This is a genomic window from Arthrobacter sp. D3-16 (assembly GCF_054408515.1).
This window is the reverse complement of sequence record NZ_CP096437.1, coordinates 903,579-959,661: the sequence shown is the minus strand read 5'-3', so window position 1 is coordinate 959,661 and position 56,083 is coordinate 903,579. Positions and strand designations below refer to the sequence as shown.

Genomic DNA, 56,083 nt, shown 5'->3' with positions numbered 1-56,083 from the left:
CCGTGGGCGTGATCATGGCGCAGAAGCGCTGCACCCATGATGAAGCCATTCACGAACTCACCAGGTCCTCCAACTCCCGGAACACCAGGCTCCGGGAAACTGCTGCCGTGGTGGTGGGGGCGATCAGCGGCAGGGGTGCGGCCGGGGCCGGGGACAGCCTCCGGATGGTTTTGGAGGCGTAGGAAAAGCCGGCATGGCGCCCATGCATAGAATGAAGCCAATGCGGCACCACCGCGGCAGTCCGGGCATTACCTGCCCGCTACCACCACGAAGGAGCACACCATGATCGGATTCATCGTTGCCGGATTGATCATCGGCGCACTGGCCCGCCTCATCAAGCCGGGCAAGCAAAACCTGGGCCTGCTGGCAACCCTGCTGCTGGGCCTCGTGGGCTCGGTGATCGGCGGCGTGGTCGCGTCCCTGCTGGGCACCGGCGACATCTTCGAGCTGAACTTCCTGGGCTTCATCGTGGCGGTCATCGCCTCCGTGCTCCTGGTGGGCACGGCCGAGGCCGTTGTGGGCCGGCGCAGGTCCGTGCGCCGCTAGACCCCCGCCCCGGCCGCCGGCGCTAGGGCCTTTCCTGGTATACATCCGGGATGCCGTCCTGGTCCGCGTCCACTTTTTCAGCCTCCTCGGCCGCGCGGTACTGGCGGTTCCTCGTCTTGAGGACGGCCGTTGCAAGCAAGGCAGCCAGCAGGGAAGCTGCAAGAATGCCCACCTTGGCGTGGTCATCATGCAGGCTCCCCTGCCCGAAGCTCAGCTCCGCCACCAGCAGGGACACGGTGAACCCGATCCCGGCCAGGAGGGCAACGCCGAAGACGTCAATCCACTTGAACGATTTGTCCAGCTCTGCCCTGCTGGTTTTCGTCAGGAGCCAGGTGGTGCCCATGATGCCGATCGGCTTTCCCAAAACCAGCGCCACAATGATGCCCAGCGCCACGGGATCCGCCAGTGCGGAGCCCAATCCTTCCCAGCCGCCAACAGCCACTCCTGCGGAGAAGAAGGCGAAGATGGGAACAGCCACGCCTGCGGAGATGGGCCGGAAGCGGTGCTCGAAGATCTCCGCCAAGCCGGGTCCCGCTTCCGGGCCCCCTGCTGCCTGCGAGCGGATCACCGGGATGGCGAAGCCCAGCAGCACGCCAGCCACCGTGGCGTGGATGCCGGAGGCATGGACAAGCGCCCATGTGACCACGCCGAGCGGCAGCAGGATGACCCAGGCCGCCGGAGCTTTCATGCCAAAGAAGTAACGGAATTTGTGCGCCAGGAAGCCGTAGACCGCCAGCGGGATCAGGGCGAGGAGCAGTGGCATGACGTGCAGGTCGCTGGTGTAGAAGAACGCGATGATGCTGATGGCAATGAGGTCATCCACCACGGCCAGGGTCAGCAGGAAGATGCGCAGCGCGCTGGGCAGGTGTGAGCCGATGATGGCCAGCACCGCAACCGCGAAGGCGATGTCTGTGGCTGTAGGGATGGCCCAGCCGCGCAGCGTCTCCGGGCTGGCCAGGTTGATGGCCACATAGATCAGCGCCGGAACCACCACTCCGCCCGCTGCAGCAGTCACCGGGACGATCGATTTGCTGATCTGCCGCAGGTCCCCCGCCACGAACTCCCGCTTAAGCTCCAGGCCCACCAGGAAGAAAAAGATCGCCAGCAGCCCGTCGGCGGCCCAGGCACCGAGGCTCAGTTCAAGGTGCCAGGGCTCGTAGCCCACTTTGTAGTCCCGGAGTGCGAAGTAACTATCCGAAGCTGGAGAGTTGGCCCAGACCAAGGCGATAATCGCCGCGGCGACCAACAGTGCCCCGCCTACAGTCTCCTTGCGCAGGATCTCCCCGATGCGCAGGGACTCGGCATAGCTGCCGCGCCCGAAGATCGTGGAGCGGACGGGGTTGGGTGCGGGCGTTTTGCTCATGAAGCGTCCTCAAATCCGGGTCGACAAATTTATGCCGACCAGACTTCCCGGCGCACCTTCGGTCCATCTTACAGGGGCGCCCGCCCGTCGGCATGATGGCCCAAGGCAACGCCAATGCAGATGCTTGTGCTCCAGTTCACCACTTTCCCATCCGAAACAGGAGCAGCTCCGAAGCACTCATGTCCCTCACCTGGGACGACAACGTTACTTGTATGAGGAGACTGCTTTCCGATGAACAAGACACTCCGCTTTATGGCTGTTCCCACCCTCGCCTTGGGCGCCCTTGCACTTTCGGGCGCCCCGGCCATGGCCCACGACGGCGCCGACCACTACCAGTCCACCCTGAGCCAGCTCAACGGCAGCGCCGGCTCGGGCACCATCACTGTTGATGTGACCGGCAACCAGGCCCATGTTGTTTTGAATGTATCCGGCATGCCGGCCACCTTCATGGACGCCCCGTACCCGCACGTCCAGCACATCCATGGCGGAGCGCAGGGCGTCTGCCCGGACCCTTCCGCCGATAAGGACGGCGACCAGGTCATTTCCACCACCGAAGGCGCACCGTCCTACGGCGGCATCGTCACCACCCTCTCCACCAGCGGCGATACCAGCCCAGCCGCAGGCCTTGACCTCAAGGTGGGCGGCCAGGGCGCCGCGTACACCGTTGACCGCACGTTCGAAGTGAATGCGGAGACCAAGGCGGCCCTGGAAGCCGGCACGGCAGTGGTAGTGGTTCACGGCCTTGACCCCGCCACCCTCAGCGCAGCCGGCCAGGCCGCAAAGAGCGACCTCGCACCCACCCTTCCGCTTGCCGCCACCTCACCTGCCCTGTGCGGAACCTTGACAGCCGGGCAAATGAAGATGCCTGCGGGCGGCGCCGACACCGGCATCGCACAGGAATCCGGTACTGATACCGGGGCTCTCGCCCTCGGCGGCGGCCTGGCCCTGGTGGCCCTCGCCGGCGGCGCCTACGTTGTCCGCCGCCGCAGCGCAGCAGCAGCCTAAGAACCGGCTGACTGATCACCATTGTGATTAACATGAATTCCGGCCGCCGCGGGGGGCTTTTGGCCTCCACGGCGGCCGGGCTTCTGCTCGCCTTGGCCGTGGGCGGCTGCGGTGCCGGCAGCACTGGAACGCCCGACGCCGGCTCACTGCCTTCCGCTTCCGCCGCACCCTCCGCGTCAGCTACCCGTGCCCTGCCCGGTTCAGCCGTGCCGGTGCCTTCCGCGGCCGGCCCCGCTGCCGCCGCGCCTCCTGTTGCAGAACGTGCGGTACTGTCCCGGTCCGAACCGGTGGCGCTGGAAATCCCGGCCATCGGTGTTCGGACCGAACTCCTCAGCCTTGGCCTGCGGGAGAACGGCTCGCTTGAGGTGCCCCAGGACGACGGCAATGGGGCTCCTGCCAGCTGGTACAACGGCTCCCCCACCCCCGGGGAACGCGGACCGTCCGTCATGCTGGGCCATGTGAACTCCCCCAATGGACGCGGGGGCGTCTTCGCGGACCTCCGCAAGCTGGTTCCCGGGATGGAGGTCGCCGTGTCCCGCACTGACGGCAGCACCGCCGTTTTCACTGTTGACCGCGGCGAGCTCTACAGCAAGAACGAATTCCCGACCCTTGAGGTCTATGGAAACACCGCAGGATCGGAGCTCCGCCTCATAACCTGCGACGGCTACGATCCCGCCACCGGCCTCTTTGATGACAACTACGTGATCTACGCAAAACTCAAAGCCTGACAGGCGGCCGCGAATCCCTGAAGGGGCGCGGCCAGGACGGAAGAGCCATGAAGAACCGCACTCCCCTGCTGGCCTCGCTGGCACTCTCATCCCTGCTGCTCTCCGGCTGCACAGCAGCGGCGGGGTCCGTGGGAGCGGCGCCCGCACCGCCGTCGGGCGCTGCTACCTCTGCCGCCTCGCCGTCCGTCGTGCACAGCGGCGGGCATCACGACGCCGGTACCGCACCTTCTCCCCGCTCCTCCGCGGAGGGACCGAGCGAGGCGTCGAAGATGGTGTGCGGGGACCAGCCGATGGACAGGCTCACGTCGATCCTGGATCTTAGGCAGGACCCCCACACTGTGAACAGCTGGGCTGACAGCACGTTCACCTGCATATATCACCTGGACGAGGGCCCGCTGGAAATTTCCGTGAAGGAAGCCGCGGACCAGGCCACAGCGCGGAACTACTTCGACGCCATGCAGGCACTCGCCGTGGGCGCAACGCCCATCGAGGGCCTGGCCAACCTGGGACTTCCGGCGTACGAAACCGGGGACGGGTCAGCTGTGTTCCAAAAGGACAGCTTCGTGCTGCAGGTGGACGCCTCGGACCTGCCCGAAACCTTGGGACCGGACGCCATCACGCGGAGCGCCCTGGCCTACCAGCTGTCCACCACCATCCTGGCCTGTTGGGTGGAGCACCACTAGAACCTTCCTGGCGGAAATGCGCCCTTAGCCGGCAGGTGCGCCCTGCCTGTTACTGGCTGGATTAGCTGGCGCGGCTGCGGCTGGCCAACTTCCTGCCGTCCTGCTGGATTGCCCGCACAGCATCAGGGAGATAGCCACGAGTCTCTTCCGAGTTGGCCAGCTGCACCAGTTCGGCGGCTACCACCACGAGCTTGACGTTGCGGTGGCTGCTGGTGCTGACCAGCATCTTGAAGGCGTCGTCCGAACCCATTCCCAGCTGCGCCATCAGGATCCCCCGGGCCTGGTCTATGACACTGCGGGTGGAGGTGGCGCCGGCTACCGCTTCCCGGGCTGTCCGCTCCGTTTCCCGCTGGAGCGTGGAGGTCAGGTCCACCATGACGCCCTCAATGGAGGTCACTTTGCCCTCCGCGTTCATCATCGCGTCACCGGATGTCAATACCCGCCTGGTCCGTCCCTTGGCGTCGATGATCCGGTGGTACATGCAAAAGTAACCGCCCGTCCTGCAGACCTGCGCCACGATCTCCTCGCACCGCGGCCTGTCCTCCGGATGCTTGTGCGAATACAGCAGCTCCAACGTGGGGACCACATCACCGCGCTCATAGCCGTGCAGCTCGAACATCCCGTCCGACCACTCAAGCTTCCAGCCGTCCAGCTCCGCGTGGAACGTGCCCGCCACGCATTGGTTATCACCCAACGCACTCGAATACGTATAGGGGCCGCTGAGTTCAGCCACAGCCACCTCCGGTCTTTCTTTCAGCCCGCCCGCCAGGACGCCCTGGCGTCGTTGCCAGTTCATCCAAGTATGTCCGTAAACCGGCACGGGGGACAGAGCAGCAGGTCCCTTCTGCGGATGAACCGACAGGCAATGGGCGACTGGAAGCCCTTGACTTCGATACCCCCTAGGGGTATATTTCAAGTGTTGTCAGTGAAGTGGTATGTCCCGGCCGGTGCCCCGCACCGCCTTTCACAGCCGTTCAACCCCAGCACCCATCGATCCTTTTCCAAGGAATGGAACTGACATGCTTGACCATCAGCACCGCACGCACCATCACCACGACGAGAGCCAGCCCAGCGGCACCCTCACCAAAGCGGGAGCTGCTGCCACCCCGGCCCGCCACGATCACCACGGCACCGGCACAGCCGCCCACAACGCCCAACACGATGATGAGCATGCCGTCCACACCCATGGACAGCACGCCGGCCACAGCACGGCCATGTTCAAGAACAGGTTCTGGCTGACGCTGGCACTGTCCGTTCCCGTGGTCTACTTCAGTCCGATGGTGGGCCACATCCTGGGTTACATGGCCCCGATGTTCCCGGGCTCAGCCTGGATCCCTCCTGTCCTCGGCACGGTGATCTTCCTCTACGGCGGCCAGCCCTTCCTGAAAGGCGGGCTGCAGGAGCTGAAGGACCGCCGGCCCGGCATGATGCTCCTGATCGCCATGGCCATCTCCGTCGCGTTCGTGGCATCCTGGGTCACCAGCCTTGGCCTCGGCGGTTTCGACCTCGACTTCTGGTGGGAACTGGCGCTGCTGGTGGCCATCATGCTGCTTGGGCACTGGATCGAGATGCGGGCGCTGGGATCGGCGCAGGGTGCCCTGGATGCCCTTGCCGCGCTGCTCCCCGATGAGGCGGAACGCATAACGGACAGCGGAACCGAAACAGTGCCCGTCGCCGCGCTCCGGCCCGCCGACGTCGTCCTGGTGCGCTCGGGCGCCCGGATGCCGGCCGATGGAACCGTGGTTGACAGGCAGGCCGAGTTCGACGAATCGATGATCACCGGCGAATCCAAGACCGTGCTGCGGGCCGTTGGAGATGCCGTGGTGGCGGGAACAGTCGCTACAGACAACAGCGTGCGGGTCCGGGTGGATGCGGTGGGCGACGATACAGCCCTTGCCGGGATCCAGCGGCTGGTGGCCGAAGCACAGGCATCCTCATCCCGGGCCCAGGCGCTCGCTGACCGCGCGGCAGCCTTCCTGTTCTACTTCGCGGCGGGCGCCGGCATCATCACGTTCATCGTGTGGACCCTCCTGGGCAGCGTCCCCGAGGCAGTGACCCGCACCGTCACCGTTCTGGTCATCGCCTGCCCGCACGCCTTGGGCCTGGCCATTCCCCTGGTCATCGCCATCTCCACCGAGCAGGCAGCCCGCGCCGGCGTCCTGATCAAGAACCGGATGGCGCTGGAGCGGATGCGCACCGTCGATGTGGTCCTCTTCGACAAGACCGGCACCCTCACCACCGGTGAGCCCGAGCTGAAGGACGTGGCCACTGCCGCCGGCGTAGGCACTGATGAACTGCTGGCCCTGGCCGCGGCCGTCGAATCCGACAGTGAGCACCCCGTGGCCCGGGCCATCGTCCGGGCAGCCCGGGAGCGGGGCCTTCCGCTTCCGGCCGTTGCCGGCTTCAGCTCGCTGACCGGCCGTGGCGTCCGCGCTTCCGTGGACGGGCGCACCGTGCACGTAGGCGGGCCGGCGCTCCTGCGCGAGCTTGGCGCCGTCGTACCCTCTGCCCTGGCCGGCACCACGCGCGGGTGGATGGACCGCGGTGCGGCCGTCCTGCACGTGGTCGACGACGGCCGGGTGCTGGGGGCTGTCAGCCTCGAGGACGCGGTCCGGGCAGAATCGCGCCAGGCCGTAGCCGCCCTCCAGAAGCGCGGCGTCAAGGTGGGCATGATCACCGGTGACGCCCGGCAGGTGGCCCAGTCCGTGGCTGCCGAGCTGAACATTGACGAGGTGTTCGCCGAGGTCCTTCCTGCCGACAAGGACAAGAAGGTGGCCGAGTTGCAGGCACGGGGCCTGAAGGTGGCGATGGTGGGCGACGGTGTCAACGACTCCCCAGCGCTCGCCCGGGCGGAGGTGGGGATCGCGATTGGTGCCGGTACGGACGTGGCCATGGAATCGGCAGGTGTGGTGCTGGCCGGAAACGACCCGCGCGCAGTGCTGTCGATGGTGGACCTGTCCCGGGCGAGCTACCGCAAGATGTGGCAGAACCTGGTGTGGGCCACCGGCTACAACATCCTGGCCGTGCCCTTGGCCGCGGGTGTGCTGGCTTTCGCCGGAGTGGTGCTCTCCCCGGCCGCCGGCGCTGTGCTGATGTCCGTGTCCACCATCGTGGTGGCTTTGAACGCCCAGCTGCTGCGGAGGGTGCGCCTCAACCCGGCCGAGGTACGTTGAAACCAAACGCTCTCTCACTTACCGGGGCCAAAACCCAAACCCTCTCTCAGATCCACCAGAAGGACCTTGCCATGAAGATCAGCACGTTCGCCGTCGCCGCAGCCCTCGCCGCCTCGCTTGGCCTTGCCGGCTGCGCAGCCGGCACCGGGACCCCGGGCGGCAGCAGCACCCACGGCGCGGATCACGCCAGCCCGAGCGCGATGTCAAGCATGGCGCCGGACGCCAACGCCGAACAGAACCAGGCGGACATCATGTTCGCGCAGATGATGATCCCGCACCACGCGCAGGCGGTGGAGATGAGCGACATCGTCCTGGCCAAGCCGGACCTGCCGGCGGAAGTTGCCGCGCTGGCCACCCGGATCAAGGACGCCCAGGCCCCCGAAATTGAGGCGATGAGCGGGTGGCTCAAGAGCTGGAATGCGCCCGTTGCAATGTCCGACCACTCCGCGCACGGCATGTCCGGCATGGTGGACGCTGAAGGCATCGACAAACTCAAGGCGGCTCAGGGCACCGAGGCCGCCAGGCTCTTTATGGAGCAGATGACCGGACACCACGAAGGCGCCGTGGAGATGGCCCAGCAGGAGATCGGCGCGGGCAAGTACCCCGAGGCCGTCCAACTGGCGCGCGACATTGTCAAGGCCCAGGAAGCGGAAATCGCCGAGATGAAGCAACTCCTGGCCGGGCTCTAACCGCCTGAGGTTAAGCGCCGCCACTTTTCACGTGTTCGGGAAGGATTCCAACCCCGACCAAACGTGCCGTGAGGCGGCGCAGCAGCGGTGAGGCTGCCCCTATAAACACGACGAGCCAGCGCGGCGCAACGCGGCTTCCGGCGGTTGCCCTGAAAAGTACCCTGTGTCCGTTGCGCTGCAGCAACTGCATGACCTTGACCGGCCGCTCCCGACGCCGCTGCACCGCCGCGAGTTTCTCGACCGGCGCCTGTCCGGTTAGGAGGTCAACGGTGATGGCATTCGAGAGTGCGACGGCGTCCTGGATGGCGAAGTTCACTCCGACGCCGAACATCGGTGACATCGCATGGGCAGCGTCACCAATCGCGATGAACCCGGGACGGTACCAGCGCGGGAGCCGATTGATTTGGACGGAGAGCAGCTTGATCTGGTCCCAGTCCTTAAGCGCGGTGACGACGGGGCGCAGGACGGGTGCGGCGTCAATGATTCGCTTTTGAAGGACGTCGAGCCCTGACCTTCGAAGCTCGGCGAAACCACCCTTTTGGATCACCATTCCGGACTGGTATCTCTCGCCCCGGTCAATGGTGAGGACCATCCCTTGCGCCGATATGTAACCAAGGGTTGCAGGCGGAGGGTTCGGTGGCTTGGGCAGGTTGAACCACAGTACATCGATAGGCACGCCAAAATCCTCGGGTGCCATCCCGGCAGCAGCGCGCAGTACCGATGCCCGTCCGTCGGCGGCGACGGTGAGCGTGGCCCGGATTTCAAGCGCTCCCTCGGGGGTATTGGCACGCACCCCGAGCACCTGATCGTGCTCGAGGATGAGGCCGCTGACCTCGCTGAGCATCCGTAGCTCGAAACTGGGGAACGCTCCCGCCTCGTCGGCCAGGAAGTTCAGGAAGTCCCACTGTGGGGCGAAGACGAGGAAGTTGTCCGGCGCCGGGAGGGTGCCGAAGTCCACCAAAGTGAAGCGCTGACCGTCCAAGACGGCGTCCATGGTGGACAACCGGGTCAGTGGCAGCTCCAGGAATTTCTCGCGCAGCCCGAGTTCCCCGAGCAGGGTCACGGTGGAAGGATGCACCGTGTCACCGCGAAAGTCACGCAGGAAATCCCCGTGTTTCTCCAGTACGGTCACACGCAGGCCGCTGCGCGCCAGCAGGTAACCGAGCACCATCCCGGCCGGGCCGCCGCCGGCAATCACGCAGTCCCGTTCAATCACGTTGTCCACAGCTCTATCTTCCGGCCTGGCTGGCGTTCAGTGAGAGAGCGTCCGCCGGAAAACCGCGTTAAGTGAGAGAGCGTCCGCCGGAAAACCGCGTTCAGTGAGAGAGCGTCCGCCGGAAAACCGCGTTAAGTGAGAGAGCGTCCGCCGGAAAACCGCGTTAAGTGAGAGAGCGTCCGGGGTGGGGCGGCCGCCGTCGGGCCGTTGCATGTTAAGTTGAAAAGCACGGAGGCACCGGCTGGAAAGAGAAATCTCCCTTGGACTCACCCGCACCAGTAAGAATCCTCACCGTCTGCACAGGCAATATCTGCCGCTCCCCCGTGGCCGAGCGGCTTCTGCAGGCGGGGCTCAACCAGGTGATGCCGGGCGGTTTCGTAGTGGCCAGCGCAGGGACGCGTGCCATGGTGGGCGACCCCATGCAGCCAATCTCAGCGGACATCGTGCGCACTTTCGGCGGCGATCCCGGGAACTTTGCCGCCCGCCAGCTGACGCCAAAAATCCTGCGCGGCGTGGACCTGGTGCTCACCATGACCTCCGGGCACCGCGGCGAAGTCCTGCAACTGGACGCATCGCTCCTCAAAAGGACGTTCACCATCCGCGAGTTCGCCCGGATGCTTGACGTCCTGGACCAGCGCGCTGCCGCCGCCGAGGGCGGGGAAACGGGGGCAGGAATGCCCGACGACGGCGATCCCCTGGCCGCGAACCACACCTTCTGGCGGAGCTTGCCGGCCCGGGCGTCCGCTGTGCGGCATCTGTCGCTGCCCGCAGACTCGGCCGAGAACGACATTATCGACCCCTACCGCCGGGCGCCTGAGGTGTACCGGCAGATGGAGGACGAACTCGCGCCCGCCATCGTGTCCATCCTTCGCCACGCACGCCTCAACGCGCCAGTGCGCGGGACGCGTGCAGGTTCGCTGTAGCGTTACGGCGCCCCGGCACCATTTCGGCGATTTCGACGACGGCGCCCGGCTTCCCCGCATGGCCTGCCGCCGCCGTTCGGCTGCGCCACGGGCCTGACCTGCGCCACGCTCTGACCTGCGCCGTCGTGGTTGAAGACCTTTCGCGTGCCCTCGCAGATGACAGTTTGGATACGTATGTAGCCAGCGAGGGCACGGCGGGCGGACACTGAACCCACCATCCCACAATGAGGTGAGGCACAATGAGCACGCCAGGCGGTTCTGAACCATCCGGTACCACCCCCTCCGAACCCCACCCGCGTGGTCTTGGCCTGGTGGCCCGCAGGCGGCGGCGGTGGATTGCAGCACTGCTGGCACTCGTCCTTGTGGTGGTTGCCGCCGTCGCGGTCGTCAGCCTGAACCGCGCCGGCACCGAGGCGCAGCCTGCGGCCATAGAGAGCGAAACCCCCTCACCCACGCCCTCGGAAACGCCTTCGGAAACCACTCCTCCTGCCCCGCCTCCCCCGCCGCCGCCTCCACCCATTCCGGAGCATCCCGCCGTACCCATAAATGTGCTGGTCATCGGCAGCGATATGCGCGGCATCGCCAAAGACGCCGCAGCACACACGGCGGCCACCGGGCAGCCCCAGGACCAGCGTGGCGATACCCTCATGCTGGTGCACGTGCCCGCCGACCGCCGGACGCTCTACATCATCTCCATCAACCGTGACACGTGGGTGGACATCCCCGGATTTGGTGGTGGGAAGATCAATTCCGGCCTGCAGTACGGCGGCATCGACATGCAGGCCGCCGCCGTCCAATCGCTGTTGGGCATCACTATCGACCACACCCTGATGCTGGACTTCGGCGGGCTCAAGATCCTCATCGACGCCCTTGGAGGAATTGACGTCAACGTCCCGGTCCCCTTCCAGTCCACACACGATACCGGGCACGTTTTCGGTCCCGGCATCAACCGCCTGGATGGGCAGGCCGCGCTGGAATTCTCCCGCGAGCGGTACGCCTTCGTGGACGGCGACTTCCAGCGTGTCCGCAACCAGCAGATCCTGCTCCGCGCCATCCTGGCCCGCCTCACTGCCGGTGGAGCGCTTAACGACGTGACCGCGGTTCGGGCACTCGTTGATCTGGCCTCCTGCTGCCTTACCGTGAACAAGGGCTTCGACCCGGTGCGAGCGGCCATCCTTGCGTACAGCCTTCGCACCGTTGATGTGAACGCCATCGGCACCATGACCCTGCCAACAGCGGGGGCGGGGTTCGTTGCCGGGCAGTCTGTGCTGTTCCCTGATTACGGGGCGGTCAATGCCGTGGGGGCTGCGCTGCGGGAGGGCCGGATCGGAGAGTTTGCCGTGCCGTAGCGCCGCTGTTCAACCCTGGCTCACCGGGAGTTCACCCGAGGGAAACTGTCCGTGCGCCGGCCGCCTGCAGGCTGGACGGCATGACTGACATTTCTCGCCGCACCATCGTCAAGGGATCCGTGCTCGCCGCTGCACTGGCCGCCACACCCGCAGCTGCGCAGGCCGCCGCCCCGCGCCGCTCACCCGCCGGCATTGCGCTGGTCCGGAACCGACTCACCCTCCCCAGCGGTATCGCCACCGGCGACGTCACTTCCGACTCCGCCGTGCTGTGGTCCCGCGCTTCGGGTGCCGGCCCGATGACTGCCGTCCTGCGGGCGGTTGACGACGGCGGCGGAATCCTGCGCGGGCGCGGCTCCTTCGAACGCACTCTTCGCGGTCCGCGCGCCACCCAGGCTTCCGACTTCACCGCCAAGATCCACGCCGGGAACCTGCCGTCCAACACCCGGTTTGCCCTGGAGATCAGCTTCGAGGACGACGGCGGCGCTGCCGGCGAGACCGTTCGCGGCACCTTCCGCACGGCCCCCGATGCCGGAACGTTCAACGGCAAGGGCCGCATCGGCGACACAAGCGCCGGAGGTGACGCGCCGGCGTCGTCCGCCCAAAGCTTTGTGTGGACCGGAGACACCGCAGGGCAGGGCTGGGGCATCAACGAGGAGATCGGCGGGATGCGCGGCTACCGGGCGATGCACCAGACGCGGCCGGACTTCTTCATCCACTCCGGCGACACCGTGTACGCCGACGGTCCGCTCACCGAAACCGTAGTGGAACGGGACGGCCAGGTATGGCGGAACCTGGTCACCGAGGAGGTGTCCAAGGTGGCCGAAACCCTCACCGAGTTCCGCGGCCGGCACCGGTACAACTCGATGGACGCCAACATGCGGGCCATGTTCGCGGACGTCCCGGTGATCGCCAACTGGGATGACCACGAGACCACGAACAACTGGTACCCCGGCGAGATCCTCGATGACCCCCGCTACACCGTGCGCGACGTTAACACCCTCGCAGCGCGCGGCCGGCAGGCGTGGCAGGAGAACATGCCCATCGCGGACTCGTCAGCATTGTGGCGGCCAGGAACGTTTGACGACGCCGGCCAGTACCAGCCCGCGCGCATCTACCGGAAGATCAGCCGCGGCGCGCAGCTGGACATCTTCTGCCTGGACATGCGCACCTTCAAGTCGCCCAACACCGACGGCAAGGAGCCCTACGCAACGCCCATCCTCGGCCAGGAACAGGTGGACTGGCTCATCCGCGAGGTGTCCAGGTCCAAGGCGACATGGAAGGTGATTGCTGCGGACCTCCCGCTGGGCATCATCGTTCCCGACGGCGCCGTCAACCAGGAGAGCCTGGCCAACAGCGACGCCGGCGCACCCCTGGGGCGCGAGCTTGAGATCGCCGGGGTGCTGAGCGCTGTCAAGCACAACCGGGTTAAGAACGTGGTGTGGCTGACGGCCGACGTGCATTATTGCGCTGCCCACCACTACTCCCCCGAGCGCGCGGCCTTCACCGATTTCGACCCGTTCTGGGAGTTCGTGGCCGGACCCATCGCGGCAGGATCCTTCGGCCCCAATGCGATGGACGGCACGTTCGGCCCCGAGGTGGTCTTCGCCAAGGCCGGGCGCTTCCCGGGCGAATCACCGCGTGACGGCGAGAACCAGTTCTTCGGGCACGTGCAGCTGGATGACGACTCCTTCGCGGTGAGCCTGCGCAATGCCAACGGCGCCACCGTGTTTTCGAAGGTGCTGACGCCGGAGCGGTAACACCTGCCAACGGTGCCAAGCAGGGCAGGTGGCTTGCCTCTCCTGGCAGCGGGCCGCCGTCGTCCGTTTGCTTTCCCTCGTTTACTGACACTGCGCCGTGGGTACGCCGCTGGTAATGTTCCTGCATTCGGCACGGCACACGGACGGGGTGATTCTTGTGAAAGAGGACGGACTGACTGAGGCTGTCCAGGAAGCCGGGGCGGTGGAACTGATCCTGATCCGCCACGGTGAGAGTGAAGGCAACGTGGCTGCTACCGATGCGCGGCTGGCGGGGGCAGAAGTCATTGAGGTGCCTGCGCGGGACGCTGACGTGAACCTTTCGGGTACCGGGCAGGAGCAGGCCAAGGCCCTGGGCACGGCGCTGGCACGGGTCGCCGAGGACCTGCGGCCGGATGCCGTGGTTTCCTCCCCCTACGCCCGCGCGCGCCAGACCGCCGAGATCGCCATCGAGACGGCGGGCTGGCCGGTGCAAGTACGGACCGATGAACGGCTGCGGGACCGCGAACTCGGCATCCTGGACCGGCTGACCCGCCGGGGCGTAGAAAATCGCTTCCCGGAAGAGGCAGAGCGCCGGGAGTGGCTGGGCAAGATGTACTACCGGCCACCGGGCGGTGAATCCTGGGCTGACGTGGCGCTGCGGCTCCGGTCCGTCCTGGATGAACTGAACAACCTCGGCACCGGGCACCGCGTGATGCTGGTCTGCCACGACGCCGTGATCCTCCTCTTCAGGTATGTGCTGGAGGGGATGACGGAGCGGGAGATCCTGGATCTGGCGGCGAGTACGTCGGTGCTGAATGCCTCCCTGACACGCTACGTCCGCCCGTCCGGCGAGGGGCCCTGGACTTTGGAGAGTTTCAACGTGGCGGACCATCTCAGCGAGCAGGGTGTGACAGTCACCGAACACGCAGGAGACGCCAGTGTCCACCCAAAGTGATTCCGTTGCCGCTGCTGCACCGACCCTGGTGACGCCGTCACTCCTGCGTGACTGGCCGCTGCCCGCGCCGGGTGAAGACAAGTATTCCCGTGGCTCCCTGCTGGTGATCGGCGGTGCGCGCGCCACGCCCGGTGCCGCGCTGCTGGCCGGTACTGCTGCGCTGCGCGCCGGCGCCGGGAAGCTCACCCTCGCGGTGGCGGAATCCGTCGCCATACAGCTCGGTGTGGCACTTCCCGAGTGCGGTGCGATGGGGTTGCCCGAAAGCGCAGAGGGGTCCGTGACCGGTCAGGGACTGGACCGGATTTCTACATACCTCGACCGTGCCGATGCCATCCTGGTGGGCCCCGGACTGGACGATCCGGACCTTGCCGAGGATTTGCTGCGGGCGCTGTTGGACCGGGAAGCGGACGGCTCCAGTGATGCGGACTCCGGTGACTCAAGCTCCGGCGACTCAAGCTCCGGTGCGGGAAGCACGGGAGGTGGTCCCGCCGTCGTACTTGATGCCTATGCTTTGGGCGGCCTTGTGAAGCTGGCGGACCGGCTGGACCCGTGGAAGGGGCGTTTGATCCTCACGCCTAATCCGAAGGAGGCAGCGATCCTGCTGGGCCGGGAGGTGGAGGACCTGAGGGCGGATGTGGCTGAGATCGCCGATAAGTTCGAGGCGGTGGTGAGCTGCCAGGGCTTCATCGCGCGGCCCTCCGGCGGGGACGCACCCGAGGAGCCGGAACTCTGGAAGATGACCACTGGCTACGGCGGACTGGGGACCTCGGGCAGCGGGGACATCCTGGCAGGGGCGATCGCTGGCCTGCGGGCCCGGGGAACCACCAGCGCGCAGGCAGCATGCTGGGGAACGCACCTCCACGCCGCAGCGGCCGACAGGCTCGCCAGCAGGATGGGCCCCCTGGGGTTCCTTGCCCGCGAACTGGCCGACGAACTGCCCGCGCTGATGCTGGAGCTGAACACCTAAAGCCTGTGGCCGGCGCACATGGGATGGCCCCCGGACAGAGCCCGGGGGCCACCGTATCGGTAAGTTCAGGCGTACTGCCGATACGCTATTCAGCGCGGTGGCGTGCTCAGAATGACAAACGCCCTAAGAGGCAGTCAACAATCAATGCCCGACTTCCGATTCTGTGCTGAAACTAGGCGGCGATTTCCTGCTGTGCCCCCTTCGTTTCGATCTCGATCTTGCGCGGCTTGGCCTTTTCGGCGACAGGAATCCGCAGCGTCAGGACACCGGCGTCGTACGTAGCCTTCACGTTGTCAGTATCCAGGGTGTCCCCGAGGATCAGCTGGCGGCTGAACACGCCGCGCGGCCGCTCGGAGGCAATCAACTCGGTGTCCTTGCCCGCAGGTTCCGGACACTCCGCCCGCACCGTCAGGACATTCCGTTCCACATCCAGATCCACTGAATCCGCTGAGACGCCGGGCAGATCAAAGGCGACAACAAATTCCTGGTCCTCCCGCCACGCATCCATTGGCATCGCTGCCGGACGCGCTGCCGTGCCGAGGACCTGCTGGGCCAGCCTGTCCAGCTCGCGGAACGGATCGGTTCGCATCAACATGGCTTCCCTCCTCGAAAGAGACGGTCCAACACTGTTTTTTGATCTCAGCCAATCTGTATTGGCTGATATAGATTTTTTACCACCGAGCAAGGAGATCTGCAAGCACTTTCCGGGAGGAATTTTTCCCGTTTTCCCATCCTCTCAGGACACAGCGAAGGGGCCCTCGCGGTGCGCGAAGGCCCCTTCTGCGTGTGCCGTTTTACCCTAACTGCGGGTGGGGTCGGGACGGAGCGGTGCAGGACCTGGATCAGGGACGGGCAGCGGCCCTGGAGGAGCCGGCGTCGGGAATGGATTCGGGCCGGGATGGCCGGGCTGGGCGGGATCAGGCTGGTCCGGACCCGGTTCCGGCGGGAACGGCTCGGGCTCGTGCACTGGCGGGATGGTCATAAACTTCCCCTCTCACGCTGGGCGGATGTGCCTTAGCGTGAACAGGATACGCCTGCCGCCTAAAGCCCACTAGGGCGCCGGCCTCCCTCTGGGCAGTCCCTGGTTGGTTTCCACAGCGGGTTCAAGGGGACTGAAACTGAGAGACAACGCCCCGGAAATGGTGCGGGACGTGATGGGGGTTGGCCGAAATGGTGCGGGAGGTAACCGCGTTATCGTCCGGTAGCGAACGGCCGTTTCATTGTCGGCCGGGGTCTATATATTGAACTCATGACCCAGACTCCGCTGCAGGATTCCGCCCGCTCAGCCACCACGCCTACTCCCCCGGCGGCCAAGAAGATCCCCTCCGAGCGCATTCACCACGGAGACACCTTCGTGGACCACTACGAGTGGCTGCGGAACAAGGAATCCGACGAGGTTGTGGAGCACCTGAAAGCGGAGAACGCCTACCAGGAAGCGGTCACCGCGCATCAGGAGCCGTTGCGCGAGGCGATCTTCCAGGAGATCAAGGGCCGCACGCAGGAGACGGACCTGTCCGTTCCCCACCGCAAGGACGGCTGGTGGTACTTCAGCCGCTCGGTGGAAGGCAAGGAGTACGGCATCCAGTGCCGGGTACGGGCGCAGAACAGCGGAGACCCCGTTGCGGACTGGACCCCGCCCGCCGTCGAGCCCGGCGTCGGGATTCCGGGCGAGGAAGTCCTGCTCGACGGCAACATCGAAGCCGAGGGGAAGCCGTTCTTTTCGGTTGGCGGCACGGCCGTGACCGTGGACGGCAACCTCTACGCATACGCAGTGGACAACGCCGGCGACGAACGGTTCACCCTGCGCATTAAGGACCTCCGGACCGGCGAACTGCTGCCGGACGTCATCGAGAACATCTTCTACGGCGTCGCTTTCTCCCCCGACGGCACCCGCATCTTCTACACAGTGGTGGACGACTCCTGGCGCCCCTACCAGGTCAAGGCCCACACCCTCGGAACGCCTGTCAGTGAGGACGTGGTGATCTACCAGGAAGACGACGTCGCTATGTGGCTGGGCTTCGAGCTTTCCTCCGACCGTCGCTACCTGGTGCTGGGGATCGGCTGCTCCGAGTACAGCGAGACGCGTTTGCTCCGGTTCGATGACCCCGCCCAGGAGCTCACCACCGTGATCTCCCGGGACGAGCGCGTGCTCTATGAGGCCGAGCCGTTCCTGCTGCCTGGTCCGGACGGCCTGATGACCGAACGCATCCTGCTCACGCACAACCGCAGTGCCATCAATTCCATGGTTTCCCTGGCTGACCCGGCCGAGCTTCGCAAGCCGCTCGCCGAGCAGCGCTGGGACACCGTCGTCGAGCATTCCGACGACGTCCGCGTCAATGGTGCCGGCGTCACCTCCACGCACCTCGTCGTTTCAATCCGCAAGGACACCATCGAGCGCGTCCAGGTCATCGGGCTGCAAGGCCTCGGGACTGAGGCCCAGGAGGTACCTGTGGAGCCCGCGTTCGATGAGGAGCTGTACACCGCGGGGGTTGGCGGTTCGGATTACGAGGCTCCGGTGATCCGGCTTGGCTACACGTCCTACTTCACGCCGTCGCGGGTTTACGACTTTGTGCTGCCCACCCCGGAGCAGCCCGCCGGCGAACTGCTCCTCCGCAAGGAAAGCCCGGTCCTGGGCGGCTACGACGGCAACGACTACGTGGCCACGCGTGAATGGGCCGAGGCCAGGGACGGCACACGCATCCCGCTTTCCGTGCTGCGCCACAAGAACGTGAAGCAGGATTCGACGGCGGCCGGCATGGTGTACGGGTACGGCTCCTACGAGCTGAGCATGGACCCCGGCTTCGGCATCGCACGGCTGTCCCTGCTGGACCGCGGGGTGGTGTTCGTGATCGCCCACATCCGCGGCGGCGGCGAGCTCGGCCGGCACTGGTACGAGAACGGCAAGAAACTCGCAAAGAAGAATACCTTCACCGACTTTGTGGACGCCACGGACTGGCTGGCGCAGTCCGGCTGGGTGGACCCGTCCCGGATCGCGGCCCTCGGCGGCTCGGCCGGCGGACTGCTGATGGGTGCCGTGGCCAACATAGCTCCCGAAAAGTACGCCGCGATCGTGGCCCAGGTTCCGTTCGTGGATGCCCTCACCACCATCCTGGATCCGGAGCTGCCGCTGTCAGCCCTTGAATGGGAGGAATGGGGCAACCCGATTACGGACCCCGAAGTGTACGCCTACATGAAGTCGTACTCCCCCTATGAGAACGTTAGCCCGGCTCCGTATCCCAAGATCGCCGCGGTGACGTCCTTCAACGACACCCGGGTGCTGTACGTGGAGCCGGCAAAGTGGGTGCAGGAGCTGCGGAACAGGACCACCGGGTCCGAGCCGGTGGTGATGAAGATCGAGATGGACGGCGGCCACGGCGGCGCGTCCGGCCGCTACGTCCAGTGGCGCGAAAGGGCCTGGGACTACGCCTTCATCGCCGACTCCCTGGGCGCCACGGAGCTGCTGCCGGGAGCCGGCCTGAAGTAGGCAGCCTGACCAGCGGTGACTCCTCCGCCATGAAACCGCTGGTGTACTAAAAAAAGCTAATCATGCTTACTATTGGCTGGTGCCGGGCTGCCCGCTGGGGGCAGACCAACCCGTGCCGGACCCGGAGGTTGCATCAGCATGGAACATGAAATGCGTCCCCTGTCTGACGACGAACTGATGTCGGAGCAGGCCACAGCTTTGCCTGACAAGGAAGTTGCGTCCGTACTTGACCTGAACGCGGACCTGGACCTGGGTATTCATGCCGCGGCACCCATCGACCTGGCCGTGGCTGCCAACGCGAACGTGGCTGCGCCAATCGACGCGGCGGCCTCGGCCAACATCCTTTCCTTCGGTTCCGAGGCCCAGGCCCTGGCGGACCAGGGCGTCATGATTGAACAGGGCATCGTGGCGGACGCGAACGCGGAGTCCACCCAGGACAGCACCATCAACCAGGGCGATGACACTGTGGACGACGGCGGCACCACGGCGGGTTCCGGAACCACCGGGCCGGGCACCACGGCAGGAACGGCCGACGCCGGGAGCCTCCTCCCCGACGGTACCCTCCCGGATGGCACCCTTCCGGACGGCACCCTTCCGGACGGCACCCTTCCCGACGTCGGTGCGCTGCCTGTTGACCCGGCGGCCGCACTGGACGGGGACCTGCTCAACGTCAATGTGGACCTGGCCGCCGACGCGGACATCGCCGCCCCGATCAACGGTGCCGTGGCAGCGAATGCCAACGTGGCTGCCCCCATCGATGCCGCGGTGGCCGCGAACATCGGGTCCATCGACAGCCAGGCCTACGCCGTGGCCGAGCAGGACGCCATCATTTCCCAGCACATCGAGGGCGAGGCCAACGCCACCGCCGACCAGCAGTCCAACCTCGAACAGTAAGCACCGATGACCCACGCCACCGGCGGGCCGCGCGCTCAGGCCGGCCCGCCGTCGTCCTCTGCCTCCATTTCGGAACACCCGCTGCAGGTCCCCGTGCGGGCCGACGGCGTACAGCTGTTGGGGCTGTCCGAGGGGTCCGGTTACCGGGAAGCGCCCTCGCTGGTCCGCCGCGCCGACGGCCAGGCGCTGCAGCTCACCCGGCTGCTCTACCTGGTGCTGGAAGCAGTGGATGGACAGCGGAGCGTGGACGAGATCGCGCAGCATGCCACGGCAGGTTCCGGACGGCTGATCAGCGCGGACAACGTGCGCACGCTGATGGACTCCCAGCTGCTGCCGATGGGACTGCTCCGCCTGGCGGACGGGTCCGAGCCCGAGGTGAAGAAAGCAGATCCGCTGCTCGGCATGCGGTTCCGCTACACCGTGACGGATCCAGATCGCACGCAAAAAATCACGGCTCCCTTCGCGGTGCTGTTCAACCCGCTGATCGTCGTGGCCGTAACAGCTGCGTTCCTGGCCGCCTGTTGGTGGGTGCTTATGGTGAAGGGCTTGGGTTCCGCCACGCATGAAGCGTTCGAAAAGCCTGTCCTGCTGCTGCTGATTTTTGCCATCACCATCCTCTCGGCCGGCTTCCATGAGTTCGGGCATGCTGCCGCTGCGCGCAAAGGTGGCGCAACGCCCGGTGCCATGGGTGCGGGACTGTACCTCGTGTGGCCCGCCTTCTTCACCGACGTGACCGACTCGTACCGGCTGGGAAGGGGCGGCCGCCTCCGCACTGACCTGGGCGGCCTGTACTTCAACGCGATTGTGGCCGTTGCCATTATGGGGTTGTGGTGGGCCACCGGCTTCGACGCCCTGTTGCTGGTGGTGGTCACGCAAATCCTGCAGATGGTCCGGCAGTTGCTCCCCCTTGTGCGGTTCGACGGGTACCACATCCTGGCAGACACCACTGGAGTGCCCGACCTGTTCCAGCGCATCAAGCCGACCCTCATGGGGCTGCTGCCCTGGCATTGGGGGAAGCCGGAAAACAAGGTGCTCAAGCCGTGGGCCCGCGCCGTGGTGACGGTATGGGTGCTGGTCACCGTGCCACTGCTGCTGTTCAGCCTGGCCATGATGGTGCTCGCCCTGCCGCGGCTGCTGGCCACCGCCTGGGACAGCGCAGGCAAGCAGCAGGGCATGCTCGCCGCCAACCTCTCCGAGGGGGACCTGGCCGGTGCTGCCGTGCGCGTGCTGGCGATCGCCGCCGTCGCGCTGCCCATGCTCGGGATGCTGTACATCCTGGTCCGGCTGCTGCGGCAGCTGGTCACCGGCATGTGGAAGAAGACCCGTGGCAAGTCCCTGCAGCGGACGGCTGCCATGGCCGCCGTGGCGGCACTGCTCGCCGGGCTCGGCTGGGCATGGTGGCCCGACGGCGGGACGTACCGCCCGGTGCAGCCGTACGAACGGGGCACGCTGGCAGATGCAACGGCGTCGGTCTTCCCTGCTGCGGACACAGTCCTCCGCGAAGGCCGCACGGGAAGGACCGTGGCGCTGTGGCCGGAAGGTGCCGCGAAACCAACCCGGGAGAACCCGCAGCTGAGCATGGTGCTGGTGCCGATGGAGGCTTCGCCCGGTTCAAGCCCGGCTTCATCCCCTTCCGGTGCTCCCGCCGCGGCCGCCCCGCCGTCGTGGGTGTTCCCGTTCGACCGGCCGACGGCGCCTGAGCAGGACGGCAACCAGGCCCTGGCCGTGAACACCACCGACGGTTCCGTCACCTACAGTGTGGCCTTCGCGCTGGTGTGGGCCGAAGACGGGGAAGCTGTTGACAGCAGGAACGAGGCCTACGCCTTTGCCAGCTGCACAGGCTGCGCAGCGGTGGCGGTGGCGTTCCAGGTGGTCCTCATCGTGGGGCAGGCGGACGTGATTGTCCCTGAGAACCTCTCGGCCGCGGCCAACTACAACTGCCTTGAGTGCCTGACTTACGCGTTGGCCAGCCAGCTTGTCCTCACGCTGGACGGTCCGCTCAGCGAAGCCGGCATGGCGCAACTGACGGGCTTGTGGGCAGAAATAGCCGAGTACGGGCGCAGCATCCAGAATGTGCCGCTCTCGGAAATCCAGGGCCGGCTCGCCGCTTTCAAGGAAAAGATCACGGCCATCGTCCAAGCCGATCCAAGTGCCAGCCGGAACTCCGGCTCCGCGGCCACCGGAACGCCTGCCCCCACCGGGCAGAACGCCCCCACCAGCGCTCCCACAGCTCCCGCCATGCAGGCGCCGGGCGGAGGGGCATCGGCTCCGGCTCCGGCCCAGGCCCCGACTCAAGCTCCGGCCGCACCGGTGACGCAGCCCGCCACCGGTGACGCGCCGCCGTCGTACGCTCCCGTTGAGACACCGGGCCCAACGGCGGATACTGGGGGCACGGCCCCCGCCGTGGAGCCCTTACCCACCGCAAATCCCAGCTAGGAGAACAGATGTCATTGAGCAAGGGAACGTCCGTGGAATGGAACACCCCGCAGGGCAAAACGCACGGCAAGATTGTGGAGAAGAAAACCAGTGACTTCGAGTTGGACGGCAATAAGCACCGGGCCAGCGAGGACGAGCCACAGTACGTGGTGGAATCAGCGAAGACCGGCGCCCGGGCCGCCCACAAGGCCTCTGCCCTGACTGAAAAGAAGTAGCGCCATGGCCGCGCAGCACGAAGTTGTGATCATTGGCGGCGGTAATGCCGGCATCTCCCTGGCCGCACGGCTGGAGCGCTACGGCGTCAAGGATGTGGCCGTCATAGAACCCCGCGACCACCACTACTTCCAGCCGTTGTTCTCCCACATCGCCGGCGGCAGGGCCGCTGCCAAGGAAGCCGTCCGGCCGCAGGAACCCCTCATGCCGAAGGGTGTCACCTGGATCCGCGATTCCGCCACAGGCGTGGACACCGACGCGAATACGGTCACCCTTGAGTCCGGAACCACGGTGGCGTACGGCCAGCTGGTGGTGTGCCCGGGCCTGCAGTATGACTGGGACGCGGTGCCCGGCCTGGCCGCGGCTGTGCATTCCCCGAACGGGGCTTCCCACTACGAGTTCGAGCTGGCGCCCAAGGCCTGGACACTGCTGAGCGGCTTGAAGTCCGGCACCGCCGTATTCACCATGCCCGCCGGCCCCGTCAAATGCGGCGGCGCTGCCCAAAAGCCGATGTACCTCGCTTGCGACTACTGGCGGGAGCAGGGCGTGCTGGATCGGATCCGGGTGGTGATGGTCCAGCCGTACCCCACGGTCTTCGGGGTGCCGGAGGTGGACCGGGAACTGGACCGCAAGATCGCCGAGTACGGCATCGAGCTGCGGACCAACAGCGAACTGGTGTCCGTGGATGCCGCGGCCCAGAAAGCCACCGTCCGCAACATCGAGTCCGGCGTCGAGGAAAACCTGCACTACGACGTCCTCAACGCCGTCCCGCCCCAATCGGCGCCCGACTGGCTCAAGGCAACAAACCTGCCAGCGCCCGCTGACCCAGGCGGTTTCGTCGAGGTGGACCGCCAGACGCTCCGGCATATCCGGTTCCACAACGTCTGGTCCCTCGGCGACGCGGCCGGGACCACCAACTCCAAGTCCGGTGGCGCACTGCGCAAGCAGACCAGGGTACTGGCCAAGAACCTGGTGGCCGCCCGCAAGGGGAAACCGCTGCCGGCCAAGTACAACGGCTACTCCGTGTGCCCGTTCACGGTGTCGCGCAACACCGTGGTGTTTGCCGAGTTCGACGACCGGTACCGGCCCATGCCCACCATCCCCCGTGTCCCCACGTGGAATGAGAGCAAGCTGTCCTGGGTGGTGGACCGGGACATCTTCCCGCAGGTGTACTGGAAGCTGATCCTCAAGGGCCGCGCCTGAGGGGTGAGAGAGCGTTGCGGAAAAACCCGCGGGAAGTGAGAGAGGGTCTGGGAAAAACCCGCAGGAAGTGAGAGAGGGTCGCTAGGGGTTCCGGCGCTTTAGGGCCTGGTCGATGCGCCACTCGTCGGCCAAGACTGCGTAAATCAACTCGGTGGCCCACTGGCCTTTGTAGTGCCACTTGTCCACGTGCCGTGCTTCCTGCCGCATGCCCAGCCGGCAGCAGATTTCGGCCGACGCAGTGTTGAGTTCATCCAGGCGCGCCTCGATCCGGTGGAGGCCCAGCTCCTCGAAGCCAAGCCGGAGCACCGCCGCCGCGGCCTCGGTGGCATAGCCCTTGCCCCTGGCACCCGGCGCCAGGGCCCAGCCCACCTCGCCCTGCCCGCGGCCCGGCAGCCATTTCAGCACCACCTCGCCCTGCAGGCCGGCGTGGTCCGCCGGCTCAATGGCAAGCGCCACCCAGTCGCCCTCCTTCTCGAAAACGAAGTTGGCGTACCGGCCTACCCGCTCCATCGACTGCGTGTAGCTCTTGGCCGGTCCGGGCAGGAACCGGGCCGTCTCCGCCAGCGAATGGTACGCGTGGAAGGCATCCAGGTCGCGGCCCTCGAAGCGGCGCAGGACCAGCCGCTCGGTGCGGATCGGCAGGGGGATCTCAGGCATGGGAAGGAGGCTACCGGGCAGATCCGGCTCCTACGACGGCGGCCGTCGCCTCCGCGATGGCGCGTTCCTCATCGGTGGGAACCACCAGGACAGGGATGGCGGACTGCGGGGTGGAAATGACGCGGGGTTCCTTGGACCGCTCGGCGTTCGGGCCGGCGTCGAGCTCGATGCCCAGAGCGCCCAGCTTCTCCGCCACCAAAGAACGGAACTGGTGTGAGTTCTCGCCGATGCCAGCCGTGAACACCAGTGCCTTGGCTCCGCCCACGGCCACGTGGTAGCCCCCGATGTACTTGGCCAGCCGGTACGAGGTGACGCCGAGCGCGGTGGCCGCCTTGGCGTCGCCAGCCTCGGATGCCTCGACCACCGAGCGCATGTCGTTGTTGCCCGCCAGGCCCTTCAGCCCGGATTCGCGGTTGAGCATCGTGTCGATGTCTTCAGGGGTCCAGCCGGCCCGGCCGAGGAACACCAGGATGGAGGGGTCCAGGTCGCCCGAACGGGTCCCCATCACCAGGCCCTCCAGCGGGGTGAAGCCCATGGACGTGTCCACGGAATGGCCTCCCCGGATGGCCGTGACGGAGGCGCCGTTGCCCAAGTGGGCGATGACGCCGTCGAACTCTTCAACCCGAAGGTTTAGCAGCGCGGCGGCGCGGCGGGTGACGTACTCATGGGATGTGCCGTGGAACCCGTAGCGGCGGATGCCGTGGTTGGTGTAGAGCTCGTCCGGGACGGCGTAGCGCCATGCGTGCTCGGGAAGAGTGCGGTGGAAGGCGGTGTCAAAAACGGCCACCTGCGGCATGTCCGGCCACTTTTTGGTGATCGCACGGATGCCCAGGACGTTGGCCGGGTTATGCAGGGGTGCCAGCGGGTTGAGCCGCTCGATCGCGCGGGTGATCTCATTGTCGATCAGCACCGGCTCGGCGAACCGCTCGCCGCCGTGCACCACGCGGTGCCCCACGGCGCCCAGCTCCAGGTCACCCAGTTCCTGGTGGATGGCCGTGTCCACCTGCTCCAGCGCCTCTGCGTGGTCCCGCGGGCCCTCGATCTCGCCGTCACCGTCGCCGCCGTTGCCCATGCCGATCTTTTCGATTAGCCCCTCGGTCAATACGCTTCCTGCGGCGACGTCGCGCACCTGGTACTTGAGCGAGGACGAGCCGGAATTGATGACAAGCACGAGCATGCGGGGCCTCCTGAGCCTGGCTTCTGCAGTTCAAACCACACTATAGGTTGCCCTGCTGCCACGCAGTTTCCTTGCGGATGGGAGCGGGCTGTGCCTAGAGTCGGCGGACAGGCTGGACCACGCCCCGAGAGGACAATTCCATGACCAACGAGCCCGCATCGATCGACGAGAACGACCCCACCAACACGGGTTCCAGCAGCACGGCGCCCCTCAACCCGCGGGCGGACTCCGACGCCGGCCCAGGCTCCGGTACCAAGGATCCCACTGGCGTTGAGGGTGCCAACCCGGCCCTGGACGACACCGGCAACGTCAAGGCCGCCGAAACGGGCGAAGCCCCGCAGGCCCCCGAAAACACCGAGGACCTGGACCTGACGCCGCAGGGACTGTCCGACGAGCCGGCCAAGCAGGAGGACGATCAAAGCCTGGCCAAGCCGGACAACAGCTAATCGCTGCAGCCTGTGCCGTGGTGGCTACGAGGCGGGTGCCTGCGCCTGGATGGCCGTAATGGCGACGGTATTCACGATGTCTTCAACCGTGCAGCCGCGGGACAGGTCATTGACCGGCTTCCGCAGCCCCTGCAGGACAGGCCCGACGGCGACAGCACCGGAACTCTGCTGCACCGCCTTGTAGGTGTTGTTGCCCGTGTTGAGGTCCGGGAAGATGAACACGGTGGCCTGCCCGGCCACTGAAGATCCCGGCATTTTGGACTCGGCAATCGAAGCATCCACGGCCGCGTCGTATTGGATGGGGCCTTCGACGGCGAGGTCCGGCCGGCGCCGGCGGACCAGTTCGGTGGCCTGCCGCACCTGGTCCACCGATGAGCCGGAGCCCGAACCGCCAGTGGAGTAGGACAGCATGGCTACCCGGGGCTCCACGCCAAACTGGGCTGCGGTCCCCGCCGAGGCCACGGCAATATCGGCCAGTTGTTCCACGTTGGGGTCGGGGTTGACGGCGCAGTCCCCGTAGACCAGCACCCGGTCCGGCATCAGCATCAGGAACACAGACGAAACGATTTTCACGCCTTCGCGGGTCTTCACGAATTCCAGCGCCGGCCGGATGGTGTGTGCGGTGGTGTGGGCAGCCCCGGACACCATTCCGTCCACTACGCCCAGTTGGACCATCATGGTGCCGAAGTAGCTGCCGTCCTGCATGATTTCCAGGGCCTTGGGCAGGTCCACACCCTTGTGTGCGCGCAGCTCCGAGTACTGCTCGGCGAACTTCTGCCGCAGGTCGGAAGTGGCGGGATCCACGATGTTGATCCCGGACAGGTCGATACCGCGGGCGGCTGCCAGTTCGCGGACGTCCGATTCCGGTCCGAGCACGGTCAGGTCGCAGACGTCGCGCCGGTGCAGGATTTCCGCCGCGCGCAGGATCCGTACGTCTGTCCCTTCGGGGAGGACCACGTGGCGGCGCTGGGCCCGGGCCCGTTCGATGAGGTCGTGCAGGAAGCGCAGCGGGGTCATCCGTTCGGGCCGCGGCAGGTGCAGCCGCTCCACCAGCTCCGCCTCATCCACGCTGCGGGACCAGAGTCCCAGGGCCGAGGCTACCTTGCGGCGGTGCCCGGACCAGATTTCGCTCCGGACTTCCGAGACGCGGCGGGCTGTGGTGTAGGTGTCCTCCTGCGCGGCGAACACCGGGAACGGCGCCTGGGCCAGGAGTGGGTAGATGTTCGCATCCGGTGCCAGCCCGCCCGTGAGGATGAGCGCTGAAGCCACCGGAAACTCGGGCGAGAAGGACGACGCGAGGCATGCCACCATCACGTCCGCGCGGTCCCCGGGCACGATCACCAGGGCGCCCTCGTCCAGCACGTTCAGGAAGTTGCCCACGTTCATGGCCGCCACCTTGATGTCCCGGACGTCCCTCTCCATGTCCGCCCGGCCGGCAATCTGCCGTACTCCCAGGGCGGCAGCCACCTCACCCGTCGTGGGCCGGGCGATTTCCTCCAGCTCCGGCAGGACGTACACCGGCCGCTTGGAGGCGCCAGGCTTCACGGCGGCGGCGATGGCTTCGACGTCGTCAGGATCGGCGCGGTTCACCATGATCGCCAGCAGCGCGCATTTCTCCGCGGCGAGTTCCTTGCGGGCAACCTCGACGGCGGCCGCCGCCTCCGCGACGGTCCGTCCCTTGGCACCGACAACGGCAACCACGGGCGCGGCCAGGTTGTTGGCGAGGCGGGCGTTGAGGTCGAATTCGACGGCGGCGTCCTGGCCGGTAAGGTCCGTGCCCTCTACGATCACCACGTCGCAGTGGCGGGATATGTCGGCGAAGATTTCCACGCAGCGGGAGTCGATCTCCTCGCGCTTGCCTTCGGCGAGCAGGAACCGGACCTCCTCGTGGGTGAGGCCGCCGCGGCACCGCTCATCCTCCAGCGCGAACCTCGACTTCATAAGTGCCACCATCGGATCGTCCGCCGCGTCCGGGCCGTGCACCACGGGTTTGAAGAAGCCGATCCTGTCGGCATGCCGGTGCAGGGTGTCCGCCAGGCCCAGGGCCACGAGGGATTTGCCCGAACCGGGGGTGGTTGCGCTGACGTAGATGCTTTTGGCCATGGTCCGCCCTTTTGCTGGTGTTGGTGCCGGTCCTCCCATCCTCGCACTTCCCCCTCCACGGATGGCACTTCAAGGTAATCCTGGGAGCCCGGCACTGCCGTCACACCACACCCCGCAGGAAGGCATTCCCCTTGACACCGGACCCCCTCATGGGATTACCTAATGAACATTCGGTAAATAAAGCTGGAGGCAATGACGCATGGCTGAAACAACAGTTTCCGGGGCGATCCACCCCATCCTGGAAAACGACTACGCCTCCATTTGGATGGGAATCGAGGTCCTCGCCGTCAGCGAAGGGCACGCCACCATCCGGATGACCCTTCGCCAGGAGATGCTCAACGGCTTCGGCATGGCGCATGGCGGAATGATCTTCGCCTTCGCGGACTCCGCCTTCGCCATGGCCTGCAACCCGGTCCACCCGGCACCCGGCGAGGAAAACAACATCACTGTGGCCGCCGGCGTCGACATCAACTTCCTCAAGCCGGCCTACCGTGGCCAGGTGATCACCGCCGTCGCCGACCGCCGCTCCAGCGCCGGGCGCAGCGGCCTGTACGACATCCAGATTTTCGCTGCCGACGCCGGCGCGCCGGCCCCGGGCGAACTCATCGCCGAGTTCCGCGGACGCAGCCGGACCATCCCCAAGAAGTAGGACAACCATGACCCTCCACGCCCCCGAAACCCCCGCCCCCGCAGCAGCAACGTCCGCCGCAGCGCCTGACGCCGTGCTGGACCGCGAGGAGACTATCTCCCGCGACGAGCTCGAGGCCCTGCAGCTCACCCGGCTCCAGCACACGGTGGCCTACGCCTACGAGCGCGTGCCCCTGTACAAGCGCAAGTTCGACGACGCCGGCATCCACCCCCGCGACCTGCGCGAACTCAGCGACCTCGGCAATTTCCCGTTCACCACCAAGGAAGACCTGCGCGCGGAATACCCGTTCGGGATGTTCGCGGTCCCGCAGAGCGAAGTAGCCCGCGTGCACGCCAGCTCGGGCACCACAGGCCGGCCCACCGTCGTCGGCTACACGAAGCAGGACCTGGCAGACTGGGCCAAACTCGTGGCCCGCTGCTTCCGCGCCTCCGGCATCCGCCCCGGCATGAAGGTCCACAACGCCTACGGCTACGGCCTGTTCACCGGCGGCCTGGGCGCCCATGCGGGAGCAGAAGCCCTCGGCTGCACCGTCATCCCCATGTCCGGCGGGCAGACCGAACGCCAGATCCAGCTGATCCAGGACTTCAAACCCGACGCCATCCTGGCCACCCCCACCTACCTGCTGACCATCGCCGACGCCATGGCGCACATGGGCATCGACCCGGCTTCCACCTCCTTGAAGTTCGCGGTACTGGGCGCCGAGCCGTGGACCCAGGAGATGCGGCATGAACTCGAAGTCACCATGAACATCAAGGCCTGCGACATCTACGGACTCTCCGAAGTGATGGGCCCGGGGGTCGCCGGCGAGGCAGTGGAGACGCAGGACGGAAGCCACATCTGGGAGGACCACTTCCGCCCCGAAATCATCGACGCCTTCAACCCCGTCGTGGGCAAGGAGAACGTCATGTGCGACGGCGAACACGGCGAACTCGTCTTCACGTCGCTCACCAAGGAAGCGCTGCCCATCATCCGCTACCGCACCAAGGACCTCACCCGGCTCCTCCCCGGCACGGCCCGGCCTGCGCACCGCCGGATGGGGCGCATCACCGGCCGCAGCGACGACATGATCATCCTCCGCGGCGTGAACCTCTTCCCGTCCCAGATCGAGGAAATCGCACTGCGCATCCCCGAGCTCAGCCCGCACTTCCAGCTCGAGCTCACCCGCCCCGAGGGCCAGCGGATGGACCAGCTCACCGTCCGGATCGAGCGCCGCGACGCCGTCACCCCTGAGCAGAGCACGACGGCGGCGCGCAACCTGCAGGAGCAGATCAAGATCCACGTGGGTTCTTCCTGCGCGGTGGACGTGGTGGAGCCGGGCTCGCTCGAGCGATCCAACGGCAAGCTGCGGCGCATCTACGACCTGCGGCCGAAGGGCTAGGAGCATGGGCACGCGCAGACTGACCGACCGTTCATGAGAAACTAGGCACCATGCCCAGCACCACTGAAACAGCCAGTACCGCCGCCGGCGCCAAGCGCGGCCGGCCCGGTTACGACCAGCAGTCGGTGTTGCGCATCGCCGTGGACGTTTTCAACCGGCACGGTTACGACGCCACCTCCATGGGCATCCTGGCGGACAACCTGGGCATCTCGAAGTCGGCGATCTACCACCACGTGCCATCCAAGGGCGACCTCCTCAAGCTCGCTTTGGACCACGCACTCGGGGGCCTTGAGGCCATTCTCGAGGAACCGGAGGCAACGTCCGGCGCAGCCGATGCCCGCCTTGAGTTTGTGCTCCGGCAGACGGTGGCGGTCCTGGTGGAGCGCCTGCCGTTCGTCACGTTGCTCCTGCGCCTGCGCGGCAACACCGAGATCGAACGCGACGCCCTGGAACGGCGCCGCACCTTCGACCACAAGGTGGCCGCACTGATCTCCAACGCCCGGGACGAGGGCTCCCTTCGCCAGGACATTGATCCCCGGACCGTCACCCGGCTCCTCTTCGGCATGATCAACTCGATCGTGGAATGGTACAAGCCCGGCGGGTCCCTTTCACCTGAAAAGCTTGCCGACGACGTCATCACCATGGCGTTCGACGGACTCCACTCCCAGCCCTAGGCCCACCTCTCCCAACACCTCGCCGAACAAGATACTAAGTGTGCTTGGTATTTCTGCGGCTGCCCGGTTACGGTGGTAGGACCAGCCAGCATCCGCAGGAGGTCGTCCATGAGCACCGCTATCAGCCGGGGATTCCGCCGGCCTTCCCGCCTGCGTGGGGCAGCCGGAGGTGCTGTCCTGGCTGTGTCCCTGGCCCTCACGGCTTGCACCGGTTCGCCCGCTCCCCCGGCCCCCAGCGAACCGTCCGCCGCCACCACTGCCGGCACCAACAGCTCGCCTAACGCCACCGCTTCACCTGGCGCCACCGCTTCACTGAATGTTAATGCGCCCGCTCCGGATGCAGCCGGCGGCCTTCCCCAGCTCGTGGAGAACCTGGCCCCCTCCGTGGTGACCATCTTCACTGACGGCGGGCTGGGCAGCGGCGTGGTCTATTCCGAGGACGGCCTCATCCTCACCAACGAGCATGTGGTTCGAGGCAACACCCAAGTTGAGGTCGGTTTCGCGGACGGGCAGCGGGTGGAGGGGACCGTGCGGGCCACGGATCCTGTCACAGACCTGGCACTGGTCCAGGCGAACCGCACCGGCCTGCCGAAGCCCGCCTACCAGAACAGCCTTCCCCGTGTGGGAGAAGATGCCCTGGTCCTGGGTTCCCCACTGGGCTTTGAAAATACCGCTACCGCAGGCATCATCTCCGGCCTCCACCGTTCAATTCCGGGTTCCGCCTCCAACAGCCTCTCCTTGGTAGACCTGATCCAGACCGACGCGCCCATCAGCCCCGGCAACTCCGGCGGCGCTGTCATCAACATGCGAGGTGAAATCATCGGCATCAGCGAGGCGTACATCCCGCCATCTGCCGGCGCCGTCTCCCTCGGCTTTGCGATCCCCGCCGCCACCGCCGTTCAGGTGGCGGAGGAACTGCTCGCCGACGGCACAGCCGAACACGCCTATCTCGGCCTTACCCCGGGCGAACTGACACCGCAGATCGCGGACCAGCTGGGCATCGACGCAACCACCGGCGTCGTCGTTTTGTCCGTGGACGAGGACGGCCCGGCGGGGCGGGCCGGAATCCGCCCGGGCGATGTCCTGGAATCCATGGAAGGAGTGGAGCTGAACGCGCCCGAGAAGCTCCTTGCTGAGCTCCGGAACCGCAACCCCGGCGATACCGTAGGCTTCAAAGTCCGGCGGGATAACCAGTCGCTGGACATCAAAGCGGACCTTATCGACCGGCCAACACAGTAGTACAACCCGAGAGGAAGGTTAGACAATGAGCCCCAAGGAAGAACCGGACGCCGGCTTCATCATTCCGGACCCGTCCAAAGTCCGCGAGGACATTCCGCAAGATGCCGCAGACGAAGCCAACGCGATCCGCTTCAGCGAAGAGCAGGCACTGATCGAGGAACAGGCCAAGGGCATCCGCCCGGACACCTACAGCGTCCCCTCAGGCGGCCCCACCATGGACGAGGCCCGCGGCAACCTGGATCTGTCGGACGCCACCGGTGCGGCGCCGTCGGACGACAGCAGCGACGACGGCCTGAACAGCGGTGCCGAATCCTGACAGTTCCGGCGTAAGCGACTCCGGCGTAAGCGATTCTGGAGTAAGCGACTCTGGCGTAGACGACGGTAGGGGCGCCCCGGTTAATCGGGGCGCCCCTACCGCTTTCAGGGGGTTTCGAGTTTCCTAGAGTTCGTACTCGGCCTGGACGCCCAGCGTTTCGTGGACGCAGAGGATGTTGTGCTCCGTGTCCATGAACCAGGCGCACTTCTCCGAGTTAGTGGTGCAGATGTGGTTCTCGGTCTTGAGGTTCGGCAGGTCGTAGTCCTGGAACTGCACTCCCCTCGCCTCCATGTCCCGGACGGTCCGCTCGATGTCCGTCACCTCAAAGCTCAATGCGGTGTGCTCGGAGTGCTTTCCGTCCGAGACGGGCATCAGCTGCAGCATCGGGCCACCGCTGGTGCCGAGTAGTTCGCTTCCATCGTCTGTCATGCCGCGGTGCGGGAGCCCGAGTTTTTCTGTGTAGAACCTGCGGGCGCGCATCGGATCATCGACTGGCAGCACGGTGGTGGCTGTGTTCATTCTTAGGGTCATATTGCCACCTCCTACGGGCAGAATCTTACGCCCGGGAGGCCTGAAAAGCGCCGCCCGTTTCCCCGGCTACAAACGCTCTCCCACTTAATGCGCCCCAACCCGAAACGCTCTCTCACTTTCTTGAGAAGAGTGAAAGAGCGTCAGGGAAAAACGCGCATTAAGTGAGAGAGCGTCCGGGGGGGTGGGGTTACTTTTCGACGAGGGTGAGGACGTCGTAGGTGGCCACAATCTCGTCGTTCTGATTGGTGAGGACTGCGTCCCAGGCAACCTCGCCGTACTCGTCCGTTTCGCGCGGTGTGATCTTTTTGGCGGTCAGCGTGACGCGGATGGAATCACCAGCGGCCACCGGCGTGATGAAGCGCAGGTTCTCCAGCCCGTAGTTGGCCAGCACCGGGCCCGGCGCCGGCTCAACAAAGAGTCCTGCGCCCCAGGCCAGCAGGAGGTAGCCGTGGGCCACAATGCCCGGGAAGAACGGATTGGCTTCCGCGGCTTCCTGGTTGGTGTGTGCGTAGAACGTGTCCCCGGTGGAGTTGGCGAAGGCAGAGATGTCCTCAAGGGTGACCTCTCGGAGCTCTGACCGGACAGCATCACCGATCCGCAGCGTCTCCAAGGACTTCCGGAACGGGTGCGTCCCTTCAGTTTCAACCGTGAAGTTGCGGTCGGCCCCGGCGTGCCAGACGCCGGTGACGGCGGTGAGCATGTTGGGCGAGCCCTGGATGGCCGTGCGCTGCATGTGGTGCATCACCGAGCGGATCCCGCCCAGTTCCTCACTGCCGCCGGCTCGGCCCGGGCCGCCATGGACCAGGTGCGGAACGGGTGAGCCGTGGCCTGTGGAGCTGCGGGCGTCCTCGCGGTTAAGCATGAGGACACGGCCGTGGTGGGCAGCAATTCCCATCACCAGTTCGCGCGCCACGGCCGGATCGTTGGTGCACACCGAGGCCACCAGGGAGCCACTGCCGCGGGCGGCGAGGCGAATGGCATCGGGAATGTCTTTGTACCCGATCACAGAAGAAACGGGGCCGAAGGCTTCCAGCGAGTGGACTTCCTCCGCCTCGGGGTCCTGCCAGTTCAGCAGGACGGGAGCCATGAAGGCGCCGCCGTCCGCCACGCCCGTGGATCCGTCGGCGGAGGTGACCGACGGCGATTCGAGCGTTCCGTATGCAAGCTCACCGCCGGCGTCGAGCATGGACTGGACGGCCGCGCGGACGCCCTCGAGCTGCTCTACCGAGGCCAGCGCGCCCATGGTGACGCCGTCTGCCCGCGGGTCGCCGAGGACGATCCGTTCGGAGATCCGCTTGCCCACAGCCGCGGACACCGCGGAAACCAGCTCGTTCGGGACGATGGCGCGGCGGATTGCCGTGCACTTCTGCCCGGCTTTGGCGGTCATCTCAGTAACGACCGATTTCACGAAGGCGTCGAATTCCGGTGTGCCCTCTACAGCGTCGGGGCCCAGGATCGCGGCGTTCAGGGAGTCGGTTTCGGAGGTGAACCGGACCCCGCCCTGGACCACGTTGGGATGGGACTTCAGGGACAGCGCGGTGGAGGCAGAACCGGTGAAGGCCACGAGGTCGCGGTAGTCCAGCACATCAAGCAGCCCGCGGACGGAACCGGAGATCAGCTGCAGCGAGCCTTTGGGCAGAATGTTGGACTCAACGATGGCCTTGACCACTGCCGCCGCTACGTAGCCGGTGGGAGTGGCCGGCTTAACGATGGTGGGAACGCCCGCAATGAAGGCCGGGGCGAACTTCTCCAGCATGCCCCACACAGGGAAGTTGAACGCGTTGATCTGCACGGCCACGCCCGGGATGCGGGTGTAGATGTGCTCGCCGGCGAAGGAGCCGTCCTTGGACAGCACCTCCATGGGCCCGTCCACCACCACCTGTGAGTTGGGCAGTTCGCGCCGGCCCTTGGAACCGAACGTGAAGAGGACGCCGATGCCGCCGTCGATGTCGATCATGGAGTCGACCTTGGTGGCGCCGGTCTGGGCGGAGAAGGAGTAGAAGTGTTCGCGGCGCGCGTGGAGGTACTGAGCCAGCTCCTTGAGCTTAAGCGCGCGCTGGTGGAAGGTCAGCTGGCCGAGTTCCGCCTGCCCGGTGGTGCGGCCGTAGTCGACGACAGTGGAAAGGTCCAGCCCCTCGGTGCTCACCTTGGCCAGGATCTCGCCGGTGCTCGCATCACGTACGGGGACAGCGGAAGCCGTGGAACCCTCCTCGGGCGTCCACCACGCGTCCATGATGAAGCTGGGCACTGTCTCCACGGTGTCTACCGTGGCCTGGGGAGCTGTGGCGGTGGTGGTCATCGTTGACGGGTCCTTCCAACAAGGGGCATACAAAGGCGGCCAGTGATTACTGACCGTCCGTTCGGTAATATATTCACCATACATGAAAGGCCGTGGTGCAGACTAGAAGGCCCGGGCTTGAAATAGCCGCACAGAAGGAGAACAGATGAGCGCCCCGTCACCGAAGGATGCAGCGGTGGAGAACCACCCTGATTCGCACGAGCTGTGGAAAATTACCCTCGGCGAGCTCGACGAGAAGATGGGCGTGAAGATCCTTGAGGAGTCGGTGGAGCGTGTGGTCGCAACCATGCCCGTGGAGGGAAACAGGCAGTCCTTCGGCCTGCTGCACGGCGGAGCGTCCCTGGCCGTAGGCGAAGCGGTGGGGTCCTGGGCGGCCGTTATCCACGCGAGCACGATGGGCAAGACGGCGGTGGGTGTGGACGTCTCCGCCACCCACCACCGCTCGGCGCAGGAAGGCCAGGTAACCATCACCGCCACCCCCATCCACCTCGGCGGGACTCTCACCACGCACGAGGTGGTCATCACTAACGAGGCAGGCCAGCGGCTCTGCACCATGCGCATCACCAACCTGCTGATGCGCCGTCACAAAAAGTGACCCGTCCGGCCGGAGATTGAATCCGTTCGCCAACGGTGGCGAAGCCTCAGCGTCGGGTCTGAGGCGTCCGCCGGCGGACCAGCGCCATCAGCACGGCACCCACGACGATCGCGGCTGCCGCAGCGCCTGCCGCGGGGAGAAGCGCGGACGGGCCGGTGTAGGCAAGATTGCCGGTCCTCCTCCGGTCGCCGTTGACTCCGGTATTGGCGAGGTAAGCCGGAGGTGTACTTACGGGCGGGGTCACGACGACGGCGGGCGGGTTGGCCGCGGGAGCTGACGGTACCAGCGGGGCCGGGTCAGCTGGTACCGGGTCAGCTGGGTCCGGAGCAATCGGCGCTGGACCAGGTTCTGCAGAGGCAGGGAGGACCGGAGCAGGCCCTTCTGGCGCCGCGGGTGCCGGGGGTTCCGGTTCAGCCGGCAGAGCAGGCACAGCAGGGGCGAACTCGAAGCTGCCGGCTCCGGAGGCACTGAACCCGTTGACAGTCTGGGCCGTGAACCGCAGTGGTGCCTTCCCCTCGGGCGCTGAAAAGCTCCAGTTGCCATCGGCGTTATCGACCGGGACCTCGAACGGTGCCTGACCCTCAATGCTTATTCGCACCTTTGACCCGGCGGCAATCGCCGAGGCCGGTGCTGCCGGGACGTTGCCGCTGATCACCTGGCCAGCGTCATACGTGGCGCCCGGCTCCGGGGACGTCACCACCGGCTGGTTGAGGAACAGCTCCAGCTGGTATCCCGGCAGGACGGCGAGCGCCTCCTCCAACGTGGCTGCGACGGCACGGTTGGGTTGACCTCTTTGCTCCCCCGCTGCATGCAGGCCGACCGCGTAGTTTCCGCTGATCCACGGACCGCCGGAGTCACCGCCGCTGGACTGGACAGAGAACGAGAGGAAGCCCTCGAACGCCCTCACATCGGTGTCGTCGCTGGCATAGGAAGGACCGGTAACTACTTGAACCCCGACCTCGTTGATGACGCCGCAGGACCAACCAGAGGCCCACCCCGAACGGCAGACAGGCATGCCCACGACCGGAGGCGCGGTGCCGATGATCTTGACGTCCGGGCCGGATGGCAGAGAGGCACCCCAAGTGCTGGATGCGGGCTGCAGGTTCACTTCCGGCGGCACCGACTCCAGAACGGCCACATCAGTTCCGACGTTGCCCGGATTCGTCGGGTTGCCCGGGTCCAAAACGGTTGAGTTGTTTGGTCCCCCAAACTGGCTGAACCCAAAAGTGCCTAAGGGCGCACCATCTGCCGTGGTTGCGGACTTCAGGCTGGCAGTCCTGGCGGTGCCGTCATCGGAGCAATGCCCGGCGGTAAGAACTGCTGGAAGGCCAGCGGGGTCAAACGCGGAGTAACCGGTGGAACAAATCTCACCAATGTCCGTGGCGTAGCCCTCGCCTCCCAGAACGTCCATTTCGGGCACGAGGCGCGGGGCGTCGTGGAGCTCCACATTGGCATAGCCGGCCACAAAAGCAGCAGCAGTGATTTTGCCTGGCGGAGTTGAAGGCGGCTGCCCGGGTTCCAGGGCAGCGGCGGTTGCGGTGCGGATAACGAATTTCCCGCTGGACGAGGAGACGCCCTGCAAGTTCTGCGGACCTACCCGTAAGAGGTAGTCCCGGAAAAGCTGCTGAGCGCTCACCGCCAGTTTGAGCTCTTCAACAGCTGTTCCAGTTGGTGCAGTTACGTTCGAGACGACAACTGACGGTCCGGCAGGCAGGGTCCCAACTTTGGCTTGCAGCTCCGCTCCGGAACCCGACACCACAATCTGCCCGTCCTCCAGCCGTATCCCTAAGTAGCCAGGCACGTCCCGCAGCCGGCGGGCCACCTCTGCTGCCTCGACCCCCAGTTCGCCCGCCGCAGCAAACTCCGCGGGGGTCATGCCCAGATCACGCAGGACAGCTTCCTCGAGGGCAGCCGCAGACAGGCCGGAATGGTATGCATCAGTGACGGCGGCAGGAAACTCGGACAATGCAGGACTGTCCGCTGCCCACACGGGACTTACGGCAAAAGCAGAGGACACAATTACTCCCGCGGCCGCCCCGGCGGCAAGGAAACGCCGCAGATTGTCGGCGCTCATCAGGCTGCCGGCGTTCATTGGGAGACCCCGGCTCCGCACAGGGCCAGCACAGCGTCCAGCTCGGCGGTGCTAAGGCCGTTCCGCAGCAGAAAGGAGCGCGTGTCGAGGCTGCGGACAAACTCCACCACCGCGTCGCCGCGCTGCTCCAGCAGCGGCACCAACTCGGCTTCCTCCACGTAGCGTTCCCGTGCGTGCGGCGGACCATGGGTGCGGTAGCGCTCATTGATGCCACGGGCGGCACGCCGGTAGCCGTCGGCGATGTCCTGGTCGGAGTCCCCTGCCAGGTCCTGCACCATGGCTGCGACCATTCCGCTGCGGTCCCTGCCGGCGGCGCAGTGAAGCACCACGTGGCCGCGCGGGGAAGCTGCGGCCAGTTCCCGGAAGACTCCCGCCAGCCTCTCCGGGAAGAGCCGGGCGTTATCCGCATAAAAGGCGGGGTCGTTGAGGTAGGGACCGGAAATCGCTGTAAAACGGGGATCGCCTGGTTCTTCGGTGGGCGCGGAAACCACGGTGATCCCGGCCAAAGCCGAGTTTCCTACGAGGGGATCGCTGTCCCGGCGCCGGGCTTCAACAGCGTTACGGAGGTCAATGACAGTGCGGACGCCGGCGCGGAACGCCTGCCGCCAGCCAGCCTCCGTCAGCCACTCCCGCCGCCCCATCCGGTAAACACCGCCGGCCACATGCCAAGCATTGACAGCACCATCCCAGTCCATGGGTCCGTCCGCTCTGTTCATCCGCACAGCTAACCACAAGCGTTAGGGAGGTGCACGTCACGTCACGGGAAGTTTTGGTGAAATCAGGGTAGCCGGCGCCGGGCCAGCCGGTATTCGAGTCCGGCGCGGACCATGGGCCACTCGTGTTCGAGGATGGAGAACACCACGGTGTCACGCAGGATGCCGTCGCGTGTCCTGGAGTGGTTGCGGAGCACGCCGTCCTGCTTGGCACCCAGCCGGGCAATGGCGTCGCGCGACTGATGGTTGAGCCAGTGCGTCCGGAATTCAACGGCAGGGCAGCCAAGAACCTCGAACGCGTGCTCCAGGAGCAGCAGCTTGGAGTCCGGGTTGGTTCCAGTCCCCTGCACCGAAGCGGCATTCCAGGTGGAGCCGATCTCCACACGGGGAGTGCCGGCGTCGACATTCATATACGTGGTCATTCCGATGATCCTGCCGGGGCCGCCGGTGGCCTTGTCGATCAGCCGGGTGGTGAACGGCAGCATCGAACCCTGCTCCTGCAGGGCGAGCCGCCGCTCGATCTCCCCTGCCATTTCGTCCGGCGACGGGACCGAGGTGTACCAGAGGCGCCACAGCTCGCCGTCCCGGGCAGCATCCACCAGTCCGTCGTGATGATCCTGACTCAGCGGCTCAAGGGTTACATACCGGCCCGTCAGGGTAAGGGGTTCAAGGAAGGTCACTGCACCAGCCTAGGTCCAACCATCCGGGCCGGTTACGCTGGGAGAGCACCAGGACTGCAAAACGAGGGAGATAACATGTCAGGACACAATCCGGACCCCGAAGACGACAAACTCACTGGCCTGGAGCCGGGTGGTGGAGTACCGCCGGGGGAAACGCCGCCAGGCGAAGCCTCCACGAGCACTACCCAGGGCCATGACGAGCACGGCACCAAGAGAAGCACGCAGTTCTTCGTGATTGCAGCCATTGCGGCAGTGGTGCTGCTATCGCTCCTGTACTTCGTCGGCTACATTGTGGGCTTTTTCGACTAGCCGACGGTCCTAACTGGTCCAGTCAAAAAAGCCCTTGCCGGTTTTGCGGCCCAGTTCGCCCCTGGCCACCTTGTCCTTGAGGATCTGCGGCGGAGCGAAGCGTTCACCCAGCGTGGAGTGCAGGTATTCGGCAATGCCGAGCCGGACGTCCAGCCCGACGATATCCGTGGTTCGAAGCGGCCCGGTGGGGTGCTTGTAGCCAAGGACCATGGCGGCGTCGATGTCCTCGGCGGACGCCACCCCCTCCTCCACCATGCGCATCGCCTCCAGGGCGATCGCCACGCCCAGCCGTGAGGACGCGAACCCTGGCGCATCATTGACGACGACGGCGGTCTTGCCGAGTGCCTCCACCCACCCTTTCGCTGCGGCGGCAAGCCCGGGAGACGTCCGTGCGCCCAGCACCACCTCGATCAGGGTGGACGCCGGCACGGGGTTGAAGAAGTGCAGGCCAAGGAAGTTCTCCGGGCGCTTCAGTTCCCCGGCCAGGCCGCTCACGGACAGGGACGAGGTGTTTGACGCCACATAAGCATCCCCGGCAAGCCGCTCCTCGATGCCCCGCAACGCGGTGACCTTCAGGTCCCAGTCTTCCGGCACAGCTTCCACCACCAGGTGCCGGTCCTTGAAAGCGTCGTAGTCCACATCCACCGTAAGCCGGGAAACGAGCTCGTCCAGGTTGGCGTCGACGGCACCGCGCTCGATGCTCTTGGCTGCCGCCGCTTCCACCCGTTCCCGGGCTGCCTCGGCAGACTGCTCGTCACGCTCGACCACCAGCACGTCCGCACCCTTCACCAGGAAGGCGTGTGCAATTCCGGCACCCATGCGGCCCCCGCCCAGGACACCGACGTGTGACGGAAGGCCGGGGGCAGGTTGGGATGTGCTCATGGGTTCTTGTCTCCGCTCTCGGTGCCGGTCTTCACACCGGTGCTGGTGTTGGCCTTGCTCGCCTTCTTGTCCAGGAACCTCTGCATCCGGTCGAACTTCGCCTCGGATTCAAAGAGGATGCCCTGGGCCAGTTGGTCGATCAGGGGGTGTGCTTCTGCGGGTGCATGGAACACCGACTTGGTGATCCGCACTGCCAGCGGATCCTGCCGGCCGATCCTGTCCGCCAGGTCCTGCGCGGCGTCCAGAAGCCCAGCCGGGCTGTGGATCTCGCTGATGAGGTTCACCGCCAGTGCTTCGTCGGCCCCAAGGACCCGGCCGGCCAGCAGAATCTGCTTCGCCACCGGCTCCCCCACCAGCTCCTTCAGCCGCCAGCTGGCCCCGGCCGCGGCGAGGATGCCCAGCCCGGTTTCCGGGTTGCCGATGCGGACGTTGGGTGTGCCGATCCGGAAGTCGGCCGCGTAGGCGAGTTCCGCCCCGCCGCCCAGGCAATACCCGTCCAGGGCGGCAATCACGGGCATGGGCAGCTTCGCGATCCGGACGAAGATGGTGGAGTTGATTCCCTGCAGGGCATCGTCCCGGCGGCGCTCCCGCAGCTGTGCGATGTCCGCTCCGGAGGCAAACACACCGTCCACGCCGGCGATGATCAGTACCTTCGGGTTCTGCTCAAGGGCTGTGCAGACGACATGGAGCTCATCCACCATCTGCTGGTCGATGGCATTCCGGACCTCGGGGCGGTTGAGGAGCACCACCACGCGGTCGCCGCGCTCCTCCACCAGCAGGGCATGGAACTTTTCCGACGCCAGATCCACGGCGCCCGGCATCAGACTTTCTCCAGCAGCATTGCGGTGCCCTGGCCCACGCCGATGCACATGGTGGCCAGCCCGATTCGCGCGTCTTCACGCTCCATCCGCCCCAGCAGGGTGATGGCGATCCTGGCCCCGCTGGAACCGAGTGGGTGCCCCAACGCGATGGCGCCGCCGTCGTTGTTCACAATGTCCGGTTCCAGGCCCAGCCGGCGGATGCAGGCAAGGGACTGCGTGGCAAAGGCTTCGTTGAGTTCGACGGCGCCGAGGTCACCGACGCTGAGGCCGGTCCGCTTCAGGACTTTCTGTGTTGCCGGCACTGGGCCGATACCCATGATTTCGGGCTCACACCCGGCCGAGGCGCCGTCAATAATGCGTGCGCGGGGTGTCAGTCCCAGCCGTTCAATGGCCGCTTCCGAGGCCACGATGATGGCTGACGCGCCGTCGTTGAGGGAGGACGAGTTGCCGGCGGTGACCACGGTGCCGCCGTTCGCCACCGGCTTCAGCCCGGCCAGGACGTCCATGGTGGTGTCGGCCCTTGGGCCTTCGTCCGAGTCCACAACATGCTGAGACTTCCGGGTCTTGACGGTGACCGGGACGATTTCGTCCTTGAACCGGCCGGCAGCTGTGGCGTCAAGGGAACGCTGGTGTGAGCGTACGGCGAAGGCGTCGGCGTCCTCACGGGAAATGCCGTCCACGCGGGCCACTTCTTCGGCCGTCTCGGGCATGGAGTACGTCATCTTGCCGTCCCTGGACAGCCCGCCGTGCTGGAAGTGCGGGTTGGTGAAGCGCCAGCCGATGGAGGTGTCGAAGATTTGGCCGGGCTTTGCGAACCCTGCGGTGGGCTTTTCCTGCACCCACGGCGCACGGCTCATGGATTCCACGCCACCGGCAATAACGATGTCCGCGGCGCCGGCCTTGATCATGTGGCTCGCCTGGATGATCGCGCTGAGGCCGGAGGAGCAGAGCCGGTTAACAGTGATGCCGGGGATGTGGAGGGGCAGTCCGGCAAGCAGGGTGGCCATCCGCGCGACGTTCCGGTTTTCCTCTCCGGCCCCGTTGGCGTTGCCCAGGATCACCTCGTCGATGCTGTCCGGGTCAAGCCCTGCCCGGTGCACGGCTTCCCGGACTACCAGGGCTGCCAGGTCGTCGGGACGGATGGACGAAAGCGCCCCACCGTATTTGCCCACCGGCGTTCGGACCCCGCCAACAAGGAAAGCCTGCGGACCTGCGGTTGCAGCCATGGAAACACCCTTCACGCGATAAACAGCACTGTCATCGGCGGCAGGCAGAGCTCAGCACTTACCGACCGTTCGTTCTGTAAATAGTACACGGGAGGGTCTTGGATGGGTACCGGCGCTTCCCTCGAAGGCTTTAGAGGACCGTAACGCCCAGATGCGCGGCCAGCAGCGGCGCCAGGAGGCCCAGCTGGTATTCGTCCACTACTACTCCGGCCATGCTGCCGAGCCCGCTGATGCTGCGGAACCCCGTGCTCCTAATATCAAAGTCCTTCAGCTTCGCGCCGCTGAGGTCGAGGGAGCCGATGGTGCAGTTCTTGAGCGCCACGCGGGTCCCGGCGGCCGAGCCGAGGTCCAGTTCGTTGATGATGCAGTCGGTGATAAGGACGTCGGCGATTCTGGCGCCGCGGAGGTTGAGGAAGTCCAGTTTGCCGCCCTCGATGCGGACCGACTGCCAGCCGCTCTCGTACAGTTCAGCGGAGCCAAGCCGCGGATTCCGCAACTCGACGTCCCGCCACGTTGACCGGGCCGCCTTGAACACCGGCGCGTACAGCTCACCCAGGATGCAGTCACGGAACGAGGACCCGCGGAGCTGGGTGTCGTTGAAGGACACTCCCTGGAACTCACATTCCGCGAAGTCTGTGCCGCTTAGTTCGAGACCGTCAGCCTCCGCGCGGCTGTACCGGCCGCCGTCGTACCTTTCACCGCGGCGGAAGTCCGCCCCCGGTTGGTCCGTCAGGTTCTCCAGCCGGACCGGCGTGAGCCGAGGCGCAGTAACGGTCGGAGCACCGGCCTTGGAAGGATGCGCGGCCACTACGGAAGCGATTCTGCTTTGGCTGCAATCTCGGCCAGGTCCTTTGTCAGGGCCTTGCGGGTGGCGGCCATACCCATCCTGCCGAACAGCAGCATCATGAGCCGGCTCGCTACCGTGGGTTTGATGACCTCCGCGCCGAAGGTGAGTGTGAGCTCGGTGCCGCCGTCGCGCGGCGCCAGGCTGAACCGCGTGGTGTAATCCGCGCCGCCCTGGACGGCCTTCACCGTGGTGCTGCGGTGCCGCTCGGCCTCCGCCACCCACATCTCCACCGTTTCGGATTTGCCCAGCATCTTCCGGGTCTCCTTCCAGCGCGTCCCCTCCCCGTACGGGCCATCGGTGAGGAGCTGCACGGAATCGACTCCGGACAGCGTTGCTGCGGAGCCAGGAATGTCCGTGATGACGGACCAGACCTTCTCCGGTGTCGCCTGGATGTGCTGGGTGAGACTCGTGGTGTGCTCCATGTTTCGAGCCTAGCCGCGGGTCCGGACAATCAACAGACGCCCCTCCCGTGGCGAAAAACCCGGCGTGAAATAGTAAGCAAGCTTCGTGTTAGTGTGAAAATGCACTGTTTGATCAACGGAAACGAAAGGAGGCCACCACCATGGGCCTCGGAGACAAGATCAGTAACGCAGCAGAAGACCTCGGCGGCAAGGCCAAGGAAGCCACGGGCAATGCCACCGACAATGACCGCCTGAAGGCTGAAGGCCAGACCGACCAGGTCAAGGCCGACGCCAAGAAGGTCGGCGAAAGCGTCAAGGACGAGTTCAAGGGCAACTAGCCTCTTCCTGCGGCAGTCCGGCTGAACCAGGCGGGCTGTAACAGAGCGAAACGGCGGCGGATCCCAAGGGATGCGCCGCCGTTCTGTTTGCCCTAAACGGCCCGGGGCCCTTCACCATCCGCTGCGCGTGGGGGTATGCCCTTGCCGGGAGTCTTCGGGCATAGGCATCTCGGCGCGCAGCCCGAGGAGCCGGATGGGCCGGTCCGGCTCGATCTTCGCCACTAGGTCGAGCGCGCGGGCCAGCACTTCCGCAGGGTCGGCTGTCCCGGGAATCTTCCGGGCGTATGTCTTGGTAAAAAACGGGGCGTAACGGACCTTCAGCGTCAGCCCGATCACCGGCCGCCCCTCGGCCGCGACATCCTCCAGGACGCGCGCCACCAGTTCCTTGACGGCGTCGTGGACCTGCCCGGCTTCGGTCAGATCGCGCTGGAAGGTGGTTTCCCGGCTGTGTCCGCGTGCCACCCAGGGCGTGTCATCAACGATGCGTGCGCCGTCGCCCCGTCCCAGCTGGGCGTACCAGGGACCCATCTTCGGGCCGAACTCAGGGACGAGGTCCTGAGGGTTGGACGCCGCGAGCTGGGCAACCGTCTCCACGCCGAGCGTGGCAAGCCGGCGCGACACTTTCGTTCCCACGCCCCACAGCTCGGTCGTCGGCCGGCTCCCCATGACCTCAAGCCAGTTGTCTTCCGTGAGCCGGAAGACGCCGGCCGGCTTGCCGAACGACGTCGCTACCTTGGCCCGGACCAGGGTGTCGCCGACGCCCACGCTGCAGTGCAGCCGGGTCTCCTCCAGGACGGCGTGCTGCAGTTGCCGGGCATAGGCATCAGGATCGTCAGTGTGCACACCAACAAACGCTTCATCCCAGCCGAGTACCTGGACGGTGGCGCCCGGCTGCGCGCGCAGCACTGACATGACCTGCCCGGAAGCAGCAAGGTAGGCCTCCTGGTCAACGGGAAGGATGACGGCGTCAGGCACTTTCCGGGCGGCGATGCGCAACGGCATTCCCGAGCCCACGCCGAACTTCCGCGCTTCGTAGGACGCCGTGGACACCACCGCCCGCTCGGTCGGATCGCCGCGGCCGCCAACGATCACCGCCTTGCCCGCAAGCTCGGGCCGGCGGAGCACTTCGACGGCCGCAATGAACTGGTCAAGGTCAACATGCAGCACCCAGGGTTCGCCCACAAGCCCCAGTCTGCCCCCGTCGGGCGCCGGGCACCACACTCGTCCCCGCCCGACGTCGGAACCGCCTGGGACTTTCCACAAAACGACGACGGCGGGATTCCCTTCCAGGGAATCCCGCCGTCGTGGTACTTCTTGGGTGAACCTAGCTGTACAGCGCGTTCTTCGGTTCGTTCTGCTTGACCTTCTGCCAGCCCAGCCACAGGACCACCGCGAAGAACGGGATGGTGGCCAGGGTCCAGAGGCCCAGGTAGAACACCTCGCCGCTCTTGCTGGTCATCGTGTCAAAGCCGATGAGGACAGTGATCGCCAGCAGGCCGATCAGGCCGGCCCAGCTGGTCCACGGCGAACCGGGCATCGGCAGCGTGGACGTGACGCCCTTCTTGTGGCGCAGCGCGATCTGGCTGGCGAAGATGGCGCCCCAGGTGAAGATCACGCCGATGGATGCGGTGTTCAGCGCCAGGTCGAACGCGTGGGAGCCGCCCAGCCAGATGTTCAGCAGGATGCCCACCAGGTAGAAGGCCGCGATGGCGAGGATGGCCGCGTAGGGGACGTGCCGCTTGGACATCCGGGTGAGCCACTGCGGGGCGTGGCCGTTGTTGGCCATGGTGCGGAACACGCGGCCGATCGAGTACAGGCCGGAGTTGCAGGAGGACAGCGCCGCAGTGATCACGATCATGTTCATCACGTCGCCCACCCAGGCAAGGCCCATCTGGCCGAACACGGTGACGAACGGGGAGGTACCCGCCACATACTGGTCGGACGGCAGCAGCATGGCCAGCAGGGTGACGGAACCGACGTAGAACACCACAATGCGGAGTACGACGGCGCGGATCGCCTTGGGCACTTCGCGTTCCGGGTTCTGCATCTCGCCGGCGGTGATGCCCACGAGTTCGATGCCGTTGTAAGCGAAGATCACGGCGTTGAGGACCAGGACCATCACCAGGGCGCCCTTGGGGAACATGCCGCCTTCTGCGGCGAACAGGTTCGCTACGGAGGCATTGCCGTCACCCACCTGGGCGTTCGTGACCACCATGAAGGTGCCCACGGCCAGGAAGATGAGGATGGCACCGACCTTGAGGCAGGAGGCCCAGAACTCGAACTCGCCGAACGCCTTGACGCTCAGCAGGTTGACCGCCACCAGGAGCGCCAGTGCGGCGATGGCCGAGGCTTCCACGGGGACGTTGGGGAAGAAGAACTGGAAGTAGAGGCCGATGGCGATCAGTTCGGCGATGCCGGTCATGCCCCAGTTGATGAAGTACATCCAGCCCGAGAGGAACGCGCCCTTCTTGCCGAACATTTCACCCGCGTAGCTCACGAACGAGCCGGAGGTCTGGCGGTACATGATGAGCTCGCCCAAGGCCCGCATCAGCAGGTAGGCGATAACGCCGGCGATGGCGTAGGAGAAAATGAGGGCCGGGCCCGTGGAGGCCAGGCGTCCGCCGGCGCCCATGAACAGGCCGACACCGATGGCGCCGCCCATGGCGATCATGGTGACGTGGCGCCGGCCCAGGGTCTTGCTGTAACCCTCGGCGCTGAGGGTGGGGTCGACGGCGGTGGATGGTGCCGTGTGGTTCTGCAGATCTGTGGGGGTACTTTGAGGCACAACGATTCCTTGTGGGTTGGGGGTTGGCCGCATCCGGATCACGCATGATGCCCGCTCACTAATTCGGTGTTATGCCCTGTTGGGCAACCGAATGTGATCGGAATCTCTCGTGGCGCCGAAGCTTCGCGCGGCTCGTCTATCTTACAAGACGCATAGGGGTGCTACGTGACGCGCGCTACACGGGCCGTCAGCAGGCCCGGACGCCTGGCCGGCAGCGGCTATGGCGCCACAGCAGCGTCAGGCCGGCGCCAGTACGCCCTTGTCCATGGAGTAGCGCATCCAGCGCCCGGTGACGGCGTTCCCGCTTGGGTTCCCGCCGGTTTTCCCGCCGTTCGCGGCAGCACGCTGGCACCTGGCAAACCACTCCCGGAGGGCCCGGTCATGGCTGACCATCACCAGGGTGCCGGTGAAAGTTGCAAGTGCGGCCTCAAGCTGTTCCACCAGTACCGGCGCCAGGTGGTTGGTGGGCTCGTCCACAATCAGCGTGCTGTAGCCGCCCAGAAGCAGGCGGGCGAGCGCGAGCCGCCGCTGCTGTCCGGCGGACAAGCTGCCAACGGGAACATGGAACTCGCTGGTGCGGAACAGGCCCAGCCGCAGGAGGGCTTCGGCATGCTCATCGACGTTCCCGCCCAGCCCTGCCGTAAACGCCGGCAGCAGCCGGAGTGAAGGCCGCTGCGGCAACTCCAGTTCCTGCTGCAGGTAGCCCACACGTTCCGGCCGGGTCACCCTTCCCTCGCCGGGCACCAGGGTTCCCGCCAGCACGGAGAGCAACGTGGACTTGCCGGCACCGTTCGGCCCGGTGATAAGGACCTTCTGGCCGAGGCCGGCCTGGAAGTCGGTGGCCCGAAGCCGGCCGGGGACGCTGACCCCCTGGACGGCCAGCAGGGCGCCTCCATCTTCGCCGGCTCCGGATGGCGCAGCCTGTAAAGACTCCGGGGCGGCCAGCCGCAGGGGCACCGGCGGCTGCTCCACCGGGCTGGCCTCCAGCCGCCGCAGCCGCTCCTGCGCGTTGCGGACCTGGCTGCTGGCGGCTTTCTGCCACGTGCCGGCCTTGAAATCGAAGCCCATCTTGTCGCCGTCACGCTTGCGGCCGTACCCCATGGTCCCGGCAACCGTCTCCGCCTGCCGCCTTTCGGCCTCCATGGCGTGCAGCCATCCGTGGTACTGCTGGACCCAGCGCTGGCGTTCGGCGGCCTTTTCGCGAAGGTAGCCGTCGTAGCCATTGCCGTAGCGGGTGACGGCACGGCGCTCGGCATCCACTTCGATGACGTTGGCTGCCACCTTGCGCAGCAGCATGCGGTCATGGGAAACCACCACCACCGTGCCCCGGTGGGCCGCCAGCCGGTCCTCCAGCCACGCTGTACCGCGGGCGTCCAAGTGGTTGGTTGGTTCGTCGAGGAGCAGGATGTCCGCGGGGTCGGCCAGGACACAGGCCAGCGCCACGCGTTCCTGTTCCCCGCCGGAAAGCGATCCCAGGGCACGGTCGCGGTCAAGGCCGCCCAGGCCCAACCGGTCCAGTGCTGCCTCCACCCGGGATTCCGCGGCGTATCCTTCGCGCAGCTGGTACTCCGTCTGCAGCCTGCCGTAGGCTTCCAGGTCGCTCTCGTCCGCGCCGGCCAGCCCGGCCTCAAGCCGGTCCAGCTCCGCTTCAAGGGCCCGGAGCGATGCGAGGGACTCGTCGATGGCCCCTCCCACCGTCAAGGACTCGGGCAGCCCGTGGGCCTGGGCCAGGTAGCCCACCCGGCCGTGCACGGTGGCAGTCCCTTCCTGGGGCTGTTCCAGCCCGGCCAGGATCCGCAGCAGGGTGGATTTGCCGGCACCGTTCTCGCCGACCACCGCTGCGTGCTCGCCGGCAGCGATCACCAGGTTGACGCCGTCGAGCAGCAGCCGGTCGCCGTAGCCGTGGGAGACGTCCGAAAGGTTGATGTGTTCAGTCAAGGGAAGTCCTCGCAAAAGTTCCGATGTGTGGGCGCCGGAGCTGGACCGGGTTCATCCGGTGCTCGACGGCGGCCTTGGATTTTGGGGAACAGTCCGGCGATGCCGGGCTGCCGGGTTAGGACTTCATCGCTCCAGCCTGCCTGCCCCTGGCCGCCGCGTCAAGCAGTGGTAAGGGCGGCGGCTTTCCTCCGGCGGGCCTTCGCCAGCCGGGTGCCGATCAGCCCCTGCCTGGGGCTGAACAGGTAGACGATGGCGAACACCACTCCCTGCGTGAGGACCACCATGGCCCCGGAGGCCGTGTCCAGGTAGTAGCTGAGGTAGATGCCGGTGAGGGAGCACGCAGCGGAGATCACAGGGGCAATCACCAGCATCCGAGAGAAGCGGTCAGTCAGCAGGTAGGCCGTGGCTCCGGGGATGATCAGCATGGCCACCACCAGGACCACGCCCACAGTCTGAAGCGCCACAACGGACGTCAAGGCCAGCAGGCCCAGCAGCAGCGCGCCAAGGCGTTGGGGTGAGAGTCCGATGGCGTGGGCATGCGTGGGGTCGAAGGCGTAGAGGGTGAGGTCCCGCCGTTTGAGGATGAGGATGACAAACGCCACCACCCCCAGCACCAGGACCTGGATCAGGTCCGGAACGCTGACGCCGAGCAGGTTGCCGAAGATGATGTGGTTCAAGTCTGTCTGGCTGGGCGTCACCGAGATCAGCACCAGGCCCAGGGCGAACAGCGAGGAAAACACGATGCCGATCGCGGCGTCCTCCTTGACGCGGCTCGTGTGGCGGACCACCCCAATCAACGTCACGGCAATGAGGGCGAACACCAGCGCGCCCAGCGCAAACGGGGCGCCCACGATGTACGCCAGCACCACTCCGGGCAGCACGGCGTGGGACACGGCATCGCCCATCAGGGACCAGCCGATGAGTACCAGCCAGCAGCTCAGCACCGCACAGACAACCGCGGCCAGGGCGGTAGTGACCAGCGCACGGACCATAAAGTCGTAGCCCAGCGGTTCGAGGAGTATCTCCATCAGTGGTTCACCCGCTTGCCGTCCAGTGCCTGAGTGCCCGCCTTACTGTCCGGCAGGTCCCGCGCCAGCACGTCCAGCCCGAACGCCATCGCCAGGTTTTCGGGCTGCAGCACCACGTCCGGCGGGCCATGCATCAGTACTTTGTGCATCAGCAAGACGGCCTCGTCGCACAGCTGCGGCAGGGCATGCAGATCGTGCGTGGACACCAGGATGGTGCAGCCGTCCGAGGCGAGCTCCCGCAGGAGCCGGGTGATGGTTGCCTCAGACCGTTTGTCCACCCCGGCAAAAGGTTCGTCCAGGAGCATGGTGGTGGCGCCCTGCGCGATGCCGCGGGCCACAAAAGCGCGTTTCTTCTGTCCGCCGGAAAGCTGGCCAATCTGGCGCCCGGCATACGGACCCAGTTCCACCCGGTCCAGCGCTTCATCGACGGCGGCGCGGTCCGCTTTGGAGGCACGGCGGGTAAAACCTTGATGGCCATAGCGGCCCATCATCACCACGTCCCGCACGGACAGCGGAAACTGCCAGTCCACATCCTCGCTCTGCGGCACATAGCCGATCCCACCCTCCTTTCGCGCCCTCGAAGGTGACTGGCCGTTGATCCGTACCGTGCCGGCGTCGGGCCTGATCATTCCCATGATCACCTTGAACAGCGTGGACTTGCCGGAGCCGTTCATCCCCACCAGGCCGCAAATGCGGGCGGGCTCAAGGGTCAGCGTTGCTGCATCCAGTGCACGGACCTCGCCGTAATGGACGGTGACGTTCTCCACGAGGATTGCTGGGGAGGTCATGAGCCTGCTCCGGCCCTTGCCCCGGCGAGCGCTTTGGTGATGACTTCGGCGTCGTGCCGGATGAGGTCCAGGTACGTGGGCACCGGCCCGTCCGCCCCGGACAGCGAGTCGACGTAGAGGGTGCCGCCGAATGTAGCTCCGGTGGCCCCCACCACCTGCTGCATGGGGGCGTCGGAAACGGTGGACTCGCAGAAGACGGCGGGCACCTTGTTGGCCTTGACGTACTCAATGGCCCGGGTGATCTGTTGCGGCGTTGCCTGCTGTTCGGCGTTGACAGCCCAGATATACACCTCGGTCAGTCCGGCGTCGCGCGCAAGGTAGGAGAAGGCGCCTTCGCACGTGACCAGGGCACGCTGCGTTTCCGGGACACCGGCCAGGCTGGACTTCATCTGGTCCTGCACAGCCTGGAGCTCAGCTTTGTAGGCGTCCCCGTTGGCTTTGAAGGCCCCGGCGTTGTCCGGGTCCAGCCCGCTGAATGCCTTCACCATGTTGTCCACGTAGATCTGCACGTTCACCGGTGACATCCACGCGTGCGGGTTGGGCTTGCCCTCGTAGGAGTCTTCGCTGATGGACATCACCTGGACGCCATCACTCACCACGACGTGCGGGACGTCCAGGCCTTCGACGAACTGCCCGAACCAGGCTTCCAGGTTCAGGCCGTTGTCAAGGATGAGGTCCGCTTTGGAGGCCTTCCGGATGTCTCCCGGGGTGGGTTCATAGCCATGGATTTCGGCGCCCGCTTTGGTGATGGATTCAACCGTGAGCTTGTCCCCCGCCACGTTCCGGGCAACGTCGGCCAGCACCGTGAAGGTGGTCAGTACCACAGGCTTGCTGCCGCTGCCGTTTTCGGCGGCACCACCGCCTCCGCAGGCGGCCAGCAGCAGGGAAAGTACGACGGCGGCTGCCGCGGCGGCGAGGGAGGTTACCCGCCGCGGGGCGCTTGTTCGGGCGGCGTCTTTGGCGCACCGAAATGGAAATTTAGGCATACCGAACATTCTAGGCGAAGCACGTTTACCTCAGCAACGCTACGGGCGAAGCCGGCGGAAGCTAGGCTGAAACCATGGCCACCGCACACCGAATACCACCCGCACCGCAGCCACAGCTCTACCGGTTTTCGCCCCTGGATTTCATCGCAGTCATCCTGTACGTGGGCCTTGCAGGCTTCTTCGCCCTGGCCGGGCCACTGTTCGCACCTGTCCTGCGCCTGGTTGCCCCCACCCCTGCCGCTGCCTCCTACGCAATGAACCTGCTCTTCTATGCCGTGGTGGGCATACTCGCTGTGGTCGCCGCGCGCCGGGTGGTGGGCCGCGATCTCCGGGTCCTGGCCACCCGCCCGTGGTTCACCCTGCTGATGGTCCCGGCCGCCGTGATCGCGATGATGATCCTGTCCGCGATCGTGGTGGCCGCCAGCGGCAGTGTGGAGACCTCGGAGAACCAGGCAGGACTTCAGGCTTTGATGCAGCAGGTTCCGGCGTGGCTGATGGTCCCGCTGCTGGTGGTGGTGGGCCCGTTCGTGGAGGAATTCATCTTCCGCCACCTGCTGATCGGCAAGCTGAGCCGGCGGGTGAACATCTGGGTGTGCTGCGTGTTGTCGGTGGTCCTGTTCGCCGCCCTGCACGTGGTGGGCCGCGAAGCCCTCACTCTCACAGTCCTGCTCCCCTATCTGGCTATGGGGGCAACGCTGGTGTTCGTCTACGTCTGGACCGGCAGGAACCTCATGTTCTCCTACTTTGTCCATGCCGCGAAGAACCTGCTGGCGGTGGTGTTCATCTACGCCATTCCGCCGGAATTCTACGAACAGCTCCAGCAGGTTCCGGCCTGACCGGTCATCCCCGGCCCCGCCTGGGAGGACCGTTGGCTGAGGTTGCAGTGTGCAACTGGCAGCACCTACCGCAGGAGCACCTGCCAACGTACCTTGGTGGGATGGGACTGAACATCCAGATTGTCATTGACTGCAGGGATCCGCACTACCTGGCTGACTGGTGGGCCGAGTCGCTCCAATGGGCGGTGGAACCGCAGGACGAGGGCTTCATCCGCTCCATGATCGAGCAGGGGTTCGCCAGCGAGGACCAGACAACGGTGCACAACGGCAAGCTGGTGTGGCGGGAAGGTTGTGCGATCCGCCCGCCGGAGGAACTGGAAGCAAAAGCACCGGCCAGGCGGCTCCTGTTCCAGACGGCCCCTGAAGGCAAGACCGTCAAAAACCGCGTGCACTGGGACCTTGACCTGGCAGGGCGGGACAAGGACGAGGTGCGCCGGGAACTCGAAGCCCGGGGCGCCACTTTCCTTTGGAGCGCCAGCCAGGGGCCGCATTCATGGCACACCATGGCGGACCCTGAGGGCAACGAGTTCTGCATCAGCTGACCCCGATTACTAGACTTGGACGGTGAGCAACCAAATCCCCGCCTCGGTGTCCGACGTCTTCGATCCCACCCGCTGGCGTGTTGTGTCCGGCTTCGACGACTTCCAGGACATGACCTACCACCGGCAGGTGGAGCGGGATTCCGACGGCGGATGGGTGCGCGATCTGCCCACGGTGCGGATCGCTTTCAACCGCCCCGCGGTCCGCAATGCGTTCCGGCCCGGCACCGTCGACGAACTGTACCGGGCGATGGACCACGCCCGGATGTCCCCGGATGTAGCCACCGTGCTGCTCACCGGAAACGGCCCCTCCCCCAAGGACGGCGGCCACTCGTTCTGCTCCGGCGGCGACCAGCGGATCCGCGGCCGGGACGGCTACCGCTACGCAAACGGCGAGACCCCGGAGAGCATCGATCCCGCACGCGCCGGGCGGCTGCACATCCTGGAAGTCCAGCGGCTGATGCGCACCATGCCCAAGGTGGTCATCGCCGTCGTTAACGGGTGGGCGGCCGGTGGCGGGCACTCCCTGCACGTGGTCGCCGACCTCACCATCGCCTCCCGCCAGTTCGGCAAGTTCAAGCAGACGGACGCAACGGTGGGAAGCTTCGACGCAGGGTACGGTTCGGCCCTGCTGGCGCGCCAGATCGGGCAGAAGTCCGCCCGGGAGATCTTCTTCCTCGCCCGCGAATATTCCGCTGAGGACATGGTTCGGATGGGCGCGGTCAACGAGGCCGTGGACCACGACCGGCTCGAAGAGGTTGCCCTGGAATACGCAGCCGATATCGCCCGGCAGTCGCCCCAGGCCATCCGGATGCTCAAGTTCGCCTTCAACCTCGCCGACGACGGCCTGGCAGGCCAGCAGGTGTTTGCCGGCGAAGCCACCCGGCTGGCGTACATGACGGACGAAGCGGTGGAGGGCAAGGAAGCGTTCCTGGAAAAACGCGACCCTGACTGGTCCAGCTTCCCGCACTACTTCTAAGGCAGGTCGCTCCATGAATACCGAACCCCAAGACCACGAAACCCTCAGCAACAGATCCGCCGCCGAAACAACCGCGCCCGGAAGCGGCATCCTGGACATCGACCCGGCACTGAAGGCGCTGGCGGCCGCCCTTCACGGCGAGGGCCCCGCCGTCGAACTTTCCCTGGGCGAAGACGGCGCCCTGGTGGTGGGGCACCTGGAAACGCCCGGCTGCGACGACGCCGTCGCCGTAGTGCGCACCTCCGGTTCCACCGGCGCGCCCAAGGCCACGGTCCTGACCGTGGAATCCCTGGCCGCGTCCTCGATGGCCACCGCGCTGGCCCTCAAGGGCGAGGGCCAGTGGCTCCTGGCGCTGCCCGTCCAGTACGTGGCGGGAATTCAGGTCCTGGTGCGTTCGCTGTTCGCCGGCACCCGCCCCTGGGTGATGGACATGTCCGGCGGCTTTACGCCCGAAGCCTTTACGGCCGCCGCGCAGGAACTAACCGATAAGATCCGGTTCACGTCGCTGGTTCCCACCCAGCTGCAGCGGCTGCTTGACGCGCCGTCCCCGGAGACCCTCGCGGTCCTCCGCCGCTTCAACGCCGTCCTGCTGGGCGGCGCGCCCGCCCCCGCCGCGCTGCTGGCGGCTGCCAGGGATGCCGGCGTGCGGGTCATCACCACCTACGGTTCCGCCGAGTCCTGCGGCGGCTGCGTCTACGACGGCTTTCCGCTCGAAGGGGTATCGGTCCGCGTGGAGGAGGACGGCCGCATCCTGCTGGGCGGCGATACCATCGCCGCAGGCTACCTGGAAGCACCGGATGAAGCCGGCAGCACCTTCTTCGAGGAGGACGGGGTGCGCTGGTACCGCACCAGCGACCTCGGCAGCATTGACGACGACGGCCGGCTCACCGTCCTGGGCCGCGCCGACGACGTGATTATCACCGGCGGGATTAAAGTTTCCGCCGCGCACGTGCAAGAGGAGCTGGAAAAGTCCGACGCCGTCGCCGCGGCTTTCGTGGCCGGTGTCCCGTCCGCGGAATGGGGCCAGGCCGTGGCAGCGTACGTGGCATTGGCCACCCCGGCTGGAGGGACCGCGGAGCCTACGGCTTCCGCGCCGGGCAGGGACCACGCCGTCGTCCTTGAACAGGAGTGGCACCGGACGCTGGGCATCCTTGCGCCGAAAACTGTCCTGGCGGCATCCTCCCTGCTGATGCTGCCCAACGGCAAGCCCGACCGCCTGGCCATGGCCGCCGAACTCAACGCCCTGCACCAGGGAAAGTAAAGTAGACCTGCACCACCCGGCGGGCCCCCATCCTGCCGCCTTCCCCAAACAACGCGAGGTACTGACCGTGGCCACAGCCGCACAATGGATCCAAGGCGCCCGACTCCGAACACTGCCGGCCGCGATTGCGCCGGTACTGATCGGCTCCGCCGCCGCCTATGAAATGGATTCGTTCCTGCTCTTCAATGCCATCCTCGCGGCGCTGGTGGCCCTCCTGCTCCAGGTGGGCGTGAACTTCGCCAACGACTATTCCGACGGCATCCGCGGCACGGACGACGACCGCGTGGGCCCGCTCCGCCTGGTGGGCTCGGGCGCCGCCAGCCCCGAACACGTGAAGCGGGCCGCCTTTGGTGCGTTTGCTGCCGCCATGGTTTTCGGGCTGATCCTGGTGGTGATCACCCAGAGCTGGTGGCTCATCCTGGTGGGACTTGGCTGCGTGATGGCGGCGTGGGGCTACACGGGCGGCAAGAACCCGTACGGCTACATGGGCTTGGGCGACGTTTTTGTGTTTGTGTTCTTCGGGCTGGTCGCCACGCTGGGCACCACCTACACGCAGGCCGGGCAGATCAACCTGCCGGCCATTATCGGCGCGATCGGCACGGGGTTGATCGCGACCGCACTGCTCATGGCCAACAACGTCCGGGACATCCCCACCGACATGCAGGCCGGCAAGAAGACCCTGGCGGTGCGGCTCGGCGACAAACACGCCCGGGAGAGCTACGTGCTGATGCTCGCCGTGGCCATCATGCTGGTGGTGGTCCTGGCCCCGGGCCGGCCGTGGATGCTGATCGTCCTGCTGCTGATTCCGGCCTGCCTCATGCCCGCGTGGCTGATGATTAACGGCCGCAAGCGCAAGAGCCTGATCCCGGTCCTAAAGCAGACCGGCCTGATCAACCTCGGCTACAGCCTGCTCTTCTCACTGGGATTGGTGCTGAGCCACGGCTTCTAGCCTCCGGCTGAGCCGCAAGGTGCCGGGAGCTGTTGCGCTAGGGGCGCTTGGGGTCCTT

The 56,083-nt window shown here is 66.1% G+C and carries 55 protein-coding genes (2 of these 55 only partly in view); 31 read left to right on the top strand and 24 right to left on the bottom strand.

The features are described 5' to 3' along the window. Together M1D32_RS04620 and M1D32_RS04615 are read left to right on the top strand one after the other, a co-directional pair. Window positions 1–182, top strand: the 3' end of a protein-coding gene (locus M1D32_RS04620) for a GAF and ANTAR domain-containing protein (RefSeq protein WP_458781164.1). It extends 604 nt beyond the left edge of the window; the window shows 182 of its 786 coding nt (coding positions 605–786); its start codon lies beyond the left edge, outside the window; its stop codon occupies window positions 180–182. A gap of 100 nt (window positions 183–282) precedes the next feature. Continuing rightward, window positions 283–546, top strand: coding sequence for a GlsB/YeaQ/YmgE family stress response membrane protein (locus M1D32_RS04615; protein ID WP_163167433.1), 264 nt, complete (start codon window positions 283–285; stop codon window positions 544–546). A gap of 22 nt (window positions 547–568) precedes the next feature. On the opposite strand, the gene nhaA is transcribed toward M1D32_RS04615, so the two are convergent. Continuing rightward, complete coding sequence (gene nhaA / locus M1D32_RS04610; protein WP_458781163.1) at window positions 569–1,909, bottom strand: Na+/H+ antiporter NhaA; 1,341 nt, start codon at window positions 1,907–1,909, stop codon at window positions 569–571. A gap of 231 nt (window positions 1,910–2,140) precedes the next feature. On the opposite strand from nhaA, the gene M1D32_RS04605 reads away from it, so the two are divergent. From M1D32_RS04605 to M1D32_RS04595, 3 genes are read left to right on the top strand one after another with little or no spacing between them, the layout of a single operon-like run. Continuing rightward, window positions 2,141–2,914: a hypothetical protein gene (locus M1D32_RS04605; RefSeq protein ID WP_458781162.1), complete on the top strand. Its 774-nt coding sequence runs from the start codon at window positions 2,141–2,143 to the stop codon at window positions 2,912–2,914. A 32-nt stretch (window positions 2,915–2,946) separates the two neighbouring features. Next, a complete protein-coding gene (locus M1D32_RS04600) occupies window positions 2,947–3,642 on the top strand; it encodes a sortase domain-containing protein (protein WP_458781161.1) in 696 nt (231 codons plus the stop codon). Between the two features lie 47 nt (window positions 3,643–3,689). After that, window positions 3,690–4,325 (top strand): hypothetical protein, encoded by a 636-nt coding sequence (locus M1D32_RS04595; RefSeq protein ID WP_458781160.1) that lies wholly within the window; start codon window positions 3,690–3,692, stop codon window positions 4,323–4,325. A 61-nt stretch (window positions 4,326–4,386) separates the two neighbouring features. Here M1D32_RS04595 and M1D32_RS04590 read toward each other — a convergent pair whose 3' ends face one another. Next, window positions 4,387–5,121: a PAS and ANTAR domain-containing protein gene (locus M1D32_RS04590; protein WP_458781159.1), complete on the bottom strand. Its 735-nt coding sequence runs from the start codon at window positions 5,119–5,121 to the stop codon at window positions 4,387–4,389. Between the two features lie 223 nt (window positions 5,122–5,344). On the opposite strand from M1D32_RS04590, the gene M1D32_RS04585 reads away from it, so the two are divergent. Further along, complete coding sequence (locus M1D32_RS04585; protein WP_458781158.1) at window positions 5,345–7,498, top strand: heavy metal translocating P-type ATPase; 2,154 nt, start codon at window positions 5,345–5,347, stop codon at window positions 7,496–7,498. Window positions 7,499–7,569: 71 nt separating this feature from the next. Then, window positions 7,570–8,187, top strand: a complete 618-nt coding sequence (locus M1D32_RS04580; RefSeq protein WP_458781157.1) for a DUF305 domain-containing protein — start codon at window positions 7,570–7,572, stop codon at window positions 8,185–8,187. A gap of 10 nt (window positions 8,188–8,197) precedes the next feature. On the opposite strand, the gene M1D32_RS04575 is transcribed toward M1D32_RS04580, so the two are convergent. Continuing rightward, a complete protein-coding gene (locus tag M1D32_RS04575; protein ID WP_458781156.1) occupies window positions 8,198–9,412 on the bottom strand; it encodes an FAD-dependent oxidoreductase in 1,215 nt (404 codons plus the stop codon). Window positions 9,413–9,663: 251 nt separating this feature from the next. On the opposite strand from M1D32_RS04575, the gene M1D32_RS04570 reads away from it, so the two are divergent. The 5 genes from M1D32_RS04570 (at window position 9,664) to M1D32_RS04550 (ending at window position 15,333) form a co-directional block, all read left to right on the top strand. Further along, complete coding sequence (locus tag M1D32_RS04570; RefSeq protein ID WP_458781155.1) at window positions 9,664–10,326, top strand: arsenate reductase/protein-tyrosine-phosphatase family protein; 663 nt, start codon at window positions 9,664–9,666, stop codon at window positions 10,324–10,326. A gap of 239 nt (window positions 10,327–10,565) precedes the next feature. Beyond that, window positions 10,566–11,675, top strand: coding sequence for an LCP family protein (locus M1D32_RS04565; protein WP_458781154.1), 1,110 nt, complete (start codon window positions 10,566–10,568; stop codon window positions 11,673–11,675). An 80-nt stretch (window positions 11,676–11,755) separates the two neighbouring features. Beyond that, the gene (locus M1D32_RS04560) at window positions 11,756–13,432 is read left to right on the top strand and encodes an alkaline phosphatase D family protein (RefSeq protein ID WP_458781153.1); all 1,677 of its coding nucleotides are present in this window, start codon (window positions 11,756–11,758) and stop codon (window positions 13,430–13,432) included. 148 nt (window positions 13,433–13,580) lie between these two features. Next, window positions 13,581–14,366 carry a histidine phosphatase family protein gene (locus M1D32_RS04555; RefSeq protein ID WP_458781152.1) on the top strand — a complete coding sequence of 262 codons (786 nt, stop codon included), beginning with the start codon at window positions 13,581–13,583 and terminating at the stop codon, window positions 14,364–14,366. Continuing rightward, window positions 14,350–15,333, top strand: a complete 984-nt coding sequence (locus tag M1D32_RS04550) for an ADP-dependent NAD(P)H-hydrate dehydratase (protein ID WP_458781151.1) — start codon at window positions 14,350–14,352, stop codon at window positions 15,331–15,333. Before M1D32_RS04555 ends, M1D32_RS04550 begins: the two co-directional genes overlap by 17 nt. 172 nt (window positions 15,334–15,505) lie before the next feature. Here the strand turns inward: M1D32_RS04550 and M1D32_RS04545 are convergent, their stop codons facing one another. Next, entirely contained in the window at window positions 15,506–15,928 is a 423-nt protein-coding gene (locus M1D32_RS04545; protein WP_458781150.1) for an Hsp20/alpha crystallin family protein, read from the bottom strand. 654 nt (window positions 15,929–16,582) lie between these two features. Between M1D32_RS04545 and M1D32_RS04540 the strand changes: the two genes are divergently transcribed. From M1D32_RS04540 to M1D32_RS04520, 5 genes are all read left to right on the top strand, one after another. Beyond that, on the top strand, window positions 16,583–18,817 hold the full coding sequence (locus M1D32_RS04540) for a S9 family peptidase (protein ID WP_458781149.1): 2,235 nt from the start codon (window positions 16,583–16,585) through the stop codon (window positions 18,815–18,817). A 150-nt stretch (window positions 18,818–18,967) separates the two neighbouring features. Next, on the top strand, window positions 18,968–19,711 hold the full coding sequence (locus M1D32_RS04535; protein ID WP_458781148.1) for a peptidoglycan-binding protein: 744 nt from the start codon (window positions 18,968–18,970) through the stop codon (window positions 19,709–19,711). Window positions 19,712–19,717: 6 nt separating this feature from the next. Then, on the top strand, window positions 19,718–22,147 hold the full coding sequence (locus tag M1D32_RS04530; RefSeq protein WP_458781147.1) for a zinc metalloprotease: 2,430 nt from the start codon (window positions 19,718–19,720) through the stop codon (window positions 22,145–22,147). 8 nt (window positions 22,148–22,155) lie between these two features. Next, the gene (locus M1D32_RS04525; RefSeq protein WP_163168045.1) at window positions 22,156–22,362 is read left to right on the top strand and encodes a hypervirulence associated TUDOR domain-containing protein; all 207 of its coding nucleotides are present in this window, start codon (window positions 22,156–22,158) and stop codon (window positions 22,360–22,362) included. 4 nt (window positions 22,363–22,366) lie between these two features. After that, window positions 22,367–23,563, top strand: a complete 1,197-nt coding sequence (locus M1D32_RS04520) for an NAD(P)/FAD-dependent oxidoreductase (protein ID WP_458781146.1) — start codon at window positions 22,367–22,369, stop codon at window positions 23,561–23,563. 81 nt (window positions 23,564–23,644) lie between these two features. On the opposite strand, the gene M1D32_RS04515 is transcribed toward M1D32_RS04520, so the two are convergent. Both M1D32_RS04515 and M1D32_RS04510 read right to left on the bottom strand, forming a co-directional pair. Next, window positions 23,645–24,220: a GNAT family N-acetyltransferase gene (locus M1D32_RS04515; protein WP_458781145.1), complete on the bottom strand. Its 576-nt coding sequence runs from the start codon at window positions 24,218–24,220 to the stop codon at window positions 23,645–23,647. A gap of 10 nt (window positions 24,221–24,230) precedes the next feature. Further along, window positions 24,231–25,397: an acetate kinase gene (locus tag M1D32_RS04510; RefSeq protein ID WP_458781144.1), complete on the bottom strand. Its 1,167-nt coding sequence runs from the start codon at window positions 25,395–25,397 to the stop codon at window positions 24,231–24,233. 140 nt (window positions 25,398–25,537) lie between these two features. Here M1D32_RS04510 and M1D32_RS04505 point away from each other — a divergent pair, with 140 nt between their 5' ends. After that, complete coding sequence (locus tag M1D32_RS04505) at window positions 25,538–25,843, top strand: hypothetical protein (RefSeq protein ID WP_458781143.1); 306 nt, start codon at window positions 25,538–25,540, stop codon at window positions 25,841–25,843. 24 nt (window positions 25,844–25,867) lie between these two features. On the opposite strand, the gene pta is transcribed toward M1D32_RS04505, so the two are convergent. After that, a complete protein-coding gene (gene pta / locus M1D32_RS04500) occupies window positions 25,868–27,946 on the bottom strand; it encodes a phosphate acetyltransferase (protein WP_458781142.1) in 2,079 nt (692 codons plus the stop codon). A gap of 199 nt (window positions 27,947–28,145) precedes the next feature. Here pta and M1D32_RS04495 point away from each other — a divergent pair, with 199 nt between their 5' ends. The 5 genes from M1D32_RS04495 (at window position 28,146) to M1D32_RS04475 (ending at window position 32,202) form a co-directional block, all read left to right on the top strand. Continuing rightward, complete coding sequence (locus tag M1D32_RS04495) at window positions 28,146–28,595, top strand: hotdog fold thioesterase (RefSeq protein ID WP_458781141.1); 450 nt, start codon at window positions 28,146–28,148, stop codon at window positions 28,593–28,595. Window positions 28,596–28,602: 7 nt separating this feature from the next. Continuing rightward, window positions 28,603–29,973: an AMP-binding protein gene (locus M1D32_RS04490; protein WP_458781140.1), complete on the top strand. Its 1,371-nt coding sequence runs from the start codon at window positions 28,603–28,605 to the stop codon at window positions 29,971–29,973. A 50-nt stretch (window positions 29,974–30,023) separates the two neighbouring features. Then, window positions 30,024–30,647, top strand: coding sequence for a TetR/AcrR family transcriptional regulator (locus tag M1D32_RS04485; protein ID WP_458781139.1), 624 nt, complete (start codon window positions 30,024–30,026; stop codon window positions 30,645–30,647). 108 nt (window positions 30,648–30,755) lie between these two features. Further along, window positions 30,756–31,886, top strand: a complete 1,131-nt coding sequence (locus M1D32_RS04480; protein ID WP_458781138.1) for a S1C family serine protease — start codon at window positions 30,756–30,758, stop codon at window positions 31,884–31,886. 25 nt (window positions 31,887–31,911) lie between these two features. After that, complete coding sequence (locus tag M1D32_RS04475; RefSeq protein WP_458781137.1) at window positions 31,912–32,202, top strand: hypothetical protein; 291 nt, start codon at window positions 31,912–31,914, stop codon at window positions 32,200–32,202. Between the two features lie 123 nt (window positions 32,203–32,325). Here M1D32_RS04475 and M1D32_RS04470 read toward each other — a convergent pair whose 3' ends face one another. After that, window positions 32,326–32,721, bottom strand: coding sequence for a VOC family protein (locus tag M1D32_RS04470; RefSeq protein WP_458781136.1), 396 nt, complete (start codon window positions 32,719–32,721; stop codon window positions 32,326–32,328). A gap of 199 nt (window positions 32,722–32,920) precedes the next feature. After that, window positions 32,921–35,032 (bottom strand): phenylacetic acid degradation bifunctional protein PaaZ, encoded by a 2,112-nt coding sequence (paaZ, locus tag M1D32_RS04465; RefSeq protein WP_458781135.1) that lies wholly within the window; start codon window positions 35,030–35,032, stop codon window positions 32,921–32,923. Window positions 35,033–35,177: 145 nt separating this feature from the next. On the opposite strand from paaZ, the gene M1D32_RS04460 reads away from it, so the two are divergent. Beyond that, window positions 35,178–35,627, top strand: a complete 450-nt coding sequence (locus M1D32_RS04460; protein ID WP_458781134.1) for a PaaI family thioesterase — start codon at window positions 35,178–35,180, stop codon at window positions 35,625–35,627. 46 nt (window positions 35,628–35,673) lie between these two features. On the opposite strand, the gene M1D32_RS04455 is transcribed toward M1D32_RS04460, so the two are convergent. From M1D32_RS04455 to M1D32_RS04445, 3 genes are all read right to left on the bottom strand, one after another. Continuing rightward, window positions 35,674–37,701, bottom strand: a complete 2,028-nt coding sequence (locus M1D32_RS04455; protein ID WP_458781133.1) for a S1 family peptidase — start codon at window positions 37,699–37,701, stop codon at window positions 35,674–35,676. A 14-nt stretch (window positions 37,702–37,715) separates the two neighbouring features. After that, window positions 37,716–38,435: a tyrosine-protein phosphatase gene (locus M1D32_RS04450; RefSeq protein WP_458781132.1), complete on the bottom strand. Its 720-nt coding sequence runs from the start codon at window positions 38,433–38,435 to the stop codon at window positions 37,716–37,718. Window positions 38,436–38,497: 62 nt separating this feature from the next. Continuing rightward, window positions 38,498–39,112, bottom strand: coding sequence for a GNAT family N-acetyltransferase (locus tag M1D32_RS04445; RefSeq protein ID WP_458781131.1), 615 nt, complete (start codon window positions 39,110–39,112; stop codon window positions 38,498–38,500). Between the two features lie 75 nt (window positions 39,113–39,187). Between M1D32_RS04445 and M1D32_RS04440 the strand changes: the two genes are divergently transcribed. Beyond that, window positions 39,188–39,421: a DUF6480 family protein gene (locus M1D32_RS04440; RefSeq protein ID WP_458781130.1), complete on the top strand. Its 234-nt coding sequence runs from the start codon at window positions 39,188–39,190 to the stop codon at window positions 39,419–39,421. 9 nt (window positions 39,422–39,430) lie between these two features. Here M1D32_RS04440 and M1D32_RS04435 read toward each other — a convergent pair whose 3' ends face one another. The 5 genes from M1D32_RS04435 to M1D32_RS04415 form a co-directional block, all read right to left on the bottom strand. Continuing rightward, a complete protein-coding gene (locus M1D32_RS04435) occupies window positions 39,431–40,303 on the bottom strand; it encodes a 3-hydroxyacyl-CoA dehydrogenase family protein (RefSeq protein WP_458781129.1) in 873 nt (290 codons plus the stop codon). After that, on the bottom strand, window positions 40,300–41,124 hold the full coding sequence (locus M1D32_RS04430; protein ID WP_458781128.1) for an enoyl-CoA hydratase/isomerase family protein: 825 nt from the start codon (window positions 41,122–41,124) through the stop codon (window positions 40,300–40,302). The genes M1D32_RS04435 and M1D32_RS04430 overlap by 4 nt, the downstream gene beginning before the upstream one ends. Continuing rightward, a complete protein-coding gene (locus M1D32_RS04425) occupies window positions 41,124–42,350 on the bottom strand; it encodes a thiolase family protein (RefSeq protein ID WP_458781127.1) in 1,227 nt (408 codons plus the stop codon). The genes M1D32_RS04430 and M1D32_RS04425 overlap by 1 nt, the downstream gene beginning before the upstream one ends. Window positions 42,351–42,480: 130 nt before the next feature. Continuing rightward, entirely contained in the window at window positions 42,481–43,158 is a 678-nt protein-coding gene (locus M1D32_RS04420; protein ID WP_458781126.1) for a pentapeptide repeat-containing protein, read from the bottom strand. Then, the gene (locus M1D32_RS04415; RefSeq protein WP_458781125.1) at window positions 43,158–43,619 is read right to left on the bottom strand and encodes an SRPBCC family protein; all 462 of its coding nucleotides are present in this window, start codon (window positions 43,617–43,619) and stop codon (window positions 43,158–43,160) included. Before M1D32_RS04415 ends, M1D32_RS04420 begins: the two co-directional genes overlap by 1 nt. A gap of 140 nt (window positions 43,620–43,759) precedes the next feature. On the opposite strand from M1D32_RS04415, the gene M1D32_RS04410 reads away from it, so the two are divergent. Then, on the top strand, window positions 43,760–43,936 hold the full coding sequence (locus M1D32_RS04410) for a CsbD family protein (protein ID WP_458781124.1): 177 nt from the start codon (window positions 43,760–43,762) through the stop codon (window positions 43,934–43,936). A 111-nt stretch (window positions 43,937–44,047) separates the two neighbouring features. Here the strand turns inward: M1D32_RS04410 and M1D32_RS04405 are convergent, their stop codons facing one another. From M1D32_RS04405 to M1D32_RS04380, 6 genes are all read right to left on the bottom strand, one after another. Next, window positions 44,048–45,118, bottom strand: a complete 1,071-nt coding sequence (locus M1D32_RS04405) for a DNA polymerase IV (RefSeq protein WP_458781123.1) — start codon at window positions 45,116–45,118, stop codon at window positions 44,048–44,050. Between the two features lie 142 nt (window positions 45,119–45,260). Further along, entirely contained in the window at window positions 45,261–46,721 is a 1,461-nt protein-coding gene (locus M1D32_RS04400) for an amino acid permease (protein ID WP_458781122.1), read from the bottom strand. A 237-nt stretch (window positions 46,722–46,958) separates the two neighbouring features. Then, entirely contained in the window at window positions 46,959–48,659 is a 1,701-nt protein-coding gene (locus M1D32_RS04395) for an ABC-F family ATP-binding cassette domain-containing protein (RefSeq protein WP_458781121.1), read from the bottom strand. 158 nt (window positions 48,660–48,817) lie between these two features. Next, on the bottom strand, window positions 48,818–49,687 hold the full coding sequence (locus tag M1D32_RS04390; protein ID WP_458781120.1) for a metal ABC transporter permease: 870 nt from the start codon (window positions 49,685–49,687) through the stop codon (window positions 48,818–48,820). Beyond that, window positions 49,687–50,475 carry a metal ABC transporter ATP-binding protein gene (locus M1D32_RS04385; protein WP_458781119.1) on the bottom strand — a complete coding sequence of 263 codons (789 nt, stop codon included), beginning with the start codon at window positions 50,473–50,475 and terminating at the stop codon, window positions 49,687–49,689. Before M1D32_RS04385 ends, M1D32_RS04390 begins: the two co-directional genes overlap by 1 nt. Beyond that, on the bottom strand, window positions 50,472–51,461 hold the full coding sequence (locus M1D32_RS04380; RefSeq protein ID WP_458781118.1) for a metal ABC transporter substrate-binding protein: 990 nt from the start codon (window positions 51,459–51,461) through the stop codon (window positions 50,472–50,474). The genes M1D32_RS04385 and M1D32_RS04380 overlap by 4 nt, the downstream gene beginning before the upstream one ends. A 74-nt stretch (window positions 51,462–51,535) precedes the next feature. On the opposite strand from M1D32_RS04380, the gene M1D32_RS04375 reads away from it, so the two are divergent. From M1D32_RS04375 to M1D32_RS04355, 5 genes are all read left to right on the top strand, one after another. Further along, the gene (locus M1D32_RS04375) at window positions 51,536–52,297 is read left to right on the top strand and encodes a lysostaphin resistance A-like protein (RefSeq protein WP_458781117.1); all 762 of its coding nucleotides are present in this window, start codon (window positions 51,536–51,538) and stop codon (window positions 52,295–52,297) included. 101 nt (window positions 52,298–52,398) lie between these two features. Continuing rightward, on the top strand, window positions 52,399–52,839 hold the full coding sequence (locus M1D32_RS04370; protein WP_458781116.1) for a VOC family protein: 441 nt from the start codon (window positions 52,399–52,401) through the stop codon (window positions 52,837–52,839). Between the two features lie 22 nt (window positions 52,840–52,861). Next, entirely contained in the window at window positions 52,862–53,815 is a 954-nt protein-coding gene (locus M1D32_RS04365; protein WP_458781115.1) for a 1,4-dihydroxy-2-naphthoyl-CoA synthase, read from the top strand. Between the two features lie 91 nt (window positions 53,816–53,906). Next, window positions 53,907–55,076, top strand: coding sequence for an AMP-binding protein (locus M1D32_RS04360; protein ID WP_458782102.1), 1,170 nt, complete (start codon window positions 53,907–53,909; stop codon window positions 55,074–55,076). A 67-nt stretch (window positions 55,077–55,143) separates the two neighbouring features. Next, window positions 55,144–56,025 carry a 1,4-dihydroxy-2-naphthoate polyprenyltransferase gene (locus M1D32_RS04355; protein WP_458781114.1) on the top strand — a complete coding sequence of 294 codons (882 nt, stop codon included), beginning with the start codon at window positions 55,144–55,146 and terminating at the stop codon, window positions 56,023–56,025. A 37-nt stretch (window positions 56,026–56,062) separates the two neighbouring features. On the opposite strand, the gene M1D32_RS04350 is transcribed toward M1D32_RS04355, so the two are convergent. Continuing rightward, window positions 56,063–56,083 carry the end of a DUF4229 domain-containing protein gene (locus M1D32_RS04350; protein WP_458781113.1) on the bottom strand. It continues 291 nt past the right edge of the window, so the window shows 21 of its 312 coding nt (coding positions 292–312); its start codon lies beyond the right edge, outside the window; the stop codon is at window positions 56,063–56,065.

Coding starts and splice junctions, on each gene's coding strand:
- M1D32_RS04615 (WP_163167433.1), top strand. CDS start 283: ATGATCGGATTCATCGTTGCCGGATTGATCATCGGCGCACTGGCCCGC.
- nhaA (WP_458781163.1), bottom strand. CDS start 1,909: ATGAGCAAAACGCCCGCACCCAACCCCGTCCGCTCCACGATCTTCGGG.
- M1D32_RS04605 (WP_458781162.1), top strand. CDS start 2,141: ATGAACAAGACACTCCGCTTTATGGCTGTTCCCACCCTCGCCTTGGGC.
- M1D32_RS04600 (WP_458781161.1), top strand. CDS start 2,947: ATGAATTCCGGCCGCCGCGGGGGGCTTTTGGCCTCCACGGCGGCCGGG.
- M1D32_RS04595 (WP_458781160.1), top strand. CDS start 3,690: ATGAAGAACCGCACTCCCCTGCTGGCCTCGCTGGCACTCTCATCCCTG.
- M1D32_RS04590 (WP_458781159.1), bottom strand. CDS start 5,121: ATGAACTGGCAACGACGCCAGGGCGTCCTGGCGGGCGGGCTGAAAGAA.
- M1D32_RS04585 (WP_458781158.1), top strand. CDS start 5,345: ATGCTTGACCATCAGCACCGCACGCACCATCACCACGACGAGAGCCAG.
- M1D32_RS04580 (WP_458781157.1), top strand. CDS start 7,570: ATGAAGATCAGCACGTTCGCCGTCGCCGCAGCCCTCGCCGCCTCGCTT.
- M1D32_RS04565 (WP_458781154.1), top strand. CDS start 10,566: ATGAGCACGCCAGGCGGTTCTGAACCATCCGGTACCACCCCCTCCGAA.
- M1D32_RS04560 (WP_458781153.1), top strand. CDS start 11,756: ATGACTGACATTTCTCGCCGCACCATCGTCAAGGGATCCGTGCTCGCC.
- M1D32_RS04545 (WP_458781150.1), bottom strand. CDS start 15,928: ATGTTGATGCGAACCGATCCGTTCCGCGAGCTGGACAGGCTGGCCCAG.
- M1D32_RS04540 (WP_458781149.1), top strand. CDS start 16,583: ATGACCCAGACTCCGCTGCAGGATTCCGCCCGCTCAGCCACCACGCCT.
- M1D32_RS04535 (WP_458781148.1), top strand. CDS start 18,968: ATGCGTCCCCTGTCTGACGACGAACTGATGTCGGAGCAGGCCACAGCT.
- M1D32_RS04530 (WP_458781147.1), top strand. CDS start 19,718: ATGACCCACGCCACCGGCGGGCCGCGCGCTCAGGCCGGCCCGCCGTCG.
- M1D32_RS04525 (WP_163168045.1), top strand. CDS start 22,156: ATGTCATTGAGCAAGGGAACGTCCGTGGAATGGAACACCCCGCAGGGC.
- M1D32_RS04520 (WP_458781146.1), top strand. CDS start 22,367: ATGGCCGCGCAGCACGAAGTTGTGATCATTGGCGGCGGTAATGCCGGC.
- M1D32_RS04515 (WP_458781145.1), bottom strand. CDS start 24,220: ATGCCTGAGATCCCCCTGCCGATCCGCACCGAGCGGCTGGTCCTGCGC.
- M1D32_RS04510 (WP_458781144.1), bottom strand. CDS start 25,397: ATGCTCGTGCTTGTCATCAATTCCGGCTCGTCCTCGCTCAAGTACCAG.
- M1D32_RS04505 (WP_458781143.1), top strand. CDS start 25,538: ATGACCAACGAGCCCGCATCGATCGACGAGAACGACCCCACCAACACG.
- pta (WP_458781142.1), bottom strand. CDS start 27,946: ATGGCCAAAAGCATCTACGTCAGCGCAACCACCCCCGGTTCGGGCAAA.
- M1D32_RS04495 (WP_458781141.1), top strand. CDS start 28,146: ATGGCTGAAACAACAGTTTCCGGGGCGATCCACCCCATCCTGGAAAAC.
- M1D32_RS04490 (WP_458781140.1), top strand. CDS start 28,603: ATGACCCTCCACGCCCCCGAAACCCCCGCCCCCGCAGCAGCAACGTCC.
- M1D32_RS04485 (WP_458781139.1), top strand. CDS start 30,024: ATGCCCAGCACCACTGAAACAGCCAGTACCGCCGCCGGCGCCAAGCGC.
- M1D32_RS04480 (WP_458781138.1), top strand. CDS start 30,756: ATGAGCACCGCTATCAGCCGGGGATTCCGCCGGCCTTCCCGCCTGCGT.
- M1D32_RS04475 (WP_458781137.1), top strand. CDS start 31,912: ATGAGCCCCAAGGAAGAACCGGACGCCGGCTTCATCATTCCGGACCCG.
- M1D32_RS04470 (WP_458781136.1), bottom strand. CDS start 32,721: ATGAACACAGCCACCACCGTGCTGCCAGTCGATGATCCGATGCGCGCC.
- paaZ (WP_458781135.1), bottom strand. CDS start 35,032: ATGACCACCACCGCCACAGCTCCCCAGGCCACGGTAGACACCGTGGAG.
- M1D32_RS04460 (WP_458781134.1), top strand. CDS start 35,178: ATGAGCGCCCCGTCACCGAAGGATGCAGCGGTGGAGAACCACCCTGAT.
- M1D32_RS04455 (WP_458781133.1), bottom strand. CDS start 37,701: ATGAGCGCCGACAATCTGCGGCGTTTCCTTGCCGCCGGGGCGGCCGCG.
- M1D32_RS04450 (WP_458781132.1), bottom strand. CDS start 38,435: ATGAACAGAGCGGACGGACCCATGGACTGGGATGGTGCTGTCAATGCT.
- M1D32_RS04440 (WP_458781130.1), top strand. CDS start 39,188: ATGTCAGGACACAATCCGGACCCCGAAGACGACAAACTCACTGGCCTG.
- M1D32_RS04435 (WP_458781129.1), bottom strand. CDS start 40,303: ATGAGCACATCCCAACCTGCCCCCGGCCTTCCGTCACACGTCGGTGTC.
- M1D32_RS04430 (WP_458781128.1), bottom strand. CDS start 41,124: ATGCCGGGCGCCGTGGATCTGGCGTCGGAAAAGTTCCATGCCCTGCTG.
- M1D32_RS04425 (WP_458781127.1), bottom strand. CDS start 42,350: ATGGCTGCAACCGCAGGTCCGCAGGCTTTCCTTGTTGGCGGGGTCCGA.
- M1D32_RS04415 (WP_458781125.1), bottom strand. CDS start 43,619: ATGGAGCACACCACGAGTCTCACCCAGCACATCCAGGCGACACCGGAG.
- M1D32_RS04410 (WP_458781124.1), top strand. CDS start 43,760: ATGGGCCTCGGAGACAAGATCAGTAACGCAGCAGAAGACCTCGGCGGC.
- M1D32_RS04390 (WP_458781120.1), bottom strand. CDS start 49,687: ATGGAGATACTCCTCGAACCGCTGGGCTACGACTTTATGGTCCGTGCG.
- M1D32_RS04385 (WP_458781119.1), bottom strand. CDS start 50,475: ATGACCTCCCCAGCAATCCTCGTGGAGAACGTCACCGTCCATTACGGC.
- M1D32_RS04380 (WP_458781118.1), bottom strand. CDS start 51,461: ATGCCTAAATTTCCATTTCGGTGCGCCAAAGACGCCGCCCGAACAAGC.
- M1D32_RS04375 (WP_458781117.1), top strand. CDS start 51,536: ATGGCCACCGCACACCGAATACCACCCGCACCGCAGCCACAGCTCTAC.
- M1D32_RS04370 (WP_458781116.1), top strand. CDS start 52,399: ATGGGACTGAACATCCAGATTGTCATTGACTGCAGGGATCCGCACTAC.